Source organism: Methanobacterium alcaliphilum, assembly GCF_023227715.1.
GTDB lineage: Archaea > Methanobacteriota > Methanobacteria > Methanobacteriales > Methanobacteriaceae > Methanobacterium_E > Methanobacterium_E alcaliphilum.
On sequence record NZ_JALKIF010000015.1, the window covers coordinates 1 to 43,709 of the forward strand.

Genomic DNA, 43,709 nt, shown 5'->3' on the forward strand with positions numbered 1-43,709 from the left:
CCAGTCTCGTGGGCTCGGAGATGTGTATAAGAGACAGAGATTATATTAATAGAAAATATATACAATGAAATTTCTTTAATTAAAATTAAAGGTTAAATATCATAAAACTTAAAAAGAATATAAATTTCGCATTTTTTAATATTCAAATTTAAAGTGATTAAATAAGGTTTAATAAGGTTATAATTATGGAAGGGAAGAACGCTGTTATCCTATTACTATTAGTATCAATAATAGGATTAACTGTTAGCGCATATATGTTATATTCATCTACTTCAGTTGATGTAACTCAAGGCGATAAAAAAATACTGCTCTGTGCTGTTGATGAAACTGAGAAAAGACCAGGAATGGGTGCTATTGATATGGCTTTCATTATTGATATGAAAGACGGTAAAATAGTAAACGAAACTTCAGTCTATCCCGGTAAAATGTACCACCCCACTAAATCGCCTCCTGCAGCTTTACAGGCCATGGGACTTAATAGATGGTTGTTGCATGATTCACTGTGGAATAACAACACTGAAGAAGGAGTTCAAGTAGCTAAAGAAATCGTAGAGTACCATACTGGTGAAAAAATTGATGTAGTTGTTTTAGTTAACACGGAAGCCGTAGATGCCATGATTCGAGCTATAGGGCCGATTTATGTAGAAGGCCGGGGAAATATCAATGGAAGCTCTCTAGAATTTGTGCGAGAATCACAATATGCTGGAGCATCAAGAGGGCCAGCTGTGGAAGCAATAATGCAAGCTATGACTAAAGCAGTTCAAGATAAAACAAAATTATTAGTTCTTCTTCAAGTCGGTATAAACCAGTATCAAGAAGGGAACATTGTAGTCATTCCAAAAGAGGCTATGATTAAATTTATGGTAGCCAATGGTATCAAAAGAACATTTTAATTAATCATTTAATTTTATTTTTTTTTCAATTTAATTGATTAATTGAGCCCATATATTACTTTTATTTTTTCTCCGATAAATTTAATTATTTTAAAAGCATAATTACTTAATATATAAAATGATTATCCCTATATTCATTAGAAAGTTATTATAATCTTAAAAAAGAGAATAAGAGTAACTTAAAAAACAATGTGGTATAAGTTATGTCAGAAGAAGGTTATTTGGTCTGTGAAAGCTGCAAAGGTTACTACAAGTTACAAAAGGGAGAAAAAGCTTCAGATTTTGATTTATGTGAATGTGGTGGCTCTCTTATTTTTCAAAATGATCTAAATATTATCCCAGATCAAGAAGTATCTGAAGATGATTCTTACAAAAAAGATCCTATACACTCTAACAAAGAAAAAAGGAAAAAAAATAGTTCTAAAACAACAAAAAATAAAGCTGAAAAAAGAAAAGAATTATTTGAAGAATTAACCAAAGAAGTTCATGTACATGAAGATTTATTAAATATAAAAGATGGAAAAATATCTTCAGAGGAAGTAACAGGAAATTTAAGAGATGCGGATAACCAAATGATGGTTAGTAATATTTTGACCAATGAATCCATAATAAGTAACAACAAAGAAACCAGTTCTAACATTAAAGCCGATGAAAACAAACTAATATCCCAAATACATGATAAAAGAACTTCGGTGCGAGAATCCAACACTGAAAATAGCCTTAATGGATCAAACTTTAAAATTATTATGGTATTAATAATTATTATAGCATTAATAGGTGTTTTTTTCTTATTTTTTAAATAATATTTTAATCATAGTGCTTTTTTAAAAAATTAAAAGAATAGGAGATATGAATTTTATAACCTATTCCATTGATTTTTTTAAAGCATCCCCAATTAATTCTATAGTTTTTTCTAAATCTTCGCCGCTATGTGCTTGAGATAAAAAGCCACACTCAAACTGTGAAGGTGCTATGAAAACACCACTTTTGAGTAATTCATGGAAGTATACTGAAAATTTATCAACATCAGATTTTTTCGCATCACTATAACTTTTAACAGTTTGATCATTGAAATAAATCTGGAACATTGAACAAAGCCCAGCTAAATTCAAATTAAACTGGTTATCATCAAGAATATTTTGAATTCCATCTCTTAAAGTCTGTCCTTTTTGATTTAATTTAGAATAGAATTTTTTATCAAGTTGATTTAAAGTAGACAAACCAGCAGTAACTGATACCGGGTTTCCATTGAAAGTACCGGCCTGATAAACCCCTCCAGATGGGGCAATCATTTCCATTATTTCTTTTTTGCCTGCAAAAGACCCCATAGGGAATCCTCCACCAATAATTTTTCCCATGGTTATCAAATCAGGAGTTACACCAAAATATTCCTGAGCACCACCCTCAGCGAGTCTAAAACCAGTTATTACCTCATCAAAGATGAGTAAAATATCATTTTCAGTAGTTATTTTTCTTAAAAAATTCAAATAATTTTCTTCCGGTTCAATACATCCTACATTACCCATAACCGGTTCCATGATTATTGCTGCTATATCTGAACCTTCGTTTTCAATAAGATTAACTACTGCTTCCTCATCATTAAAAGGTGTTGAAAGCGTATTTTTAGTAGTTTCTGTGGGAACACCTAAAGAATCAGGCAAACAAGCAGCTCCAGAACCAGATTTTACCAATACATAATCATGTGCACCGTGGTATGACCCTTCAAATTTCACGATCTTGTTTTTTTCAGTGAAACCCCTGGCCAATCTTATTGCTGCCATGGTAGCTTCGGTGCCAGAATTTACAAATCTTACCATTTCAGCACAAGGCACTTTTTTTACAACGAGTTTAGCAAGTTCAATTTCTTTTTCAGTAGGGACACCATAGGTAGTCCCACTATGAATCTGACTAGTAACATCCGCTATGACCTTTTTAGGAGCATGACCTAATATTAAAGGTCCATAACCCAGACAGTAGTCAATATAATTATTTCCATCCACGTCCTCTAATTTTGAACCTTTTCCTTTTTGCGCGAAAAAAGGATAAGGTTTAAAAGCTCGCACAGGTGAATCAACTCCCCCTGGTAAAAAATTCTGTGACTCTTTAAATAAATCTTCAGATCTCATTGTAGCTACTCCTTATCTCATTCTATGGTTAATATACAAATATTGTATTTATTTCAGATTTAAAGTATAATAAAACTTTGAATTCAATCTAAACATATTTATTTGATTTTTTATTTATAAAATTTATCAAAGCATTTATTGTAGCTACAGCTACAGGTGTTCCCCCTTTAGGTCCTTTGGTTATTAAATGTGGAATTTCCGAATTATTCAAATCTTCTTTAGAATCAGCAGCCCCAACAAAACCTACTGGAACACCAATAACTGATTTGATATTCATTAAATCTTTATTGAATAAATCTATGACCTCATATAATGCCGTTGGAGCATTACCTATAACCACTATGCCTTGAAATTCATTTTCAGCAGCATATTGCATTGCAGCAGCCGCCCTAGTGATCTGCTTATCTTTAGAGTTTTTTATAACATCAGGATGACTTATAAAACAATTTACTTCCCCAGAATAATTATTAATACCAGCCCGGACCATATTTATGTCAGTTAAAATATCTTCCCCCTTTTTTAATGATTTTATACTTTTTGATACAAAATCTTCACTCATAATGGTAAGTTCAGCATATTCTGGGTCTGCAGTGGAATGAACAATTCGTTCCACTATGGCTTTTTCATCAGAGGTTAAATGATCGATTTTGTCCCCAATTAAAGATCTTACTATTTCTCTACTTTTGTGAGCTATATCATAGCCCTGTTTAGTGGATGCACCCATGAACATAATTATCACTTTTTTTTAGCAGATATTAATTTAAATATTGGCGTATTGTGGATAATAAGTATTTATAAAAACTTTTTTAATATTTAGTATTCTATTTTTGATTAATTTTATCAATAAAATCCACATGACAATATTTAATTATAAAGTACTTAGTTTAGTAATTAAATATAGGGGTTAATAAGTTAAAATAGTTTAGAAAAAATATTGATCTGATTTTAATTAAGTTAATTTTCCTTATTTAAAGAATTAGCAGCACAACTTCCTGCATTATATCCTGTTGAAAATGCCATTTGTAAATTATATCCCCCTGTTGGACCGCAAAATTCAATTATTTCTCCTGCAAAGTATAGACCTGAAACAATTCGGGACTCCGTAGTTTTCGAGTTAATTTCTTTATAAGATACTCCACCACAAGTAACCATGGCTTTTTCAATTGGAAGTAAACTTATAATATTAAGTTTTAGATTCTTTAAATTAAATAAAATCCTGTTTTTCTCTTTTCGAGAAATTTGATTTAATTTTTTTTGAGGATCCACATCAACAACTCTCAAAAAAGGTTTAACCATATTTTTAGGTAGTAAAATTTTTAAATAATTTTTAATTATAGTTTTTCCTTTCTGGTTAAAGTCGTGATTAAGCTGTTCTTTTAATTGTTCGGGGGTTAAATCAAACATTAAATCTAAAGACATTTCACATGGAAATAAATCTTGTAAATTTTTAGCATTTAAAGAAATTTTCCGGCTGAAATCAAGAATTCCCGGGCCAGATAATCCAAAATGAGTCAATAAAACTGTCCCTCTAGATGAAATTTTCTTTTTAAAAGCATCATCTGAATTAAAATTAATATTTAACCCAACATTCTCTAATTTCAATCCAGACAAATCTTTTACCCACTGCTCCCTAATCTTAAACGGAACCAGCCCTGGTTTTATCGGAGTTATATGGTGTCCTAATTTTTTAGCAAATTTCAAACCTTCACCATTAGAACCCGTTAAAGGATATGTAACACCCCCTGTAGCTAAAATAAGTTTATTAGACTTTATTTTATTGGATGTATGGGTCGGATACGAAGAGTTGCAATCCTCAATTGTTATATTGAAAACATCCTTATTTTTTTCAATATCCATTACTCTTTTACTTAATACTACATCCACGCCAAAATCTTTCAGATACTTATCTAAAATCTCCAAAATTGTTTTTGAATCATCAGTAACCGGATAAATTTTTCCATTATTTTCTGTTTTGAAATTAAGACCTTTAAATTTAAAAAATTTCAGTAATTTTTCACGATCAAAATTAAAAAAAGATGGCTTTAAAAAAGCGCTATTTTTTCCAAATAAGTTGACCATGCTATTTATAGGAGAATCATGAGTTATATTGCAACGTCCTCCACCAGTTAATAACAATTTTTTACCTAGATTGTCATTTTTCTCAATTAGAACTACGTTAGATTTAGAAGGATGCCTCAAAGTTTGGGCCGATTTAATTGCAGCCATCATCCCTGCAGGGCCTCCACCAACAACAGCTACCTGATATTTCCTCATTTTTAAAAAACCTTCATTTGATAAAAAGTAGTAAAAACTTTAAAATTAAAACCCGGATAGTTGAATAAAATAAATAAAATAGGAATAGAAATTAAGGAGTCAACCTTCTTCTATCTCGTGGGAATAATACAGTTTCTCTAATGTTATTTAACCCGGTGATAGTCATGTTAAATCTTTCAGCACCCACTCCCCATCCTGCATGTGGGGGCATTCCATAATCAAATGCTGCTAAATAACGTTCAAATGATTCAGGATTTAAACCTTTACTTTTGATTTTTTCCACCAGAATATCATATCTGTGTTCTCTCATCGCCCCAGAGGAAATTTCCAGATCTTTGTACATTAAATCAAATGCATAACTCTTTTCAGGAGTCTCTTCATCAGCCATTACATAGAAAGGCTTAATTTCAGTAGGCCATCCTGTGATGAAATAATAACCCTCCATCATTTCACCTAATGCTTTTTCAGCTGCTCTTGATAGATCTTCACCATGTTCTAAAGGAACTCCCTGAGCATTAACCATATCGATTACATCATCATAGTCCAATCTTTTAAATGGGATTTCAGGAATTTCCAGATCTATATCTAATACTTCTAAATCCGCTGCACAGTGCTTTTTAACATCACTGATAGATTGAACAACCATTTTTTCGAGTACATCCATAACATCTTCATGGCTCATGAACGAAGATTCCATATCAATGGAAATGACTTCATTAAGATGTCTTAAAGTATCGTGTTCCTCTGCACGGAAAATCGGTGCAATTTCATATACTTTATCAAAACCTGCGGACATCATGGTCTGTTTGTATAATTGAGGGCTTTGACCCAGGAATGCTTCTCTTTCAAAATAAGTGATTGGAAAAAGTTCAGTTCCTCCTTCAGTAGCAGATGCCACTAATTTGGGAGTGTTTACTTCCAAATAACCATTTTCTTCAAGAAATACTCTTACAGAATGCAGCATTCTGCTTTTAATTTTGAATATGGAACTAACTGCAGGCTTTCTTAAATCTAAAAATCTGGAATCCAAACGAGTATCTATTTCTGCTCTTACTTTTTCAGTAGGATCAAGAGGAAGTGGCTGCTTAGATTCATTTAAAACAATTAAAGAAGTGGGTAAAACTTCCACACCATTAGGTGCTTTAGGTGATTCCTGGACATTTCCTCTAACTGCAATTATAGATTCTTTTTTAATTTTTCGCAAATCTTCGAAAAGTTCTTTTTCAATTTTTTTACTGGGAGCCGTGACCTGAACAATACCATCCCTATCACGTAGTAAAACAAATATTATTCCACCTAAATCCCTAATTTCATGAGTCCATCCCATAATAAGAACTTCTTCCCCATTTAAATCTGGATTAACTTCTTTTGAATAATGAGTTCTTCTTAAATCACCTAATGAACTTATCATTTTATCACCTCAAATTTTTAATATTAATGATCAATTTTAATCGAATAATCATTCGAATTATAATAAACAATAGGTCTTATATTATAATATTAATAATATTATTTATTTAATCTCTTTTTAAATGACTCTGAGTGAGCAAATAAACCTTCATATTCTGCTAAAGGAACAACCACATCTTTTAAATATTCTAATCCATCAACAGATAATTTTTGTACTGTTGGTTTCTTTAAAAAAGATTCAGTAGAAAGCCCAGAATACATTTTAGCACATCCTGCAGTTGGCAGAACATGGTTTGTACCGGAACCATAATCTCCAGCAGCGACAGGAGTCAACTCACCTAAAAATATGGAACCTGCATTTTTAATATATTTTAATGTATTTTCAGGATTTTTGGTCATTATAATCAAGTGTTCAGCAGCATATTGGTTTGCAAAATATATTGCTTCATTCTCAGATTTTGTTATAACAATTTTCCCATATTTTTCAAGAGATTCTTTTATGATATTGCTTCTTTCCATATATTTAATGTTTTCTTGGACAATACTTTGAACATCTCGGGCTAAAGACTCAGAAGTTGTTACTAAAAAACAGGAAGCATTGGGATCATGCTCTGCTTGGGCAAGAATATCAAAAGCAATGTAATCTGCATTAGCTGTTTCATCTGCTAATATTAAAACTTCAGATGGGCCTGCCGGAAAATCAATATCCACTTCTCCAAAAACCAATTTTTTAGCAGCAGTTACAAAAATATTACCCGGACCCACAATTTTGTTTACAGTTTTAATGCTATCGGTACCATATGCCATCGCTGCGATAGCTTGTGCACCACCCACTTTATAAACTTCATCTGCACCAGCTATATCTGCAGCAACCAAAATAGCATCGGCAATTTTAGCATCTTTTTGAGGGGGAGTACAGCATACAATTTTTTCAACCCCTGCAATTTTTGCAGGTATAGCTGTCATGAGAATAGTAGAAGGATAGACTGCTCTACCTCCGGGAATATAACAACCCACACTCTCTATAGGCCTTATAATTTGACCTGCATCAATTCCAGGAGCAATATTTTGGAACCATTCATTAGGGAGTTGTAATTTATGAAATTTTTCAATGTTGGAAGCTGCTTTTTTTAATGAATTAACTATCCCGGCTTCCAAGTTATTATAGCTTTTTTCAATTTCATCAGAAGTAACTTTGAAATTTTCGAGATTAACGCCATCGAATTTCGCCGTGTATTCTTTTAAAGCATTATCCCCATTTAATTTAACATCGTTAATAATGGACTGAACTGTAATTAAAACATCATCAACATCAGTTTGAGATCTTTTGATCAGTTCAACAATTTCCTGGTCTTTATATTCTACGATTTCCATCATATCACAGTAATAATTATTATTCAATGCATTAATTATATCATAGCATATATAATTAGATTTTTTATTATTAAATCAAACACTAATCAATACTGTTTCAATTAATTTTATACACTAATAAATTAATTAAATAAAATTAGTAAAACAATACGATTTATTATTTTCAATAAGGAAATTTAAATGTGTAATTACTAGTATATTAACTTTAAAATAACCCATCTGCAAGTAATTATTAAGTAGTGCCTCTATAAAATAGCATGTGTTAATTGTTCAAATAACTTATCATTAAATTTAATAGAGTTCTTAATGTAATTAAATAATTGAAGAGTATAAATAAATATTAAATGTTAAAATTTAAATTATAATAAAGTGTAGCTAACTTTATTTTAGTGAAGTATTAACTGACATCATTATTATGAATTCAGAGATATTTAGTAAAGAAAAGCTTATCTTATCAAGTATCCATAATTGAATATAAGTCTAAGATATAAAATATAGCTGATGTGAAACTTAAACAGTTATTTTTATTTAGTGAATTCGTGCTTTTGCGTCAGATTTATATAAGATGCAATAATGACTATTAGTTAGGAGATTTGAGGTTGGTACCCATGTATAAGGATGAAATGATACAACTCCATCAATTTTTAGTATATGTTTTAAAATATTTAGAAAACGGCTACGAAATAAAAAGTGAATGCGAAGATTATATCTCACTTAATATTAGCCCTCACCACATCCATAGAACTAAAGCCGAGCATAAATATGCAATTTTTGTGCTTTCAAGTGCAATTTCTGAAATCATTGCCAAGGAAAATAATGGGACTTTACCAACTAATGTTGTGAATGGGTTATCAGAGCTGGCAAAAAGATCTAGAAAAGAATTAATAAAAGTTGATCTCCAACTAGAAGCCAAATAATAGATATTATCTGAAATTAATAAACATTTCATCCATATAAAAAAATAATTAAATTTTAAGTATATATCTTTATAATGAAATACCCAATATAACCTTATTTTTAATAAATTCACTATTTAATCTGATTTTTTTAAATCATCTTTATTTTTAAATATTCTTTTTGGCGATTAATAGTAAAACTTTAATAATTTTAAAAAGATAATTATTTTATTAATATGATTAATTAATCCTTAACAGATTAAATTAGTCAATCTTATTTTCATTAAGGTGTTTTCTATGAAAAGTATGAGAAAAATGGTTTGTTTAGTAGATGGGGAACATTACTTGCCAGTGACTAAATCCGCTATTGAAATGTTGGATAGTCTTGAACATATAGATGTTGTAGCCATGGTTTTTATTGGAGGAACAGAAAAACTCAGATCGGGTTCTGAAAAAGAATATGAAGAAATGATGGGTAGGCCTGTTCATTTTGGACCGCACACCGATGAAATCCCGTACCAATTAATTGTGGAAATGGTGAACCAATACCAAGCAGATGTGGTTATGGATTTAAGTGATGAACCCGTTCTTGATTATTCTAAAAGATTTAAAATAGCTTCTGAAGTTTTAAAGTTAGGAATTCCTTATGAAGGCCCTGATTTTGAATTCAAACCTTTGACAGAATATAATGTACTTAAAAAACCATCATTAAAAATTTTAGGTACTGGAAAAAGAATAGGTAAAACAGCTGTTTCTGCATATGCTGCGCGTTTAATTCATGAAAATAAATATAATCCCTGCGTAGTTGCTATGGGTCGAGGAGGACCTGAAGAACCAGAAATAGTTCGAGGAGATCAGTTAGAAATCACCCCTCAATTTTTGATGGAACAATCAGATAAAGGAGTCCACGCGGCATCAGATCACTGGGAAGATGCATTAATGAGCCGTACACTAACCATAGGTTGTAGAAGATGTGGAGGTGGGATGGTAGGAGATGTTTTTATCACCAACATGAAAAAAGGAGCTAAGCTTGCCAATGACGTTGACGCCGACTTTGTGATAATGGAAGGAAGCGGGGCAGCCATCCCCCCTATAAAAACAAACAAACACATAGTTCTTATAGGTGCAAATCAACCTATAATCAACATTAAAAACTTTTTTGGGCCTTATCGTATTAATTTAGCCGATTTAGTAATCCTCACCATGTGCGAAGAACCCATGTCCAGTGCTGAGAAAGTTGAAGAAATTGAAAAGTTTGTTAATGAAATTAATCCAGAAGCAAAAGTTATCCCCACAGTTTTCCGCCCTAAACCTTTAGAAAACATTAATGGAAAAAATGTCTTATTTGCTACTACCGCACCAGAATCAATTAAAGATGTTTTAGTAGATCACCTCGAAGATCAATATAAATGTAAAGTTGTTGGAACTACTCCCCACTTATCTAACCGACCTTTATTGCAGAAAGATATTGAAAAATACATGGATAAATCCGATGTAATGCTCACAGAGCTTAAAGCTGCTGCAGTAGATGTGGCAACAAAAGATGCATTAAAAGCAGGCATGGAAGTTGTTTACTGCGATAACATACCTCTGGTAATTGATGAGAAATACGGTAAACTATCTGAGGCTATAATTGATGTTGTGGAGAAATCTATTGCTGATTTTAATGCAAAATAATTAATCCCCTCTTTTATTTATTTTTTTTATAATTAACCAGATTTAAAAGAATTAATTTTAGCATGATGTTTTTGGTGATATTTTGGAATATGAAGAGCTAAAAAAATTATTGAAATTTAGTTTAAAAGAAAAAGAGGTCATAAAAAATCTTCAGATCCCTGATGATGCCTTTTTACCTTTAATTTTCTCAATTAGATTCGGCGGCGACTGGAGTTTAAGTAAAAATTCCCGCAAAACCATGGCTATTAAAGAAAAGATTACTCAATATAATGAAAATACTAAAGAGGGTTATACTTTAGAGAAAGTTTACTTATTTTTAAATCCACAGGTGATTAAAGAAGAAGGTGTTGTTTACCGCTTAGAAAAATGTAGTACCAAAAATGAAAGAGAGCTAGTGAAAAGACCATATGAAGTATTAGTAAAGGGGGACTTCATATTAGAAGCAACTCTTAATCCCCTCGACCTTAAAATTAGATTAAAAAAAATCAATAATCCCTTAAAATTTACAGGTCCCAGTGCTTACGGAGTATCCCATGAAATAGAGCACCTTGAAAAAATAAAATCCGAAGGAAAACCATTCTGGGAATTTGAATACGAAATAGTTCATTAATTACATATGTTATTTATTATTTTAATCCATTTCGTACTGTATTAATTTTAGATGATGTTGCATGGAATAATCTGTTAAAAACAGGGCCAATATCTTCATCCAATATCTTCAACCCTTCTTCAGTTATTCCGCCAGGAGTTGCTACTCTAGAAATTATTTCATCCGGATCCCAATCTTCATTGGCCATGAGTTTAGCTGTGCCATATAAAGTTTGGATAACCATATCACGGGCATCTTTTTTAGGAATTCCGCTTTTCTCCGCCCCTATGTCCGCGAATTTCATGGCCAAAAATGCCCAGAATGCAGGAGCACAGCTAGTGAGATCTGTTCCAATTCTTAAATCACTTTCTTGAACTGTCTTTACAATGCTTATGTTCTCAAATAATTCTTCTAAATATTTTTTTTCAGATTCTGAAACTTCTTGATTATGTAATAATAATGAAACTCCTTCAAATGCTGCAGAAGTTAAGCTGGGGATAATCTGAGTAACTTTACCATGGAATACAGTAGAAAATGTACTCATATCCATACCAGCAGAAATATGTATAATATGAACATCTTTAGATAGTGATTCTTTAATTTCTTCAATTACATTTATCACTTCACCAGTTGTTACAAATAAAAAAATTTTATCTATTTTTTCTGCTAACGATCTATTATTATCCGCTATTTCAATTTCAGGATACTCTCTTTTTAAATCGATTAATTTTTCCCGAGTACGGGTTGATATTATTATACGATCGGGACACAATGCATTGGATTTTAATAAGCCATTGATTATCATACTACCCATACTGCCATATCCAATAAAACCTATTTTCAATTTATTTCGTACCATTATACAGCACCCTACCTTTTTTTTCTCTTTTTAATTTATGACAGTAATTCAAAATTACATTGGTTTGCTATCTTCCATAAGTATTGAGGACTTATTTTTTTGTATCTTAAAGATTGTATTAAAATCAATAATCATTATTTCAATTTCAAAGTATTAAAAAATACTTGAGTTTTGGTAATCTTAACAATTAAAACCCATAATTATTTTATTATAATAATTCAAACAGGACTGATAAATATAATATATTTAAAAAAAAAGAAAGTATAATTGATTTATCCCAATATAACATGTAGAGCAAACGATATGATTTAAATATCGTTTAGGATAAGGTCAGATCAAACCGGTCAAGGTTCATGACCTTGTCCCATGCCTTTATAAAATCGTGCATGAACTTATTTTGAGAATCATCACAGGCATAAAATTCAGCTAATGCCCTGAGTTCAGAGTTTGAACCAAATATGAGATCAACTCTCGTACCAGTCCACTTGAATTCACCCGTTGCTCTGTCATACCCCTCAAACATATTATCATCTTCTGAAGACACCTTCCATTCCGTTTTCATATCAAGCAAATTCACAAAGAAATCATTAGTAAGGCTCTCAATCCTTTTAGTGAAGACACCATTTTGAGATCCTCCAAAGTTAACCCCTAGAACACGCAAACCTCCAATGAGAACTGTCATCTCTGGAACAGTCAATGTTAACAATTGAGCTTTATCCACTAGCAGCTCTTCAGGCTTAACTTCAATTTGAATCTTTTGATAGTTACGGAACCCATCAGCTACTGGTTCGAGTACTGCGAAAGATTTTACATCAGTTTGCTCTTCTAGAGCATCCATACGTCCCGGGATGAAAGGCACCTTTAAATCATATCCTGCATTTTTCGCAGCTTGCTCAACACCAGCACAACCAGCCAAAACGATCATATCCGCCATAGATACCTTCTTATCGCCTGATTGGGCATTATTAAATTCGTCATGGATCTCTTCAAGCATATCAAGTACTTTAGTTAGCTGTTCTGGCTGGTTTACTTCCCAATCTTTCTGCGGGGCCAGCCTTATGCGAGCACCATTGGCACCACCTCGGTTGTCTGAACCTCGGAAAGTGGATGCTGATGCCCAAGCAGTCGAAACCATCTCTGAAACTGAAACCCCCGAATTTAATATTCTGCTCTTAAGGACAGCAATGTCTTCTTCATCTATGAGTTGGTGATTAACCTCAGGAATAGGGTCCTGCCAGATAAGATCCTCTTCAGGTACCTCCGTACCGAGATATCGCGTTCGAGGACCCATATCACGATGGGTTAACTTAAACCAAGCCCGAGCAAATGCATCTTCAAGCTGGTCTGGGTTTTCATAAAAATGTCTTGAAATCTTTTCGTAGATAGGATCGAATCTTAAAGAAAGGTCCGTGGTTAACATACCTGGTGTGCGGCGTTTTGAGGAATCATGTGGGTCGGGTACAGTACCAGCTCCTGCATCATCTTTTGGTTTCCATTGGTATGCACCTGCAGGACTCTTAGTCAGTTCCCATTCAAATTCGAATAATATTCGCAGAAAGTTGTTGTCCCACTTCGTAGGAGTATTAGTCCATATCACTTCAGGGCCTCCGGTAATCGTATCGTTACCTTTTCCAGTACCTAAGCTGCACTTCCAACCCAAACCCTGCTGCTCAATTGGAGCAGTTTCTGGCTCAGGGCCAACCAATGCAGGATCACCAGCGCCGTGAGTTTTACCAAAAGCATGACCTCCCGCTATGAGAGCTACTGTCTCTTCATCGTTCATAGCCATACGAGCAAAACTCTCTCGAATATCCCTAGCAGCAGCAATGGGATCTGGCTTACCATTAGGCCCTTCCGGATTGACATAAATCAAACCCATCTCAAGAGCAGCAAGGGGATTTTCAAGTTCCCTATCCTCACTGTGACGCTCATCTGAAAGCCACTCTCTTTCAGAACCCCAATATATATCTTTTTCGGGTTCCCAAATATCTTCACGCCCTCCACCAAAACCAAAAGTCTGAAAACCCATGGATTCTAAGGCAACATTACCTGCGATAATCATCAGGTCAGCCCAGGAAATTTTTTGACCATACTTCTGTTTTATAGGCCAGAGCAATCGACGTGCCTTGTCGAGATTGGCATTGTCAGGCCAGCTATTTAAAGGTGCAAATCGTTGGCTGCCATGTCCTCCTCCCCCTCGGCCGTCACCAGTCCTATATGTTCCCGCACTGTGCCATGCCATGCGAATGAATAAAGGCCCATAATGACCAAAATCAGCAGGCCACCAATCCTGAGACTTCGTCATAAGTTCATTGAGGTCTTTTTTTAAAGCATCTAAATCCAGGCTCTTGAATTCTTCAGCATATTTGAAATTCTCGTCCACTGGATCAGATTTTGAGGAATGCTGACGCAGGATATCAAGATTTAATTGGTTTGGCCACCAATCTCTATTCGTCATGCTCCTGCTAGCATTTTTTTTACTTTTTTCATCCATGTTTTCACACTCTTTTTATTAATAACCCCTATATTCTATTTTTACATGTTATATCTGTTTTTTAGAGCATAATCAATACAAATAAAACCCCTAAAAGACACGATTTTGAATTTATTTTTAAAAATTCTATAACAAGATTATTTATATAAAAACTTTTATTAAAAATTAGTTATTAGTCATTCTAATGTTAATACCTTGTGACTCTATGATTTAATTATTCTGCTATGGAAACAATTGAATGTATTGCACTAATAGATACTGTGGCCCTTAAATTATTAATAGAATATTATATCCCTAATCCACTAAGCCTTAATAAACTTAAAACTAAAATTTAATTCTCAAATTGCAAAATATTTTTTAATATCCTTAAAAAATAAAAAATTCAAAAAAAATGAGTTTTAGTTTAATATTCATCAATTGGAATAAGACTATCTGATAAGACATCATCAGTTATCCACGCCTTCACAACTTCATTGAAAAAATCAGGTGCTGCCAGGTTCCATGTATGTACCATTTCTGGAGCTATATATCCTTTTGACTTACTTAGAACTTTTGTTAAATCCCAAACAGATTTTTTGATAATCTCATATTCTTTTGCACCGGCCAAAACAAGAACTGGATTATTTGATTTTTTTAAGCCATCTGGAATCTTGAAAAACATATTTTCATGGATTATTCTACTTAAAGAATCTTTTTTAATCACTTCAGTTGATTCTTTCAAATATTCAAAATACGTTTTTGGAATATTATAACTCCTGATATTGGCTTTTATTAAAAAATCAGTGTCTTTAATCGGCATGTAAATTTTAGTAATATGATTTATTAAATTCAAAATAAACTCATTTTGAGGAATTTGTCGAATTAATGTTCCACTGAGTACTACATGATCCACAAGTTCCGGGGATTTACTCAACATTTGTAGTGCAACCTGTGCACCCAAGGATATTCCCACTAAGTGGGCTTTTTTGTTATTAGACTTCTTTTCAATTAGATTTAAAACTTTAGCCGCGGCATTGTCTATTGTGAACTGTCCGACATCCTTACTTTTCCCATGTTCCTGAAGATCAGGTACTATGCAGTGGTAATCCTTAAAATACTTCAGTTGTTCATTCCACATCCATCCCGCTAGTGCACCACCATGTAAAAATACAATAGATTGCTTATTTCGATCTCCTGTTTCTTTGATAAATAAGTCCATATTTCATGCACCTAAAGTTTCAGTTATTTGTAAATTTATGAGTTGTGATATAATTCTATCTAAAGTTTGCTTCTAAATACTGATTATAATCTGATTAATTAATGATATTAATAAAGAATCTTACTACAGAATAGTTTCGAATAATATAATAAATTGGAGTAGACATATATAATTAAAACAAATAGAATCCATTCCAACTAACAGGTGTGAAAATGAAAGCAGATGCAAAAAAGATTTCAAATGGAGTTTACTGGGTAGGTGTATTAGACTGGGATATTAGGAGTTATCACGGCTACACTTTAACTGGAACTACATATAATACTTATCTCGTTTTTGGTGAAGAAAAGGTGGCTTTAATTGATAATGGTTACCCTGGAACTTTCCCACAAATGTGGGGAAGAATTGAAAATGCTTTTGAAAAAGAAGGTAAGGATGTTAAAATCGATGTGATCATACAAAATCACATTGAAAAAGACCACAGCGGAACTCTCTTTGATATTCATAAAAAATTCCCTGACGCCGCCATATACTGTACTGATAAAGCAGCAAGTGGTCTAAAAGAACATTACAATTTCTTAAAAGAGATCTCAATGAAAACCGTGAAAACTGGAGATTATATCGATTTAGGCAGTAAACAAATGGTTTTTCTGGAAGCGCCTATGATTCACTGGCCAGATAGCATGTTCACCTTGCTTGTAGAAGACGGAATCCTGTTTTCCAATGACGCTTTCGGACAGCATTTGTGTTTAAGTGAACGATTTGACAATGAAATTCCTGAAAATATTTTAATGGAAGCTGCTCAAAAGTTTTTTGCTAATTTAGTTACACCATTATCTCCATTAGTACTTCGTAAGTTTGCAGAAGTCAAAGAGCTCGATCTTTTAGATAAAATAAAAATCATAGCACCATCTCATGGGCAGATATGGACGGATCCTATGAAAATTATCGGTGCTTATACTGATTGGGCTACTGGAAAATGTAAGGATAAAGTCACAATTATATATGACACCATGCATTCATCTACCCAAAAAATGTCCCATGCCATAGCTGAAGGAGTCATGTCTGAAGATGTGGAAGTGGTAATGTACTTTTTACACCAGGACGAACGTAGTGAAATTGTTAAGGATATTCTAGATAGTAAAGCCGTGCTATTTGGAAGTCCTACGATATTTAACGGACCTTTCCCAAGTTTAGGAGATATTATGTATTACTTGAGCGGGTTAAGTTTTGATAGAACTGGATTTAAACGATTATCTGTTGCATTTGGTTCAAAAGGTTGGGGTGGGGGTGCTACCCGAAAATTATCTGAAGAACTAAGCAAATGTGGTTTTGAAGTATTAGAAACCATTGATAGCAATTTTGTTCCAGGAAATGATGATTTAGATAAATGCTATGAGGTTGGTAAAACAATTGCTCAAAAAATAAAAGATATCTAAAAACTATAAAAAAATTTTAAGAGAGATTAATCTCTTAAAAAATCATTTTTTTGAATTTTTGATTTCAAGTGGGGTTGAAAAGGAGGGATTTTATGAAATCAATACAAATTGATAATGATTTAAAAAGTAAAAAGAAATTAGTTTTAGGGCTTTTCTGGCCGATCAGAAAAACAATTAAAACTGAAGGATGCGCACCAGTTCGTATTAAGCAAATAACCACGCCAAATAATACTTATCATCCTGAAGGTCGGAAATTACTGAAATTATCTGATGAAATCTTTGACGATGTGATTAATTCCATGCAGAATAATCAAGAGGTAGAATTTGAAATTTCTATGGGTAATGAACTAATTGAATTAAAGATTGGTGATGATTCATTTTCTATATCCACAACAAAGAGCCCGGAACTGGAAGAAGAAATTGTTGAAAAAATGGAACTAGAAATGCAGAGAGTAACCCCTGATTTCTGTCAGACTTTTGTGCCTAAAGTATTTCCACAAGACAGTACTAGATCTAAAAAGCTTTCAAACTAACTATTTATTATTATTTAATTTTATTTAAAAACCAGGTCATTACCTATAATGCTCTTTAATAATTCTCTAAACAATTTAAAATGGTTTCGGGGTAATTAGTTTGCAACTATAAATTAATTATAATAAAATCTTTTTGACAATATGAAAATTTAACATCCAGATTAATTAAAAAAAGTTATAATAAACTATTTATAGAACCTCTAACCCATCGATAAAATACATAGATAAATATTAGGTATATGAGGTGATTATATGGCACAATTAGGCGGACAAGGCCAACAAATTTTAATATTACCAGAAGGAACCGACCGATTTATGGGTCGAGATGCTCAAAGATTAAACATATTAGCTGGAAAAATCTTAGCAGAGACAATCAGGACGACATTAGGTCCTAAAGGAATGGACAAAATGTTAGTCGATTCTTTAGGAGATATAGTTGTAACCAATGACGGAGTTACCATCCTAAGAGAAATGGATATTGCTCACCCTGCTGCAAAGATGTTAGTAGAAGTAGCCAAAACCCAGGAAGATGAAGTGGGGGACGGAACTACCACTGCAGTCATTATTGCAGGAGAACTACTCAAAAAAGCTGAAGATTTATTAGAATTAGATGTGCACCCAACCATCATTGCGATGGGTTACAGACAAGCAGCATTAAAAGCTCAGGAAATTTTAGAGGGAATTACCATTGACGCTTCTGATAAAGAGACTCTTTTAAAAGTTGCCATGACTGCTATGACTGGTAAAGGATCAGAAAAGGCCAAAGAATCTTTAGCAGAACTCATTGTTGAATCTGTTATGCAGGTTGAAGAAGATGGAGTAGTTGAAAAAGATAATATCAACATCCAAAGAATCCAGGGCGCAACTGTAAATGAATCTAAAATAGTTAATGGTGTTGTTGTTGACAAATCCAGAGCAGACAATTCTATGCCTAAAAAGATAGAAAACGCTAAAATCGCTCTTTTAAAATACCCAATTGAAGTTAAAGATCTAGAAACTGATGCTAAAATCAAATTGACTGATCCTGCTCAAATGCAGGCTTTCTTAGACAATGAAGAACAGATGATCAAAGACATGGTTGATAAAATCGTTGCATCTGGCGCAAATGTTTTGATTTGTCAAAAAGGTATTGATGATTTAGCATTGCACTACCTATCCCGTGCTGGAATCTTTGCAATTAAAAGGGCTAAAAAATCCGACATGACCCGACTTGGAAAAGCTACTGGAGCCCAACTTGTCACCAATATTGATGATTTAACTACTGAAGACCTGGGAGAAGCAGGATCCATATATGAAAAAAAAATATTTGACGAAGTACTGACCTTTGTTGAAGAATGTAAAGATCCGAAAGCCGTTTCCATAATTCTACGAGGTAGTACCCGACATGTTGCTGAAGAAGTAGAAAGGGCATTAGAAGATGCAATAGGTGTAGTAGCTGCTACTTTGGAAGATAAAAAAGTAGTTATTGGTGGAGGAGCCCCAGAAATAGAAATTGCTAAAGGACTCAGAGATTATGCTGACTCTATCAGCGGAAGAGAACAATTAGCTGTTGCTGCTTTTTCAGAAGCATTAGAAATTGTCCCTAAAACTCTTGCTGAAAATGCAGGATTAGACAGCATCGATGCTATTGTCGACCTAAGAGCTGCTCACGAAACATCACCTTACATGGGATTAGATGTATTTAAAGGTGAAGTACTGGATATGAGAGACTCTGGTGTTGTTGAACCTGAAAGAGTTAAAAAACAAGCTATCCAGTCGGCTGCTGAAGCTGCAGAAATGATTCTGAGAATAGATGATATGATTGCTGCCAGTGGTGCTTTAGAAGCAACAGGCAGTGACGATATGGGTGGAATGCCTGGCGGTATGCCTGGTGGAATGCCTGGTGGAATGCCCCCAATGATGTAGAGAACTTAATCATTTAAAGTTCTTTATAATTCTCTTTTTTAATTTGACTAATTTTTTTTTAACTAATTAATAATCAAAAACTATTTTCGCTTTTTTCAAATATTATAAATTTAAATAAACTTAGGATTTATAATGATTAATTATATTTATCATGATTAATTATAGCAAAATATATATAGTAATTTTAACTTAGTTAATATCACTAAAAAAATTAGGGCGGTATAAAAAATGCTAAGAGATACCTCTGTCCTCATGGATGAAAAAAGAGTTTTCAAACCTAACTACCAGTTAGTAGAAGACGCACATGTTAAAAACTGGGAGGCGGAGCTGGAAAAAGGAAAAGACCTGGAAAAATACTGGTCCGAAAAAGCAGAACAATTTGAATGGTTTGAAAAATGGGATAAAGTCCTGGATGAAAGTAACAAACCATTCTACAAATGGTTTGTGAATGGAAAAATAAATTTAGCCTATAATGCAGTGGATCGATGGATCTCAACGGACAAAAGAAACCAGGTGGCAATTTTATACGTAAATGAAAGGGGAGAAGAAAAGAAACTAACCTATTATGAACTTTATAGAGAAGTAAATAAAATGGCAAATGCTTTGAAAAATTTAGGTATAAAAAAAGGAGACACTGTTTCAACATATTTGCCCATGTGCCCTGAACTTTTAATTTCCCTTCTGGCATGTACAAAAATAGGCGCCATTCACAGTGTGGTTTATTCAGGCCTTAGTGTTGGTGCTTTTGTAGAAAGAATGAATGACGCACGTGCCAAAGTTTTAATTACAGCCGATGGAACATATAGAAGGGGAAAAATCATTGACCTTAAAAAAATTGCTGATGAAGCAATACTGCAATGTCCCACTATAGAAACAATTGTAGTGGTAAATCATACTGGTCAAGCAATCGAAATTTCTGATTTAAGTGGAAGAGAAATATTTTACGAAAGATTAATAGAAGGCGAATCTGACGAATGTGCTCCCGAAAAAATGGATGCCGAAGACCCATTATTCATCCTTTATACTTCTGGAAGTACTGGTAAACCTAAAGGAGTTCTTCACACAACAGGCGGATACATGGTGGGTGTGGCTACTACATTAAGAAATGTATTTGATGTGCATAACGGAGATTTATGGTGGTGCACTGGAGATATTGGTTGGATAACAGGACACAGCTACGTTATCTATGGACCATTATTATTAGGTACAACAACATTAGTATATGAAGGAGCACCGGACTATCCCGATCCGGGAATATGGTGGAGAATTGTTGAAAAATATGGTGTAACCAAATTTTACACCGCACCGACTGCAATACGGCATTTAATGAGATTTGGAAACAAATACCCCAATATTTATAATTTATCCTCATTGAAGATTCTGGGGAGTGTTGGAGAACCAATTAACCCTGAAGCATGGATGTGGTACTATAAAAACGTGGGAAAAGAAAAAACTCCGATAATGGACACATGGTGGCAGACAGAAACAGGAATGCATATGATTGCACCACTGCCTGTGGCTCCCTTAAAACCCGGATCTGCAACTCGACCTCTGCCCGGTATTGATGCTGAGATCATTGACGAAAATGGAAACCAAGTTCCTCTAGGAAAAGGAGGATATTTGATAATAAAAAAACCATGGCCTGCAATGTTTAGAACATTATACGAAGATGAAGAAAGATTCCTTGATGTTTACTGGAAAAGTTTACCTGGTGGTGTTTATCGAGCAGGAGACGTAGCTCGAAAAGACGAAGATGGATATCTCTGGATACAAGGGCGTTCTGATGATGTATTAAAAATTGCCGGACATAGAGTAGGTACTTCTGAAGTTGAATCAGCATTTGTAGCCCATTCTGCAGTTGCAGAAGCAGCAGTAATTGGTAAATCCGACCCAATAAAAGGTCAGGTGATAAAAGCATTTTTAATTCTTAAAGAAGGCTATAAAATGAATACTGCCTTAATAGAAGATCTTAAAAAACATGTACGCTATGAGTTGGGTCCGGTTGCAGTTTTAGGAGAGATTGAACAGGTGGAAAAATTACCAAAAACTAGAAGTGGGAAAATTATGCGCCGAATACTCCGGGCTCAGGAAGAAGGAGACGATCTTGGTGATACATCAACTTTAGAAGAGTAATTGATTGAAATTAAGAAAATTTAAAAAGATAAAGATAGAAAATTAAAGATTTAGAATGATAATTGATAAATCAGGTGATTAAATGCCTACCGAAAATGAAAAAGCCATATCCCTAAAGGACATGACCGCAAACCCTGCTCCACTCGGTCTTTTAGGGTTCGGAATTACAACAGTGCTTCTTAACATACATAATGCCGGATTCTTCCCTATAAACAGTATGATACTGGCCATGGGATTTGCTTACGGTGGAATAGCCCAGATTATGGCTTGTGCAATGGAATATAAAAAAGGAAATACATTTGCAACAGTCGCCTTTGGTTCCTACGGATTATTCTGGTGGTCTCTAGTTTTACTGCTGGTTTTACCACAGGTGACATTTTTCAATACAGGAGGAACATCCGCATTGCAGGCAGCTGATGCAACATCTATGGCAGCTTATCTATTTATGTGGGGTGTTTTCACATTAGTAATGTTCATTGCAACCCTGAAGTTAAATAGAGGTTTACAAGTAATATTTATCTCTTTAGCTATTCTGTTCTTCCTATTAGCTCTGGGAGATATAACTGGAATTAAAGCCATAACTATAATCGCAGGATATGAAGGTATTTTTACAGGAGCTGCTGCGATGTATGTAGGATTAGCTGAAGTGATCAATGAAACCTATAAAAAAGATATTTTACCAATTTAACATACAATTAAAAATAAATTTGACGCCTCCATGTCAAAACGGTCCCAGAAAACATCCTGGTTAATTTATTTTAATCAGGATGAGGACCTTAATTTTTTTTTAAAATGATTCATTAAACTAATAAAGACACTAGTTATTTCCTATAAATAATTATTAGATTTTAAGTCCGCCTTAAATAAAAATAAAAATAATGATGAGATGAATATTAAATACGGAGGTGATCAAATCCATGATCCCTATGAAGGTATGTCAAAACCCAATGCATCTCATCAATATTATACTAATAGGTAGTGAAATATAAAAAGAAACCTTAAATGCACAAAAGCACAGAAGTGATATACTGATAATCAATTAAGTATTACTTAATTAATGGTTATTTAATTCTCTTTTAAAAAAAAATTGTATTTTTAAACCAAGATATTATCAAAATTAATTTTTATCATTGTTAAGTAGTTTATTTCCCTTCTTTAGTGCTAAATAACAATTTAAAATCAATACTATAGCCAACAGATAATAAATCCACACAGCAAGATCTGCAGGACTAGTTTCTACCCAGACAATAGTATAAGATAATCCTATGGAGTAAAATGCAGTGTACAGACCATCTTTAATTTTTTGGATAAAGTGAAGTAATTCCAATACAATGCCCAGGAAAAACATTTGTAATCCTACACCAATGAACCCCAATTCTAGAACAGCTGGGCCAAACATTGTTGCCGTGATAGACATATCTTTTTGAAAAACAATTTGACCTAAAACTAATCGAGGGTCTACAGATTTAAAAAAACCAGTGATTATATAATATGTTAAAAGTCCAGGATTTGGATTTTGCATACGCACAATGTAATCCAACACAGTAAGAGTATAACCTGCTCTTATGAAAACAAGACTAAGAGGATTTACATCCCATTGCTGCCATTCTATAGACAAACAAGCAATATAACCAATTATAAGGCCTAAAATTAGAATTATGGGAGTTAAAATTAAGAAATATCTAAACCTGCGGCCATTAGTATAAAAAGTAGTAATTAGAATACTTATGACAATAGCAAGTGTGGTGGCTCTGTATCCAGTGGCTGCAAATAAAATAGCCCCAAAAAATACTATTAAAAAATACCTTTTCCTGTAAAATTTTGCAATTAAAAAGTTAATGGCTGGCAAAAATATAATATACGAGATGATTGTTAAAGAATTAAATGCTTTAGCTTTTAAAAGACCGCTGAAAAGAGGAATCTCATTCATAAAATATAAATTCACTATCTGTAATAAAAGAGCCAGAAAAACAATTATAAGCATGAGTTTTTCAGTAAAATGATTATTATCAGAGATTACATCAAAAAAAGATCTTATGTTATTTTTAATATCATAATTTTTACTTATCCTTTTTTCAATAAGTTTTGCAATAAAAAAACCGATAATAAAACTTAGGATACCAAAAAATATGTATACATAAGTTAAGGATAGCACTGGTTTCAATCCACGCATTCTGAATTCAATTCCAACTACCGCCAGTGCAAGGAATGCCAATATTACAAAAATTATAATTAATGGAGAAAAGATGTCAATTCTACGAATATTCATAAAACCAATTTATATATTTATTATATAAATACCTTAATATATTGTTCATTTTTTACTCGTTTTAGTAAAAATATCTGTTAATTTTTTAATTAACACCATTAATCTGATTTTTAAAAATTTTGAAAAATAAGTATCTATAAACACTCTAATTTTATAATATCCCGACAAATAACTTATATCTCTTCAAAAAAGAGTTTTTATTGGGCAAATATTCATCATGATATGAAAAATAATATCATGAAAGTTTAATACTAATGAAAATCCATTTTAAAAAAAATCATATACCAACATTTTATATAATAATGAGAAATAATTATAATTATTATTCACAATAAATTGATTTATGAAATACAATATATCAATACTTATTAAAAGATTATACTTATCAAATTAAAAGCCAGGTGACTACCATGCTAACATCCGTTCAAAAGGAGATATTGCAAAGTTTAATAAATCTGTATCGTAATTCCCAGGGTAAATCCATAAAAGGTGAAGAAATTGCTGAAATAATGAATAGAAACCCCGGTACTATACGTAATCAGATGCAGTCTCTGCGTAGTTTAGGATTAGTAAAAGGTGTTCCCGGACCGAGAGGTGGTTATAAACCAACCATTGAAGCATACCACACTCTCAATATTTCTGCAACGGATAACGAAGCATTGGTTCATATTTATAAAGAAGGGGTTAAATTAGATGATGTTTCAGTAGCTAAAATTGAGTTTACCAGTATCCCCCATCCCGGAGAATGTGAAGCCGCGATAAAGGCCGTGGGAAATATAAAACAATTAGATTTAGGCGATCGAATTAGAGTAGGTCCCACCCCTGTGAATAAATTAGTTTTAAATGGAGTAGTTGTTGGTCGAGATGATATGGATAACATTTTACTTCTAGATACCACCGCAATTAGGAGCATACCTAAGAAAACTGTGATGGATGTGGCTACTCAAGATTTAATAACCTTAAATTATGATTTAACTATTAAAAGTGCTGCAAAAAAACTTTCAAACATGGGAATTGAAGGGGCACCTGTTCTAAAAGAGGGAAAAATTGCTGGAATTTTAACTTTAAGTGATATCACCCTTTCATTAGCAGAAGGTAAAGAAAATTCCAGAGTAGAAAATGTAATGTCCAAAAACATTATAACCGTAGACGAAGAAGTGATGATATCTGACGCCATTGAAATAATGAATAAACAAAAGATTGGTAGATTAATTGTAGTAGATATAGACGAGCATCCACAGGGAATTGTTACCAGAACTGATCTTTTAGACAAAATCGCAGGACTAAAATAAAACATTGGATTGTATATCCTCATAAATAAATTTAAAACAATAATTTTTATATCGTATCTAATTATTTTTATAGTATTAAATAAAATAACAGTTATATAAAAACAATCATGCTTTTTTTATAAAGTTTGAATAATATTCTTGATTAAGATTAATATATTAATTATTAAACTCCATTTTTCCCAATATTATCAGGAAGTGAAACTCTGAAAGTAAATCATATCAATATAACCCCTAATATGAAAATATTAGAATTAATTAACCAGTTAGGTGAAGCTGGAGTTCTTGGGGCAGGTAGAACATTTCGAGCCACCAAACTACTGGCTAAGATGATAAAAGACCCTGAAATGAAGATATTTCTTAGTGTAGCTGGTCCTATGGTACCCGGAGGAATGCGAAATATCATTTCTAAATTGATCAAAGATGGAGTTATAGATGTTTTAATAACCAGTGGCGCTAACATCACCCATGATTTATTAGAATCCTTCGGAGGACATCACTACAGAGATTGTGGTTTTGATGATGAGAAACTCCATGAACAGGGTATGGGTAGAATAGGGGATGTTTACACAAATTCAAATGATTTTGAAGTTTTTGAAAAAGAAATAACTAAAATACTAGAAAAAATATCCCAAGAAAAAAAAGTCACATCTATTCAAGAACTTGTTTACCAAATAGGTAGTCATATTGAAGATGACGAATCAATTATAAAAGCAGCACATGAAAAAAAGATCCCTATTTACGCCCCAGGTATCATTGATAGTATGTTGGGGTTACAATTGTGGATGTTTACTCAAACTAACAATCTCTGTTTGGATGCTTTAGCCGATATGCATCAGCTTTCAGACATAGTATTTGAATCTAAAAAAATTGGAGCCATACTTTTAGGTGGGGGAGTACCAAAACATTACGCTCTAGCATCAAGCCTTCTTAAAGGTGGAGTAGATGCTGCTATTCAAATAACCATGGATCGCAGCGAGACCGGTAGTTTAAGTGGAGCTCCCTTAGAAGAAGCTAAATCATGGGCTAAAGCAAGAGCAGGTTCAAATTTGGTGACAGTTATTGGAGATGCCACGATATTATTCCCCCTCATATTAGCAGGGGCATTAGATATGGCTGAAAATGATAAATAATTCATTAATTAAAAATTAATTAGATTTGAAACAATCCATAAATTATTTATTGAAATAAACTACAAAATCAGGAGTTAATAATGAATACATTTCTCATCCCATTGGGGTACGCATTATCTGGATTTTTAATGAAATTATCTGATGACGCCTTTGATGAAAAACAGGACAAGAAATTTGCCATGATTTCAGGCATCATTTGCGGTATTTTAATAGGTTTTCTTGTAGTAGAAAGTGTGGATGCTACTTACATTTTCTTTGGCATATTCTTAGGAACATTATTTTCAAGAAAAATCGATGGTATGCACCATATATTAACCATGATTGCATTTTTAGCCATAACATTCATTTTTGGAATTGGTGAAATTGAAATTTTACCGCTTCTCATTTGTTCATTATCTGCTTATTTAGATGAAATAGGGAATGATAATTTGAAAATTTCAGAAAAAAGCAGATATTTAGAATTTTTCTTTAGATATCGTTTTACCATGAAAATAGCTATTTTAATATTATCTCTACTTGGATTATGGGGAATAATAACAGGTAATGGAGTTTATGGGTTAAATGGATTAAGTCCCTGGACAATAGTTTATTTCATACTCTTTGAGATATCTTATGAATTAGCAGGCCATTTATTTGATGGAATCTATAATAGATTTCACAGCACCAGCAGGATCATCTGATTGATAAATAGAACGCCCCACAATTACTGCATCAGCAAAATTCAGCGTTTGACTGGCATCCCCCCCTTGTACACCCACTCCAGGAGATATCATGAATGAATCTTTACCAATAATATTTCTTATTTTACTCAATCTATCTAAACGGGTGGACGGAGCAACAAAATTTTTAACACCTAAATCCACACCCATATCTGCAATTTCCAAGGAAACTTCTTTTAAAAAAGTTTCTGCACCAGGATGCGACATTTCAGTTAGTAAAAAAATCTCTTTTTCTTTTTCATCAGCCACATTTAAACAGGCTGAAACACTATCCTCTCCAACAAAACCATGGGCTATCACTGCATCTGCACCAGCATTAAAAGTAGTTTTGCAAATTTTTTCATTAGTAGATGGAATATCAGCCACCTTAAAATCAGCAATAATCTTAAAATCAAAGTTTTCTTTAAATTTAGAGAAACAAGACAAACCAGCAGAGAGTGCTAAAGGATAACCTATTTTAATTGTATCTATAAAATGTGCTACCTCTTCAGTTACGGTGATTGCATGTTTTATATCCATAATATCCATGGCAAGTATGATTCTATTTTTCACTTTCATAATAAAAATTAGGATTTATACTTATATATAAGATAACTTTTTACTACTCTTATTCATGCTATCTTAACTGCAGAGAAAAAAAGAATTTTCATATCTTCCATTTTAAAAACCATTAATGTTTTGAAAATTGGGGACAGAATAGTATTTCTTAAAGACTTCTATTCAGTTTTAAAAATGAATATCCAATTACAACATACTTCATCCATTATTTTGTAAAAAATCATTACATGATTGGCAACTTCATAAAAACATTTATATATCGCAATCTTCAATTATTCTTTATTAAAAATAAAATTTACTTGATTTATTATTCTATAGCTGAATATTTTAAAAAAGTTTATATGTTGGCTAATGTTTAATTTATTCAAGTATGCTTTAAAAAAGATAAAGGTGAATTTAATGCATATCATGGAAGGATTTTTACCATGGCAATGGTGTCTACTTTGGTACATAGTAGCATTACCCGTTGTTGCTTATGGTGTCATACGAATTAAAAAGATTACAGAAGAAACCCCCGAATCAAAACCTCTTTTAGCAGTTTCAGGAGCATTCGTTTTTATATTGTCTTCTTTGAAACTACCTTCAGTCACAGGAAGTTGTTCACACCCTACTGGAAATGGTTTAGGTGCAGTATTATTTGGACCAGCAGTTGCCAGTGTTTTAGGAGCAATAGTTCTGGTTTTCCAAGCACTACTTTTAGCTCATGGTGGAATAACTACTCTCGGTGCTAATATAGTCTCCATGGGTATTGTTGGACCATTTGCAGCATGGTTGATATACAAAGGTTCTCAGAAAATAGGTCTGAGTGCTTCTATAGGAATATTTTTCGCTGCTGCAGGAGGAGATTTATTAACTTACGTTACTACTGCTATCCAGCTATCACTAGCCTTCCCACTTCCTACATTTGGAGCTGCATTTTCAAATTTCATGACCATCTTTGCAGTCACCCAGATACCCCTAGCTATTGCAGAAGGTTTATTAACAGTAGTAATATTCGAGTACATCATGAAACTAAGACCAGATATTTTAGAAAAATTAAAAGTTATTGGTCCCAAAGTTAAAGAAACTGTAAAGGCGGTGGCCTAATGGTGGATAAAAGAGCCATAATTTTACTTTCTTTAGTAGCCATAATTACTATTATCCCCCTAGTCATGTATAATGGCGTTGGAGAGGATGAAGGATACTTTGGAGGGGCGGATGGTGCCGCCGGAGATGCAATTGAAGAAACTGGTTATGAACCGTGGTTTAATTCTTTTTGGGAGCCACCGAGTGGTGAAATAGAAAGTTTGTTGTTTGCTCTTCAAGCAGCCATTGGTGCTATAATAATCGGATACGTTTTCGGTTACTACAATGGCCAGGCAAAAGAAAGAAAAAGACAAGAAAAATAATCAATGCAAGGTATTAATGGTGAAAATTATGTTTGGGAATACCCTAGACAATTATGCTCATTCAAACAAACTCAAAGGAACTAATGTTTATTTCAAAGTATTGTTTGCCGTTTCAACAATGTTAGTGAGTTTAATTTCAACTTCACCCATAGTACCTATTTTCATAACTTTATTAATATCTTTTTTAATTATATTTAAAGCTGAAATTCCCTGGAAATTTTATTTAAAGTTTTTAACAATACCTTTTACTTTCGGATTTTTAACCTTTATTTTCATGGCAATTTTCTTTGGTACAGGAGAACCTATTTTAGAATTAGGAATATTCAACCTTGCAATTAGTGCCGATGGATTCGAACTCGGATTACTTGTTTTCACAAGGATTATGGGTGGGTTTTCTTGTATGGCATTTTTATCATTGACTACTCCTATGACTGAACTTTTTTCTGTTCTTGAATCCTTCAAAATTCCAAAAGTAGTTATAGAAATAGCAATGATGATGTACAGGTACATTTTTGTGTTTATTGGTGAAGGAATAAATATGTACCATGCACAAGAAACTAGATTAGGTTATCAAAGTTTTAAAAACGCGTATAAATCTATGGGAATATTAGCCAGTAACTTATTCATTAGAAGCTGGGTAAAAGGGGAACAAGTATATATTTCCATGGAATCCAGAGGATATAATGGATCATTACATATTAATAATTACCAAAATAATATAGAAACAAAAAATCTGATTCTTTTAGTCTGTTTTGAATCTCTTTTATTATTAGGCGTTTATTTAAGTGGAAATATTAGGTTATTTTAATTTTTATAACCATACTCAATATCATCAAAATTTAATTATTTATTTTAATATAATTCCCTATTTAAGAAAATGTTTTAAATAACCATATCTGCTATTTTTAGTACCTAATTAGAAAAAACTCATAAAAAGTTATACCCATAATAAATCCAAAAACAAAAATAACTAGCTTAAGTGGAGCTTAATAAAACAATAGAAGTTATAACTATCAAAAGTCGTTTATAGCATATTTATGAATTAAATGAATAAATAAAATTAAAAATTATTAATACTTCCAAAAAGCAGATATCCCATAATATTTAAACCATAGTTATAATTTAATCAAATTCAAGCATCATTGACTTCACGGTGAATTATATGAACATAATTGAATCAAAAGAAATTACTTATAAATATCCTGATGGAACCAAAGCCCTAAACAAAATAAATTTCAGTGTGGAAAAAGGGAAGATGGTGGCATTATTAGGGCCAAATGGTGCAGGCAAATCAACACTTTTCTTACATTTCAATGGAATTCTTAAACCTAACTCTGGGCAAATTAACATAGAACAAGAACCACTAAAATATAACAAGAATGGTCTTAATAAAGTTAGACAAAAAGTAGGAATAGTGTTTCAAAACCCTGACGATCAATTATTTGCACCTACAGTTGTAGAAGATGTAGCTTTTGGTCCACTTAATATGGGTTTATCCCGAGAAGAAGTTGATAAAAGAGTTTCTGATGCCTTAGAAAAAGTAGGGATGTCGGGTTATAACGATAAAGCCCCTCACCATCTCAGTGGAGGACAGAAAAAAAGAGTGGCTATTGCAGGAATACTAGCCATGGGGCCTGAAATAATGGTTTTAGACGAACCCACATCGGGTTTAGATCCTAAAGGAGCATCACTCATTTTAAAATTACTTTACAATCTCAATGAAGAGGGTATGACAATTATTATATCCACACATGACGTGGATATGGTTCCATTATATGCTGATAAAATATATATCATCAGCGATGGAGAAATCATAAAACAGGGAAACCCCCACGAAGTTTTTGAAGATGTTCAAACAATTAGAAAAGCTAATTTAAGACTTCCAAGAATTGCACATCTTATGGAAATACTCAAAAAAGAAGACAGTTTATCATTTTCCAATGAATATCCTTTAACTATTGGTGAAGCACGAAAAAGTGTGGTTGAATTTATAAAAAATGAGGATAGACAAGAATGAATTAAATGAATCATGTTTGAGTTTAATAATAAATTTTAATTAGATTATTCTCGGTGAAAAAATGAAAAAAATAGGTATATGCGATACCACTTTTGCCCGTTATGATATGGGTGCTGCTGCAATTGATGAGATAAAAAAACAAGTAGGTAATATAAAAATTATAAGAAGCACTGTTCCCGGTGTTAAGGACCTACCAGTGGCTGCTAAAAAGTTAATTGAAGAAGAAAACTGTGAAATAGTATTAGCACTTGGAATGCCCGGGCCGGAAGAAAAAGATAAAGTTTGTGCCCATGAAGCATCGACTGGCCTTATAAGTGCCCAACTAATGACCAATACACATATATTGGAAGTTTTTGTTCATGAAGATGAAGAACATAATTCTAAAGAACTGAAAAAATTAGCTGAAAACAGAGCCCGGGAGCATGCTCAAAACTTAGTTAAACTATTATTTAAACCAGAAAAACTGCTTCGTGAAGCAGGAATGGGTATGCGTGAAGGAAAACCAGACGTAGGTCCTCTTTAGTTAATGGTTATTAAATAATAATGTGAATTTTATTTTAAAATTGATAAAATAGTGGAGATAATTTTATGGTAAAAATAATTGGAATCATAGGTAGTCCCCGGATTGGAGGCAATACTGCTTTTTTAGTTGAAAAAGCAATGCAATCTGCTGAAGAAAATGGGGCTGAAACCGAAATTATTCAGTTAGGTAAATCTAATATTAACCCCTGCATTGCATGTAATAAATGTAAAGAAACTGGAAACTGTTCCATAGACGATGATATGGAATCTATTCTCGAAAATTTAAGTTCTGCAGAGGGCATAATTATTGGAAGTCCTGTTTATTTTGGTAATGTGACTGCTCAGACTAAAATGTTTATAGATCGTTCCCGTCCTTTACGAGCAGGATTCCAGCTTAAAAATAAAGTAGGTGGCGCAATATCTGTAGGAGCATCACGAAATGGAGGTCAAGAAACTACATGTGCAGCAATCCACGACTTTTTATTGATTCATGATGCTATCATAGTAAGTGATGGGGCACCTACAGCACATTACGGTGCTACTGGAGTAGGTGGTGGAAAAAATGATTGTCAAACCGACGAAGCTGGAATTGAAACTGCTAAAAATCTTGGGAAACGCGTATGTGAGTTGGCAATAAAACTAGATTCATAAACATTATTTATTCTTTATTATTTGCAAAAATACGATATACGGGGCAGATCATGCTTGATAGAAGCAAAGAGAAAATATTCATAATAGTTCCCGCCTACAACGAAGAAAAAACTGTGAAGTCCGTTATAAAAGAACTATGTGAAATGGGTTATAAGGTGTTATTAATAGATGACGGATCGCAGGATAAAACTTATTCCCTTGGAAAAAGTATGCAAAATGAATACTCCGATCAAATATTAATTTACCAGCACGTTATAAACCGTGGATTAGGCGCAGCTCTGAAAACAGGTATGGATGCTGCAGCAATTAATGGAGCAGATTTTATCGTTACCTTTGATGCAGATGGCCAGCATGATCATAAGGATATAGAAAACATTTGTAAGCCTCTGATAACAGGAGAAGCAGATGTGGTTATTGGTAAAAGAAATTTTAAAGACATGCCCATTACCAGAAATCTAGGAAATTATGGGATGAATATCATTACAATGATATTTTATGGTATTTATGTTAATGACTCCCAATCAGGACTTAGAGGATTTACTGTAAGCTCAACAAAACTTTTAAAACTTCATTCCAGAGGATACGGCGTATCTTCAGAGATTATAAGTGAAGTTAAAAAGAACAACTTAAAATTAAAAGAAGTTCCCATAAAAACCATATACACCGATTATACCATATCCAAAGGGACCAATACCACAGTTGCTTTGAAAATATTATTCAAAATGATTATGGATATTCTAAAAAAAGTTTAAAAAATAATTTCTTTAATTAAAGGTGATAAAATGATAATCCAACCTATAGGGATAATAATCGGAATACTCGGCATAGTCATAGTCATTTTTAGATTCAGAGAAGGTAAAAGCTCATTAGGAATGCTAGGATTTTGGTTGACCTTGTGGTTATTAATTATAGGCGTGTCCATATATCCAGAATCAACTACTTTTTTCGCCAATTTATTCGGAATAGGTAGAGGGCTTGATTTAATCTTGATATTAGGATTAATTGGTTGTTACTATCTTATATTCAAAATTTATACTCTAATTGAGCAAGTTGAAGGTGAAATAACTGAACTTGTACGCCAAATTGCTATAAAAAATGAAAATTTAAAAGTTGATGATTCTGAAAATTCAAAAATTCAGTTATCTAATAAAAATAAGGATTGAATGAAGCAATACATTATTATTCTACCATTAAAGAATTAAAATTATTTTATTAATCAACTTAGCGGGTTAAAGATGAAAATTTGTATTATAACTGAATATTTCCCTCAAAGTGAAAATTTTGAGATTAAAGGAGGAGCCGAAGGGTGTGCATTTAATGAATCATATCAATTATCTAAAAATCACGACATAATTGTTTTAACATCTAAAGAAAAAAACGTGGCTTCAGAATATGAAATTAACGGAATAAAAGTTATTTGTTGTGGTAAAAACCGTTCTTATGTCCAGGCAGGCTCATTTCTTAATAGATTATATTTTATGAAAGATGCCTACAAAATAGGTAAAACACTGGATATCGATTTAGTAATTGGTTACAATTTTATAACTCATCCCGTGGCCTGGAAAGTTTCTCAAAAATTAAATATTCCGTCAGTGGCCCGTTACCACGATATGTGGATTGGAAAGTGGTTTAAAAATATGGGAATCACCGGATTATTTGGGGAAATACTGGAAAGATACAATTTATCCAGGGATTTTGATTTGATAGTCTCGGTCTCACAATATACTCAAAAAAAATTAGAAAAATACTTTCCAAAAGAAAAAATAGCGGTAGTGCCAAATATAGTGGATTTTCCCCCAGTGAAAGCCGAAAAATTCAAAAAACCCACTATTTCCTGTGTGGCCAGATTAGTAGAATATAAAAAGATAGATGATTTAATTCGTGCCATGAATATTCTAATTAAAGAATTTCCAGATTTACAATGTAAAATCGTAGGCACCGGCCCCCTGGAAAATAGGCACAAAACCCTCACTAAAGAATTAAAAATCGAAAAAAATGTGCATTTTTGCGGTTTTATTGAAAAACACAACGATGTGTTGAAAATTATAAAAGGATCCAGTATTTTTTGTCTTCCAAGTATCGTTGAAGGCTTTGGGATTGTGATTGTTGAAGCTATGGGTTGTAATGTTCCTTTTGTAGCTGCAGAAATACCTCCAGTAATGGAAGCTAGTGGAAAAAAAGGCGGTCTATTTTTTAAAGGTGAAGACTGGAAAGATCTTGCAGAGAAGATAAAATACCTTCTTCAAAATCCCGAAATATATAAGGAACTTCAAAATGAAGGATATGTCCAATCCCAAAAATATAAAGGAGAAAATATCGCCCAGGAACTGGAAACATTATATCTTCAATTAATCGAAAAAAAAGAAGAGAAATTAAATAAATTTTGCAGTTTTAAAAATAAATAACTCTATCCTAGCTGCTATTCTCCAATAGATATAAAATAAGAAATATATGATGTCGAAATTAATAATATAATTGAGATAAAAAATATATTTAGAGTTAATGGATAGGCTAATTAATGAAAATGATATACTTTAAGGGCTGTGTAGCCCGTGAAAAAGAAAAATCCATATCCGAAGCTACGGAAAGTATACTGAATAAAGCTGAAGTGGACTATTCTATTTTAAATGATGAAATATGTTGTGGTTCTGTTCTTCTACGTACTGGTTCTATAGAAGAAGCATATAGCCAAATCAAGAAAAATCTAAAAAAAATAGAAGGTCATAAAATATTAGTATCATGTGCTGGTTGTTATAAAACACTAACCCAAGATTATAATGAAATTACCGGTGCAAAACTGGATGTTATTCACACTTCACAACTATTTAGAGATTTAATTGATTCAGATAAACTTAAAATTAAGAAATCTGGTTTGAAAATAACTTATCACGACCCCTGTCATTTAGGAAGGCATTGCAATGAATATGATTCTCCACGGGATGTCCTAAATTCTTTTTCCAATTTAATTGAAATGGAGCATAATAAAGAGTATAGTAAATGCTGTGGTGCTGGTGGTGGAGTTAAGTCTGCTTATCCCGATCTTGCCAATACTATTTCTAATGAAAGAATGAAAGAAGCTGAGAAAGCGGATGTATCTATTTTAGTAACCTCTTGCCCATTTTGTAAGTTAAATTTAGAGTTTACAAATAAATTAGATGTCTATGACCTTTCAGAATTTATTTTACAATTTCTGGAGGATTAATATGGATAAAAAAGAACTGAAAACCATGCGAAGTTCATTCCAGAAATTAGATGAAAGAAGAATAGAAATACTGCATGACCCTCGCATTCACAGTTTAATGGAAAAAGTCTCGAAAATAAGGAAAGATTCTATAGATAATATGGAAGAACTCCTGGAAATATCAAAAATCAAATTCCAAGATAACGGTATCGAATTTACTTATGCTGAAACTGCTGAAGATGCGAGAAATATAATTTACCAACTGGTTAAAGGTTATTCCATAATTGCCAAATCCAAATCTAATACTGTTGGAGAAATAGGTCTTTCGCAGTTTTTAAAAGAAAAAGATATTGATATTGTAGAAACAGACCTGGGAGATAGAATAGTTCAGCTTAATTATAAAGATCAACGACCAGCACACCCCATAGGTCCTGCTTTACATTTAAATATTGATAAAATAGCCGAAATTATTCATGATACCCTTGGTGTGGAAGTTGAAGCTGAACCACGAGCCATTATGGAATTAATAAAACAAGATGTCTTAAAAGAACTGGAGTTATGTTCTGTGGGGATTACTGGGGCAAATTCAGTTGCGGCTGAAGATGGATCATTAATTATAGTACATAACGAGGGAAATATCAGTCTACTTTCCATGATGGATACTCATATCATTGTAGTTGGAATAGATAAATTGGTTCCCACTATAGAAGACGCAATTTCTGTAGTTAAATTAGAAACAGCTTATGCCACAGGCACTTATTTGCCATCATATATGAACATTATTTCAGGACCTTCTAAAACTGCAGATATTGAAAAAAGGCTCCTTAAAGATATGTACGGTGCTAAAAAAGTTATTGTGGTTATGATTGATAACGGCCGTAGCAAAGCTTTAAAAGAATGTTTATGGTGTATTGGTTGTGGTAGCTGTATTGTAGCATGCCCCGTTTACAATGCTGTAGGGAATGAATTCGGTTTTAGAGGATATTTAGGTGGTAGGGGAACTGCTATAAGCAAATTTCTGGAAAGTGATGAATCCAGTTATAATAACGGACTTTTTATGTGTACTCTTTGTGGTTTATGTACCCTAGAATGTCCAGTAAGCACTCCTACTTCAGATATAATAGAAAAATTGCGTTTTTCAGTTCAAAAATCAGGTTTTTATCCAAAAATTCATACCCAAATTAGTGAAAATATAAAAAAAGAAGGTAGCCCCTTTAAAAAGGAATAGTACGAAAATAAGAATAATGTATTAAATTTTTTATAATTAAATAATATTTTCAGGACATAATAATGAAAAAAGAGTGATAATGGTAAAAGTTTTTATATTCTGATTTCTTATATATTTAAAAAATACTAATTATTTTAAATAGATTTTTAGTATATTGCATCCAATATGAACTAAACTTCTTATTCTACAAGAAGGAAGAATTTAAATTGAGTTGCTAGTTACTGTTTGATTATTATCAATATATCAATAAAATATTGAATATCAGTTAAATTTTCTAAATAGAAGGTTAATATAGGAGGTAATGAATTGCTTCTATTAATAAGTCCAATAAACACAGAGGAAGCACAGGAAGCCATTGAGGGCGGTGCAGATATTGTCGATGTTAAAAATCCAAAAGAAGGATCATTAGGTGCTAATTTTCCATGGATAATAAAAAGTATTAGAGAAATGACCCCAGAAAATATGTTAGTTAGTGCAACATTAGGAGATGTTCCATACAAACCCGGAACTGTTTCACTAGCAGCCATGGGTGCTTTAGTCTCTGGAGCAGATTACATTAAAGTTGGGCTGTATGGTACCAGAAACTATGAAGAAGCTGTAGAAGTAATGAAAAATGTGGTAAAAACTGTAAAAGAAACCAATCCTGATGCAATTGTTGTGGCTTCTGGATATGCTGATGCTCATCGAGTAGGGGCAGTTGACCCTATGGAAATACCTAAAGTAGCAGCAGATGCTGGAGCAGATTTAGCCATGTTAGATACTGCAGTGAAAGATGGTAAAACATTGTTTGATTTTATGGATTTAGAAAAACTCGCTGAATTTGTCAATAAAACACATGGCTATGGATTAAAATCAGCACTGGCAGGTTCTGTTAAAAGAGATCAATTAAAACCCCTTTACAATATAAACTGTGATGTTGTTGGAGTTAGGGGGGCAGCATGTACTGGTGGGGATCGCAACACTGGAAAAATACATCGAAGTGCTGTTGCTGAACTAAAACAAATGATAAATGAATTTGAATGAAAAGATAAACTTTTCATAGTTTAGTTCATATTATTATATTATCAAAATTACAGCTTAATATCTAAAAATTCTAGAAATAATTTTTGATATTAAGATTTACATATTAAATTAAAGAGGAAAAGTGTTTTTATGTATTCTAAAAAGTTAAAAGAGGCAGAAATTGGATATACTTTCGATGATTTTTTGTTAATGCCCCGTCCATCGGAAGTAGAATCAAAAGACGTGGCTACTAAAAGTCGAGTCTCTAGAAATTATGAAATTAATGTACCTATCATTAGTTCTGCCATGGATACTGTAACTGAATATGAAATGGCAATAGCACTGGCTCAAGAAGGTGGCCTAGGTGTAATCCATCGAAATATGAGTATTAAACAGCAGGTTGAACAGGTCAAAAAAGTTAAAAGATCCGGCGATATGACTATCCGAGATGTGATAACTATCAGCCCTGATTCTTCATTACGAGAAGCTCATCAAATAATGGATCAAGAAGAAGTCAGTGGACTGCCTGTAGTTGAAAATGAAGAGGTAGTGGGTATTATAAGCCGAAGGGATATAAAGCCTATTCTTAATTCTGAAGCACAGAAAAAAGTAAAAGAAATAATGACCTCGGAAGTAGTTACTGTCAATGAATCAACTACCCCTACTGAAGCCATGGACATTGCTTACGAAAATAAGGTGGAAAGGCTCCCCGTTGTTAGAGATGGCAAAATAGTGGGAATTGTAACTATAAAAGACATACTTGAACGTAAAAAATATCCAAATGCTTCTAGAGATGAAAAAGGAAGGTTTGTTGTTGCAGCTGCTACAGGACCTTTTGATTTAGATCGTGCCATGGCCCTTGATGAAGCCGGAGCTGAAATAATTGCTATAGATAGTGCACACGGCCACAACCTTAATCTAGTCAAATCCTCAAAAACCATAAAAGAGAATATAAATGCCGATCTTCTGGTTGGAAATATTGCAACTAAAGAAGCTGCTGAAGACTTAATTGCACAGGGCGTGGATGGTCTTAAAGTAGGAATTGGTCCCGGATCAATGTGTACCACGAGAATAATTGCAGGAGTAGGTGTTCCCCAATTAACAGCAATATCTGAAGTCGCTGAAGTTGCATCAGAATATGGTGTTCCTGTAATTGCAGATGGTGGCTTAAGGTACTCTGGAGATGTTGCTAAAGCTATTGCTGTAGGTGCAGATGTAGTAATGATGGGTAACCTTTTAGCAGGAACTTATGAAGCCCCAGGCGAAGTAGTTGTAATGAACGGGCGAAAATATAAGCAATATCGTGGAATGGGATCATTAGGTGCTATGACTGGAGGTATTGGTGCTGGAACAGATAGATACTTCCAGGAAGTCAAAGGTCCAATGAAGCACACTAAATTAGTACCTGAAGGAGTAGAAGGAGTGGTCCCTTACAGAGGCACAGTTAGTGAAGTGATATTCCAATTAGTTGGTGGGCTTAGAGCTTCCATGGGTTACTGTGGTGCGGAAAATATTGCTGCAATGAAAGAAAAAGCCAAATTAGTGAGAATTACCTCTAGTGGTATTAAAGAAAGCCACCCACACGACCTTTTAATCACTAATGAAAGTCCTAACTACCCTACTTTAGAATAATAATATTTGAATGCTTTAAAAAATTAAGGCATTCCAAAACTATTTTTTAAAACTAAATGATTTTTTTCTTTTTATAAAAAACTAAAATATATTTTATTTTATAAAAATAATTATAAGTAAAAAATTCAAGAAGGTATTTTTATATCAAAAAATTCTTTTAAGTCCTGCATTATCCTATGTGGCGGGATGAGTACTAGGATGGGGCAAGATAAAGGACAAATGTTATTTAATGAAAAGCCCATGATTATAAATATCCTAGAAACTGTTGAAAATCATGCAGATGAAGTTGTTCTTGTTTTAAGAGATGAGAAACAGATTAATATTTATAAAAGTATTATTGAAAAATATGAATCTAATAAATTGGGATTTAATTTAAAAATAGTAAAAGATGAAATTAAAAATCAGGGACCATTAATAGGAATAATTACTGGTTTAAAATATGTTAAATCAGATTATGCTCTTGTTTTACCTTGTGATTCTCCATTAATTTCTGCGGTTTTTGTTGAAAATATTTTTAATGCTATTGAAAAATCCAAAGAATATCATGATACAGTAGTTCCAAAATGGGATTCGGGAGATATTGAACCATTGCACTCCATTTATCCTCAAAAAAGTCAAGAACTAGTAAAATCATTACTTTCAAATGGAAAAAAAGATGTTAAATCCCTCATAAAATTATTAAATGTTTATTTTATAAAAGTTGAAAAATTAGATCCATCAAAAAGCAGTTTTAAAAATTTTAACAACCCTAAAGATATTGAAAAATATTTAAAATAAATTAGCTAAACAAAAAAAAAAATGAAGTTAGAAACCTCAAATTCAAAGAAGGTGTTTTCTAAGAAGCTGTCCTTCACTATCATAGATATCCACTTGTAATGGTGAGCTACCATCAATAGCATGAGTTGCACAGGAAAGACATGGGTCATATGCTCTCACAATCATTTCTAATCTGTTTTTAAAACCTTCTGAAACATCCTCACCTTGAATCATTGCTTTAGCTGTTTCACGGACACCTATGTCCATAGAAAGATTGTTTTGCCCAGTTGAAACAATAAGATTTGCCCGGTTTATAAATCCTGCACCATCAGTCTCATAGTCATGGATTAAAATTCCTCTGGTGGCTTCAATCATTCCCACTCCTCTTTTTGTTTCACTAGATTGTTTAGCTTCTTCTTTAGTCATTAAAGAACCGCTTAGTCCCTGACGTATATCAGTGCCAGTTATACTGTCATCCTCTAATAATTGAACAGCTCTTTCTGCGGCGTACATTAACTCAATTAAACGAGCATAGTGGTATAAAAGAGGATTTTGTGCAATTCCATATGCGTCTTTGTATTCAGCAAAGAGTTCTGAAGCTTTTTCAGTGGGTATCGTTCCCGCTACATTTAAACGAGCAAGCGGGCCAACACGATAATTTCCATCAGGGAATCCTAATTGTTTCAAGTAGGGGAATTTCAAATAAGACCACGGTTGAACTTTTTCCTCAATATAATCTAGATAATCATTGGCTGCAAATTCATAGACTGCACCACCAGATTTATCAATTATTTTAGCAGGACCATCGTAAAATTCTATACCATCCCCATTAGTTAATGCACCAAAGTGGGTTTCAATAGTACCCAATGCTTCAACAGCTTCACTATATTGCTCAAATAATGGTTTAGCTACTTCAACCCCTTTTTCTATAAGATTTATTGCTTCTTTTGCTCTCGGAAGTAGTTTATTTACATCATCACTGGTGAGGCCTTTTGATTGACCTCCAGGAATAGCAGTAACTGGACTTATAGGTTTTCCACCCACTACTCCAGTAATTTCTTGTCCAATTTTTCTAGTATTTATGGCCATCATTGCCAGATCAGGGTTGCTTTTTAAAATACCAATAACATTTCTCATAGCTGGATCTGAGTCGGGACCCATTACTAAATCAGGTGCACCGAGGAAATAAAAATGCAAAGAGTGGGAGTGTATATATTGACCCAATAGCATTAATTCTCTCAATTTTTTAGCGGTTTCCGGAGGTTCCAAACCAAAAACTTGATCCGTTGCTTTAGCTGCAGCTAAATGATGAGCTGTTTGACATATTCCACATATTCTAGGAGTAATTCGAGGCGCTTCCTCAACTGCTGCCCCTTCCAGGAATTTTTCAAACCCCCTGATTTCCATTACATGGAAGTGAGCATCTGATACATTTCCAGCATCATCTACCTGCACAGTTATCTTTGCATGACCCTCTATTCTGGTAACTGGACTAATTTCAATCTGTTTCATAATATCACCTTTTTCAAGACTTCACTTTTTCACCAGTTGAGGAATCAGCGACACCTGTTTATCCTCCATAATAGTACTTCCTATAACAAATCCATAGACCACATGCCCAATATCATAAAGTTGTTTTTCAACATCCTTTTCAGGCATTTTAGATATGTGAGCAATCCTTTTAATTACTCCATTGTAAATATCGTGACTTGGTTCTCTTATAACGTCTAAAGAAGGTCCCCCACAACCATGACATGGTACTCCTGCTTCAGTGCATAAACCACCGCATCTCCCAAGCGTTACAGAACCTAAACAAACATATCCCTGACTCAGGAAACATTTGCCTGGTTCAGGATCTCCTTCAACTCGTCGATATATTTTATCATTTTCAATATGTTCCATCTCACGTTGACAATCCGCACAAACACTTTTTTTAGGGACATCCGGCGCCTCATCATTGATTAAAGGTATTAATATATCATGAGTAAGTTGCTCTTTAGGCGGACAACCTGGAATAAATCCATCAATTTCAGTAAAATCAGCTGCAGGGTGTACAATGCTTAAAAGTTCAGGTACTACTTCATTTGGAAGTTCAGATGGTACTGTGCTTGGGTTATCAGAATAGGTTCTAGAAGTAACCTCTTCTGAAGTATATAAATCGGCCATTCCAGTTATTCCACCATAACAGGCACAAGTCCCATATGCAATTAATATCTTTGATTTTTCTCGAAGTTCTTCCAGCCTTTCCTGGTTTTCTTCATTACGTACTGATCCTGAAACAATAGCAATGTCTATACCCTCAGGAACCTCTTTAACATCCATCAATACAGGAGCATATACAATTTCAGCTTGATCAAGTAATTTAACAAGATCTTCATGAAGATCCAATATTGATATTTCACAGCCTGCACAACTAGCCAGTGCTTCAAGTGCAATTTTTACCATTATTTTCCACCCCATTTGATGGTTAAAGTTTTAAGACATGCATTGGATCCTACATGATCTATATCAAGTTTACCTTTAATACTCATTACTTCTTCGACTGCTCCCACCATATAACCATACAATAAGTAACATAACGGTCCTTTTTGAGGCAGCCCAGTTCTCCTTAAAGTTTGTCTAACTACACAATCCATAAAAAGAAGTTTTACTACAGTTTCATCACCTTTTTCGATGGTATAACTTTCCTGGTTAGATGGTTTCCACATTTCAAAAAAGAATTCCACACCTAAAATCTCACTTAACTCCTGCATGGCTTTTTCTAAATCATCTGTTTTATCCACTAATTTACCAGCATCGTGCCCCATCCTTTTACCTGCCTGGTATACAATGGCATTAGCTCCCCTACCTGAAACTTGCTCTAAAGCACTGGACATAGACCCTACAAACTTCATTAACACGTGTAAAGCTTCTTCATAATCATTGATGTCCCCACCAGTTTCTTTAGGAATTAATTCAGGCTTGAATGTCCCTTTGACCTCTTCTATCTGCATATCCATTTTATCCCCTCAGATGATTTTTTCTAAAACATCATTTACTTTTCGATCTATGTACAGCCTTTTTGCAACGTGTATATCATGATGTTCCATAGCCTGTGCTGGGCAAATCTCGTGACATGAAAGACACGCCATGCAGTCATCTGCATTAATTACTTCGGTCTTCCATTTTTCTTCATTCATTTTATACACGTCGTTGGGACAGTCATCCACACATGAACCACACCCCACACATGCATCTTCATCTATTCGGATTTCAACCATTTTTTTCCCTCTTTCCCTTTTTATCCATAGTTCCTACAATCTAAAACTCAATTATAGACAAAATTTCTCGCAAAAATTTTATCTGAAAATTCATTTTATTAATATGTGTCGCCACTACACATTAATTTAACATTAATATTCGTAATTATAATGATTATTTCTTACTATTAAACATTAATTATTAGTACATGTCATAAAATAAGTATTACACGATTATATACTATCAAAATCAGCTTATTAAGACATTAAAATTAATTTAAATATTAATTAATGATATTTATTCTATTTTAAAAATAAAAAATATCCA

General features: G+C 33.2%; 41 protein-coding genes. 27 read left to right on the forward strand and 14 right to left on the reverse strand.

From position 1 onward, the window contains the following. Positions 1-185 precede the first annotated feature (185 nt). Both MXE27_RS10480 and MXE27_RS10485 read left to right on the forward strand, forming a co-directional pair. Complete coding sequence (locus MXE27_RS10480) at positions 186-893, forward strand: DUF4012 domain-containing protein (protein WP_248612389.1); 708 nt, start codon at positions 186-188, stop codon at positions 891-893. Positions 894-1,096: 203 nt separating this feature from the next. Continuing rightward, positions 1,097-1,696 carry a hypothetical protein gene (locus MXE27_RS10485; protein ID WP_248612390.1) on the forward strand — a complete coding sequence of 200 codons (600 nt, stop codon included), beginning with the start codon at positions 1,097-1,099 and terminating at the stop codon, positions 1,694-1,696. A gap of 60 nt (positions 1,697-1,756) precedes the next feature. Here the strand turns inward: MXE27_RS10485 and hemL are convergent, their stop codons facing one another. The 5 genes from hemL to hisD form a co-directional block, all read right to left on the reverse strand. Then, a complete protein-coding gene (hemL, locus tag MXE27_RS10490) occupies positions 1,757-3,019 on the reverse strand; it encodes a glutamate-1-semialdehyde 2,1-aminomutase (RefSeq protein ID WP_248612391.1) in 1,263 nt (420 codons plus the stop codon). Positions 3,020-3,107: 88 nt separating this feature from the next. Further along, positions 3,108-3,749 (reverse strand): cobalt-precorrin-8 methylmutase, encoded by a 642-nt coding sequence (locus MXE27_RS10495; RefSeq protein ID WP_248612392.1) that lies wholly within the window; start codon positions 3,747-3,749, stop codon positions 3,108-3,110. Between the two features lie 224 nt (positions 3,750-3,973). Continuing rightward, positions 3,974-5,293 carry a BaiN/RdsA family NAD(P)/FAD-dependent oxidoreductase gene (locus MXE27_RS10500; protein ID WP_248612393.1) on the reverse strand — a complete coding sequence of 440 codons (1,320 nt, stop codon included), beginning with the start codon at positions 5,291-5,293 and terminating at the stop codon, positions 3,974-3,976. Positions 5,294-5,384: 91 nt separating this feature from the next. Continuing rightward, positions 5,385-6,704 carry an aspartate--tRNA(Asn) ligase gene (gene aspS, locus MXE27_RS10505; protein WP_248612394.1) on the reverse strand — a complete coding sequence of 440 codons (1,320 nt, stop codon included), beginning with the start codon at positions 6,702-6,704 and terminating at the stop codon, positions 5,385-5,387. 98 nt (positions 6,705-6,802) lie between these two features. Beyond that, the gene (gene hisD, locus MXE27_RS10510; protein ID WP_248612395.1) at positions 6,803-8,077 is read right to left on the reverse strand and encodes a histidinol dehydrogenase; all 1,275 of its coding nucleotides are present in this window, start codon (positions 8,075-8,077) and stop codon (positions 6,803-6,805) included. 608 nt (positions 8,078-8,685) lie between these two features. Here hisD and MXE27_RS10515 point away from each other — a divergent pair. The 3 genes from MXE27_RS10515 to MXE27_RS10525 all read left to right on the forward strand — a co-directional run bounded on the left by MXE27_RS10515 (position 8,686) and on the right by MXE27_RS10525 (position 11,260). Then, on the forward strand, positions 8,686-8,994 hold the full coding sequence (locus MXE27_RS10515; protein ID WP_248612429.1) for a UPF0058 family protein: 309 nt from the start codon (positions 8,686-8,688) through the stop codon (positions 8,992-8,994). 276 nt (positions 8,995-9,270) lie between these two features. Next, positions 9,271-10,650 carry a cyclic 2,3-diphosphoglycerate synthase gene (locus MXE27_RS10520; protein WP_248612396.1) on the forward strand — a complete coding sequence of 460 codons (1,380 nt, stop codon included), beginning with the start codon at positions 9,271-9,273 and terminating at the stop codon, positions 10,648-10,650. Between the two features lie 82 nt (positions 10,651-10,732). Next, the gene (locus MXE27_RS10525) at positions 10,733-11,260 is read left to right on the forward strand and encodes a putative ATP-dependent zinc protease (RefSeq protein WP_248612397.1); all 528 of its coding nucleotides are present in this window, start codon (positions 10,733-10,735) and stop codon (positions 11,258-11,260) included. Between the two features lie 16 nt (positions 11,261-11,276). On the opposite strand, the gene MXE27_RS10530 is transcribed toward MXE27_RS10525, so the two are convergent. The 3 genes from MXE27_RS10530 to MXE27_RS10540 form a co-directional block, all read right to left on the reverse strand. Beyond that, positions 11,277-12,098, reverse strand: a complete 822-nt coding sequence (locus tag MXE27_RS10530) for a pyrroline-5-carboxylate reductase family protein (RefSeq protein ID WP_248612398.1) — start codon at positions 12,096-12,098, stop codon at positions 11,277-11,279. A 319-nt stretch (positions 12,099-12,417) separates the two neighbouring features. Beyond that, on the reverse strand, positions 12,418-14,592 hold the full coding sequence (katG, locus tag MXE27_RS10535; RefSeq protein WP_248612399.1) for a catalase/peroxidase HPI: 2,175 nt from the start codon (positions 14,590-14,592) through the stop codon (positions 12,418-12,420). A 403-nt stretch (positions 14,593-14,995) separates the two neighbouring features. Next, on the reverse strand, positions 14,996-15,790 hold the full coding sequence (locus MXE27_RS10540; protein ID WP_248612400.1) for an alpha/beta fold hydrolase: 795 nt from the start codon (positions 15,788-15,790) through the stop codon (positions 14,996-14,998). 212 nt (positions 15,791-16,002) lie between these two features. On the opposite strand from MXE27_RS10540, the gene MXE27_RS10545 reads away from it, so the two are divergent. The 5 genes from MXE27_RS10545 to MXE27_RS10565 all read left to right on the forward strand — a co-directional run bounded on the left by MXE27_RS10545 (position 16,003) and on the right by MXE27_RS10565 (position 22,485). Continuing rightward, positions 16,003-17,226, forward strand: a complete 1,224-nt coding sequence (locus MXE27_RS10545) for an FprA family A-type flavoprotein (RefSeq protein WP_248612401.1) — start codon at positions 16,003-16,005, stop codon at positions 17,224-17,226. Positions 17,227-17,318: 92 nt separating this feature from the next. Then, complete coding sequence (locus MXE27_RS10550) at positions 17,319-17,759, forward strand: hypothetical protein (protein ID WP_248612402.1); 441 nt, start codon at positions 17,319-17,321, stop codon at positions 17,757-17,759. A 252-nt stretch (positions 17,760-18,011) separates the two neighbouring features. Then, entirely contained in the window at positions 18,012-19,664 is a 1,653-nt protein-coding gene (thsA, locus tag MXE27_RS10555) for a thermosome subunit alpha (protein WP_248612403.1), read from the forward strand. Positions 19,665-19,892: 228 nt separating this feature from the next. Further along, the gene (gene acs / locus MXE27_RS10560) at positions 19,893-21,797 is read left to right on the forward strand and encodes an acetate--CoA ligase (protein ID WP_248612404.1); all 1,905 of its coding nucleotides are present in this window, start codon (positions 19,893-19,895) and stop codon (positions 21,795-21,797) included. 82 nt (positions 21,798-21,879) lie between these two features. Further along, positions 21,880-22,485, forward strand: coding sequence for an acetate uptake transporter (locus tag MXE27_RS10565; protein WP_248612405.1), 606 nt, complete (start codon positions 21,880-21,882; stop codon positions 22,483-22,485). A 429-nt stretch (positions 22,486-22,914) separates the two neighbouring features. On the opposite strand, the gene MXE27_RS10570 is transcribed toward MXE27_RS10565, so the two are convergent. Next, positions 22,915-24,066, reverse strand: coding sequence for an oligosaccharide repeat unit polymerase family protein (locus MXE27_RS10570; RefSeq protein WP_248612406.1), 1,152 nt, complete (start codon positions 24,064-24,066; stop codon positions 22,915-22,917). Positions 24,067-24,476: 410 nt separating this feature from the next. Between MXE27_RS10570 and MXE27_RS10575 the strand changes: the two genes are divergently transcribed. The 3 genes from MXE27_RS10575 to MXE27_RS10585 all read left to right on the forward strand — a co-directional run bounded on the left by MXE27_RS10575 (position 24,477) and on the right by MXE27_RS10585 (position 27,168). Then, the gene (locus MXE27_RS10575; protein WP_248612407.1) at positions 24,477-25,358 is read left to right on the forward strand and encodes a CBS domain-containing protein; all 882 of its coding nucleotides are present in this window, start codon (positions 24,477-24,479) and stop codon (positions 25,356-25,358) included. A 203-nt stretch (positions 25,359-25,561) separates the two neighbouring features. After that, a complete protein-coding gene (locus tag MXE27_RS10580; protein WP_282731777.1) occupies positions 25,562-26,488 on the forward strand; it encodes a deoxyhypusine synthase in 927 nt (308 codons plus the stop codon). A gap of 80 nt (positions 26,489-26,568) precedes the next feature. After that, entirely contained in the window at positions 26,569-27,168 is a 600-nt protein-coding gene (locus MXE27_RS10585) for a hypothetical protein (RefSeq protein WP_248612409.1), read from the forward strand. Here MXE27_RS10585 and pyrF read toward each other — a convergent pair. Further along, on the reverse strand, positions 27,118-27,765 hold the full coding sequence (pyrF, locus tag MXE27_RS10590; RefSeq protein ID WP_248612410.1) for an orotidine-5'-phosphate decarboxylase: 648 nt from the start codon (positions 27,763-27,765) through the stop codon (positions 27,118-27,120). The two genes, MXE27_RS10585 and pyrF, sit on opposite strands and share 51 nt — an antisense overlap. 399 nt (positions 27,766-28,164) lie before the next feature. Between pyrF and cbiM the strand changes: the two genes are divergently transcribed. The 14 genes from cbiM (at position 28,165) to MXE27_RS10660 (ending at position 40,163) form a co-directional block, all read left to right on the forward strand. Next, on the forward strand, positions 28,165-28,851 hold the full coding sequence (cbiM, locus tag MXE27_RS10595; protein ID WP_248612411.1) for a cobalt ECF transporter S component CbiM: 687 nt from the start codon (positions 28,165-28,167) through the stop codon (positions 28,849-28,851). Continuing rightward, the gene (locus MXE27_RS10600; protein WP_248612412.1) at positions 28,851-29,153 is read left to right on the forward strand and encodes an energy-coupling factor ABC transporter substrate-binding protein; all 303 of its coding nucleotides are present in this window, start codon (positions 28,851-28,853) and stop codon (positions 29,151-29,153) included. Before cbiM ends, MXE27_RS10600 begins: the two co-directional genes overlap by 1 nt. A gap of 28 nt (positions 29,154-29,181) precedes the next feature. Then, the gene (gene cbiQ, locus MXE27_RS10605; RefSeq protein ID WP_248612413.1) at positions 29,182-29,961 is read left to right on the forward strand and encodes a cobalt ECF transporter T component CbiQ; all 780 of its coding nucleotides are present in this window, start codon (positions 29,182-29,184) and stop codon (positions 29,959-29,961) included. Positions 29,962-30,315: 354 nt separating this feature from the next. After that, entirely contained in the window at positions 30,316-31,170 is an 855-nt protein-coding gene (locus MXE27_RS10610) for an ATP-binding cassette domain-containing protein (RefSeq protein ID WP_248612414.1), read from the forward strand. A gap of 61 nt (positions 31,171-31,231) precedes the next feature. Next, positions 31,232-31,693: a riboflavin synthase gene (ribC, locus tag MXE27_RS10615; RefSeq protein WP_248612415.1), complete on the forward strand. Its 462-nt coding sequence runs from the start codon at positions 31,232-31,234 to the stop codon at positions 31,691-31,693. 65 nt (positions 31,694-31,758) lie between these two features. Beyond that, the gene (locus tag MXE27_RS10620) at positions 31,759-32,343 is read left to right on the forward strand and encodes a flavodoxin family protein (RefSeq protein WP_248612416.1); all 585 of its coding nucleotides are present in this window, start codon (positions 31,759-31,761) and stop codon (positions 32,341-32,343) included. Positions 32,344-32,393: 50 nt separating this feature from the next. After that, on the forward strand, positions 32,394-33,095 hold the full coding sequence (locus tag MXE27_RS10625) for a glycosyltransferase family 2 protein (RefSeq protein WP_248612417.1): 702 nt from the start codon (positions 32,394-32,396) through the stop codon (positions 33,093-33,095). A gap of 30 nt (positions 33,096-33,125) precedes the next feature. Next, a complete protein-coding gene (locus MXE27_RS10630) occupies positions 33,126-33,506 on the forward strand; it encodes a DUF2304 domain-containing protein (RefSeq protein WP_248612418.1) in 381 nt (126 codons plus the stop codon). Positions 33,507-33,578: 72 nt separating this feature from the next. Further along, entirely contained in the window at positions 33,579-34,748 is a 1,170-nt protein-coding gene (locus tag MXE27_RS10635; RefSeq protein WP_248612419.1) for a glycosyltransferase family 4 protein, read from the forward strand. 119 nt (positions 34,749-34,867) lie between these two features. Further along, positions 34,868-35,545: a (Fe-S)-binding protein gene (locus tag MXE27_RS10640; protein ID WP_248612420.1), complete on the forward strand. Its 678-nt coding sequence runs from the start codon at positions 34,868-34,870 to the stop codon at positions 35,543-35,545. A gap of 1 nt (position 35,546) precedes the next feature. After that, entirely contained in the window at positions 35,547-36,752 is a 1,206-nt protein-coding gene (locus MXE27_RS10645) for an LUD domain-containing protein (RefSeq protein ID WP_248612421.1), read from the forward strand. Positions 36,753-37,058: 306 nt separating this feature from the next. Beyond that, positions 37,059-37,775, forward strand: coding sequence for a (5-formylfuran-3-yl)methyl phosphate synthase (locus tag MXE27_RS10650; RefSeq protein WP_248612422.1), 717 nt, complete (start codon positions 37,059-37,061; stop codon positions 37,773-37,775). Between the two features lie 129 nt (positions 37,776-37,904). Then, positions 37,905-39,386, forward strand: coding sequence for an IMP dehydrogenase (guaB, locus tag MXE27_RS10655; RefSeq protein ID WP_248612423.1), 1,482 nt, complete (start codon positions 37,905-37,907; stop codon positions 39,384-39,386). Positions 39,387-39,557: 171 nt separating this feature from the next. Next, positions 39,558-40,163 (forward strand): molybdenum cofactor guanylyltransferase, encoded by a 606-nt coding sequence (locus MXE27_RS10660; RefSeq protein WP_342766005.1) that lies wholly within the window; start codon positions 39,558-39,560, stop codon positions 40,161-40,163. A 42-nt stretch (positions 40,164-40,205) separates the two neighbouring features. Here the strand turns inward: MXE27_RS10660 and MXE27_RS10665 are convergent, their stop codons facing one another. The 4 genes from MXE27_RS10665 to MXE27_RS10680 are packed head-to-tail and all read right to left on the reverse strand — an operon-like array spanning position 40,206 to position 43,402. Next, on the reverse strand, positions 40,206-41,654 hold the full coding sequence (locus tag MXE27_RS10665) for a Ni/Fe hydrogenase subunit alpha (RefSeq protein ID WP_248612425.1): 1,449 nt from the start codon (positions 41,652-41,654) through the stop codon (positions 40,206-40,208). A gap of 21 nt (positions 41,655-41,675) precedes the next feature. Then, a complete protein-coding gene (locus MXE27_RS10670; RefSeq protein WP_248612426.1) occupies positions 41,676-42,587 on the reverse strand; it encodes an NADH-quinone oxidoreductase subunit B family protein in 912 nt (303 codons plus the stop codon). Then, a complete protein-coding gene (locus MXE27_RS10675) occupies positions 42,587-43,141 on the reverse strand; it encodes a translation initiation factor eIF-2B alpha/beta/delta subunit family protein (protein ID WP_248612427.1) in 555 nt (184 codons plus the stop codon). The genes MXE27_RS10670 and MXE27_RS10675 overlap by 1 nt, the downstream gene beginning before the upstream one ends. A 9-nt stretch (positions 43,142-43,150) precedes the next feature. Continuing rightward, entirely contained in the window at positions 43,151-43,402 is a 252-nt protein-coding gene (locus tag MXE27_RS10680) for a 4Fe-4S dicluster domain-containing protein (RefSeq protein WP_248612428.1), read from the reverse strand. Between the last annotated feature and the right edge of the window lie 307 nt (positions 43,403-43,709).

What these genes read in the sequence shown, in the direction of transcription:
- thsA (WP_248612403.1), top strand. Translation starts at nt 18,012, where the DNA reads ATGGCACAATTAGGCGGACAAGGCCAACAAATTTTAATATTACCAGAA.
- MXE27_RS10515 (WP_248612429.1), top strand. Translation starts at nt 8,686, where the DNA reads ATGTATAAGGATGAAATGATACAACTCCATCAATTTTTAGTATATGTT.
- MXE27_RS10550 (WP_248612402.1), top strand. Translation starts at nt 17,319, where the DNA reads ATGAAATCAATACAAATTGATAATGATTTAAAAAGTAAAAAGAAATTA.
- guaB (WP_248612423.1), top strand. Translation starts at nt 37,905, where the DNA reads ATGTATTCTAAAAAGTTAAAAGAGGCAGAAATTGGATATACTTTCGAT.
- MXE27_RS10680 (WP_248612428.1), bottom strand. Translation starts at nt 43,402, where the DNA reads ATGGTTGAAATCCGAATAGATGAAGATGCATGTGTGGGGTGTGGTTCA.
- MXE27_RS10485 (WP_248612390.1), top strand. Translation starts at nt 1,097, where the DNA reads ATGTCAGAAGAAGGTTATTTGGTCTGTGAAAGCTGCAAAGGTTACTAC.
- MXE27_RS10500 (WP_248612393.1), bottom strand. Translation starts at nt 5,293, where the DNA reads ATGAGGAAATATCAGGTAGCTGTTGTTGGTGGAGGCCCTGCAGGGATG.
- MXE27_RS10495 (WP_248612392.1), bottom strand. Translation starts at nt 3,749, where the DNA reads ATGTTCATGGGTGCATCCACTAAACAGGGCTATGATATAGCTCACAAA.
- MXE27_RS10635 (WP_248612419.1), top strand. Translation starts at nt 33,579, where the DNA reads ATGAAAATTTGTATTATAACTGAATATTTCCCTCAAAGTGAAAATTTT.
- hemL (WP_248612391.1), bottom strand. Translation starts at nt 3,019, where the DNA reads ATGAGATCTGAAGATTTATTTAAAGAGTCACAGAATTTTTTACCAGGG.
- MXE27_RS10530 (WP_248612398.1), bottom strand. Translation starts at nt 12,098, where the DNA reads ATGGTACGAAATAAATTGAAAATAGGTTTTATTGGATATGGCAGTATG.
- MXE27_RS10645 (WP_248612421.1), top strand. Translation starts at nt 35,547, where the DNA reads ATGGATAAAAAAGAACTGAAAACCATGCGAAGTTCATTCCAGAAATTA.
- aspS (WP_248612394.1), bottom strand. Translation starts at nt 6,704, where the DNA reads ATGATAAGTTCATTAGGTGATTTAAGAAGAACTCATTATTCAAAAGAA.
- katG (WP_248612399.1), bottom strand. Translation starts at nt 14,592, where the DNA reads ATGGATGAAAAAAGTAAAAAAAATGCTAGCAGGAGCATGACGAATAGA.
- MXE27_RS10625 (WP_248612417.1), top strand. Translation starts at nt 32,394, where the DNA reads ATGCTTGATAGAAGCAAAGAGAAAATATTCATAATAGTTCCCGCCTAC.
- MXE27_RS10540 (WP_248612400.1), bottom strand. Translation starts at nt 15,790, where the DNA reads ATGGACTTATTTATCAAAGAAACAGGAGATCGAAATAAGCAATCTATT.
- pyrF (WP_248612410.1), bottom strand. Translation starts at nt 27,765, where the DNA reads ATGAAAGTGAAAAATAGAATCATACTTGCCATGGATATTATGGATATA.
- ribC (WP_248612415.1), top strand. Translation starts at nt 31,232, where the DNA reads ATGAAAAAAATAGGTATATGCGATACCACTTTTGCCCGTTATGATATG.
- hisD (WP_248612395.1), bottom strand. Translation starts at nt 8,077, where the DNA reads ATGGAAATCGTAGAATATAAAGACCAGGAAATTGTTGAACTGATCAAA.
- MXE27_RS10600 (WP_248612412.1), top strand. Translation starts at nt 28,851, where the DNA reads ATGGTGGATAAAAGAGCCATAATTTTACTTTCTTTAGTAGCCATAATT.
- cbiQ (WP_248612413.1), top strand. Translation starts at nt 29,182, where the DNA reads ATGTTTGGGAATACCCTAGACAATTATGCTCATTCAAACAAACTCAAA.
- MXE27_RS10640 (WP_248612420.1), top strand. Translation starts at nt 34,868, where the DNA reads ATGATATACTTTAAGGGCTGTGTAGCCCGTGAAAAAGAAAAATCCATA.
- MXE27_RS10610 (WP_248612414.1), top strand. Translation starts at nt 30,316, where the DNA reads ATGAACATAATTGAATCAAAAGAAATTACTTATAAATATCCTGATGGA.
- MXE27_RS10520 (WP_248612396.1), top strand. Translation starts at nt 9,271, where the DNA reads ATGAAAAGTATGAGAAAAATGGTTTGTTTAGTAGATGGGGAACATTAC.
- MXE27_RS10675 (WP_248612427.1), bottom strand. Translation starts at nt 43,141, where the DNA reads ATGGATATGCAGATAGAAGAGGTCAAAGGGACATTCAAGCCTGAATTA.
- MXE27_RS10565 (WP_248612405.1), top strand. Translation starts at nt 21,880, where the DNA reads ATGCCTACCGAAAATGAAAAAGCCATATCCCTAAAGGACATGACCGCA.
- MXE27_RS10665 (WP_248612425.1), bottom strand. Translation starts at nt 41,654, where the DNA reads ATGAAACAGATTGAAATTAGTCCAGTTACCAGAATAGAGGGTCATGCA.
- MXE27_RS10670 (WP_248612426.1), bottom strand. Translation starts at nt 42,587, where the DNA reads ATGGTAAAAATTGCACTTGAAGCACTGGCTAGTTGTGCAGGCTGTGAA.
- MXE27_RS10575 (WP_248612407.1), top strand. Translation starts at nt 24,477, where the DNA reads ATGCTAACATCCGTTCAAAAGGAGATATTGCAAAGTTTAATAAATCTG.
- MXE27_RS10545 (WP_248612401.1), top strand. Translation starts at nt 16,003, where the DNA reads ATGAAAGCAGATGCAAAAAAGATTTCAAATGGAGTTTACTGGGTAGGT.
- cbiM (WP_248612411.1), top strand. Translation starts at nt 28,165, where the DNA reads ATGCATATCATGGAAGGATTTTTACCATGGCAATGGTGTCTACTTTGG.
- MXE27_RS10620 (WP_248612416.1), top strand. Translation starts at nt 31,759, where the DNA reads ATGGTAAAAATAATTGGAATCATAGGTAGTCCCCGGATTGGAGGCAAT.
- MXE27_RS10570 (WP_248612406.1), bottom strand. Translation starts at nt 24,066, where the DNA reads ATGAATATTCGTAGAATTGACATCTTTTCTCCATTAATTATAATTTTT.
- acs (WP_248612404.1), top strand. Translation starts at nt 19,893, where the DNA reads ATGCTAAGAGATACCTCTGTCCTCATGGATGAAAAAAGAGTTTTCAAA.
- MXE27_RS10585 (WP_248612409.1), top strand. Translation starts at nt 26,569, where the DNA reads ATGAATACATTTCTCATCCCATTGGGGTACGCATTATCTGGATTTTTA.
- MXE27_RS10480 (WP_248612389.1), top strand. Translation starts at nt 186, where the DNA reads ATGGAAGGGAAGAACGCTGTTATCCTATTACTATTAGTATCAATAATA.
- MXE27_RS10630 (WP_248612418.1), top strand. Translation starts at nt 33,126, where the DNA reads ATGATAATCCAACCTATAGGGATAATAATCGGAATACTCGGCATAGTC.